The following is a 52,663-nucleotide window of genomic DNA, read 5'->3' on the forward strand; positions in this document are numbered from 1 at the left end:
GGGATAGCGGCCAAGGCGGTGAAGGAGGTCGCCTACCACCGGGACCACGCCGAGCAGTGGACGCTGCGCCTCGGCGACGGGACGGACGAGAGCCACGAGCGGATGCAGCGGGCGGTGGACGCGCTGTGGCGCTTCACCGGCGAGCTGTTCCAGCCGGTCGAAGGCGTGGACGTGGACTGGCAGGAGCTGCACGACCGGTGGCTGGAGTCCGTCACCACCGTTCTGGAGCGGGCGACCCTGACGGTCCCGTCGGGGCCGCAGTCGGGCGCCTGGGCGGCGGGGGCCGGCCGGCAGGGCATCCACACCGAGCCCTTCGGGCGCATGATCGCCGAGATGCAGCACCTGCACCGCAGCCACCCGGGGGCGTCATGGTGACCTGGACACCTCTTGAGGAAGAGCTGCTCGGTCTCGCGGGCTCGGTCCCCGACCCGGAGCTGCCCGTGCTCACGCTGGAGGACCTGGGCGTGGTCCGGAGCGTGGAAGTGGTCGAACCGGGCCGGGTCACGGTCAAGCTCACACCGACCTACACCGGTTGCCCGGCGATAGAGGCCATGTCCACGGACATCGAGCGCGTGCTGCACGACTACGGCGTGCCCGAGGTCTCCGTGGAGACGGTCCTGTCCCCTGCCTGGTCGACGGACGACATCACGGCGGAGGGGCGCCGCAAGCTGGCCGAGTTCGGCATAGCGCCGCCCCGGCCCCACGACGCCGCTTCCGCCGCGGGCGGCCCGGTGCCGCTCACCCTGTCCGTGCGCTGCCCGCACTGCGGCTCCACCGACACGGAGTTGCTGAGCCGGTTCTCCTCCACCGCCTGCAAGGCGCTCCGCCGGTGCGTGGCGTGTCACGAACCGTTCGACCACTTCAAGGAGTTGTAGATGTTCCATCCGCTCCGGGTCAGCGGGATCGAGCGGCTGACGGACGATTCGGTGGCCGTCACCTTCGCCGTGCCGCCGGACCTGCACGAGACCTTCCGGCACAAGCCCGGCCAGCATCTCAACGTGCGCTACACCGTCGACGGCAAGGAGGTCCGCCGCTCGTACTCGATCTGCGCCCCGTCCACCGAGCGTCCGGCCTCTCCGGCACTGCGCGTGGGCATCCGGCTCGTGGACGGTGGCGCGTTCTCGACGTACGCGCTCAAGGAACTGCTGGTCGGTGACACGGTCGAGGCGATGCCCCCGATGGGCCGCTTCGTGCTGGAGCCCCGCGCCGGTCAGTTCGCGGCGATCGTCGGCGGCAGCGGCATCACCCCGGTGCTGTCCATAGCGGCCACCCTGCTCGCCCGCGAGCCGGACGCCAGGTTCTGCCTGATCCGCAGCGACCGGACCGCCGCCTCGACCATGTTCCTGGACGAGATCGCCGATCTGAAGGACCGCTACCCGGACCGGTTCCAGCTGGTCACCGCCCTGTCCCGGGAGGAGCAGCAGGCCGGCCTGCCGTCTGGCCGGCTGGACGGCGAGCGGCTCTCCGGGCTGCTGCCCGCGCTGCTGCCGGTGGCAGAGGTCGACGGCTGGTACCTGTGCGGCCCGCTCGGCCTGGTCCGGTCCGCCGAGGGCGCGCTGCACGGCCTGGGCGTGGACCGCTCCCGTATACATCAGGAGATCTTCCACGTCGACGAGGGGCCGGCAGCCCCCGCCGGACCCCGCGTCGAGGCCCCCGTCGGCAGCACACTGACGGCGACCCTTGACGGGCGATCGGGCAAGTGGCCGGTGGAGGAGGGCGAATCACTGCTGGAGACGGTGCTGCGCAGCCGTTCGGACGCGCCGTACGCCTGCAAGGGCGGGGTGTGCGGGACGTGCAGGGCCTTCCTGGTCGCGGGCGAGGTGCGGATGGACCGCAACTTCGCCCTGGAGCCGGAGGAGACGGACGCGGGCTACGTGCTGGCCTGCCAGTCGCACCCGGTGACCGAGGAGGTGGAGCTCGACTTCGACCGCTGACGGCTGACGGCTGACCGCTGACGGCTGACGGCTGACGGCTGACGGCTGACGGCTGACGGCTGACGGCTGACGGCTGACCACGAGTCATGTCGGCGCTCTCTCTCCTGTTCCCTTCTCATAGAACGTGTTCTATCTTGACGCCCCGTCACATCGGGTCAGTCGGGCTAAGGATGCACGTTCGCGGGAGGCCGGGACAGTGGACTTCACCTTCACCGAGGAGCAGCAGACGGCCGTCGAGGCGGCGCGCGCGGTCCTGGCCGGCGTCGCACTCGATGCGGTGCCCAGCCCCGCGCTCGTACCGGGCGCGGTGGCCGAGGACATCGACCGGCCGCTGTGGTCCCGGCTCGCCGCCGCCGACCTGCTGGGCCTGACACTGGCGCCGGAGCACGGCGGGGCGGGGCTCGACCTCATCGCGCTCTGCCTGGTGCTGCGCGAGTCCGCGAAGGTCCTCGCACGCGTCCCGTTGCTGGAGACGTGCGCGGTGGCCATGACGCTCCAGCGGTACGCGGGCCAAGGGCCGGACACGGGGCCGCCGAGGCCGGCCTCACCGGCCCCCGGGTCACCGGCCCCCGGGTCACCGGTCACGGCGCTGCTACCCCGTGTCGTCCGGGGCGAGTTGGTGCTCACCGTCGGGGCCAACGGGCGCACCGGCCACGAGCCGGCCGAACTCGCCGTCACCGCGCGCCGGGAGCGGTCGGACGCCTCCGGAGGCAGGGCCCCGGACAGCACCCGGGGCGGGGTCCCGGCCGGAGCCGTATGGGTGCTGGACGGGGTGCAGTCGGCGGTGCCGTGGGCACAGGCCGCGGACTGGATCGCAATCCCCGCCCACTACACCGTCCCCGCCCGCGCCGGCGAGGGCCGAGCAGACGAAGACCGAGCCGGGGCGGGCCGTATCGAGGCGGCCCCAGCCGGGGCGGCCCCAGCCGGGGCGGTCCCAGCCGGACAAGCCCCAGCCGAGGGGCACCGAGCCGTCCTGGCGCTCGTCCGACGCGACCAGGAGGGCGTCACGGTCGCCGAGCAGGTCTCCACCAACGGCGAGCTCTTCGGCGAGGTCCGGCTCGACGGGGTGCGGGTCGGGCCCGGCGAGCTGATCGAGGCAGCCGGCGCCTGGGAGTGGCTGCGCGACCTGCTCACGGTGGGGACCTGCGCCCTCGCGCTGGGGCTCGGCGAGACCGTGCTGAGCATGACGAGCCAGTACACGAGCAAGCGGGAGCAGTTCGGCTTTCCGGTGGCGACCTTCCAGTCCGTCGCCGTACAGGCCGCCGACCGCTACATCGATCTCCGGGCCATGGAGGTGACCCTCTGGCAGGCGGCCTGGCGGATCACCACGGGAGGGGCGGGCGAGATACCCGTGGCGGGCGATGTCGCGGTGGCGAAGATCTGGGCGTCGGAAGGGGTCCGCCGGGTCGTGCAGACGGCGCAGCATCTGCACGGCGGCTTCGGCGCGGACACCGAGTACGCCCTGCACCGCTTCCACGCCTGGGCGAAGCAGATCGAGCTGTCGCTCGGCTCCGCAGCAGCCCACGAAGAGGCCCTGGCAGACCTCCTGGCAGCCCACCCACCTACCTGAGCCGGTCCCCCACCTGCCCGAGCCGGCCGTCCACCTGCCCGAGCCGGCCGCCCACCTGCCAGCCGACCCCCCACCTGCCCGAGCGGCCCCCCACCTGCCCGAGCCGGCCCCCCACCTGCCCGAGGCTGGAGGCCCGGCGCCTGAACCCAGGCACCCCCGGGCCCGAGCCCAGGCGCCCCTCACCGAGCAGAGCCCTCTTACCGAGCCCCCGGACTCGGCCCCCGCGACCGGCGCGCCGGGCCCAGGTTCGGCGCCCGCAGGGAGTGTCAGGCCACGAAGGCCGGGGTGCCGTTGTCAGTGACCATCGGGCGGCCCGCCCCGTCCCAGGCGAGCATGCCGCCCTCGACGTTCACGGCGTCGATGCCCTGCTGCACCAGATACTGGGTGACCTGGGCGGACCGGCCACCGACCCGGCACATCACATGCACGCGCCGACCGTCCTCCACCGCCTCGGTCACCTCACCGAAGCGGCTCACGAAGTCGCTCATCGGAATGTGCAGGGCGCCGTCGACGTGCCCGGCCGCCCACTCGTCGTTCTCCCGGACGTCCAGCACGAGGCCGTCCGCCGGCACAGCTGCGACATCGACCGTGGGAAGCGGGCCGAAATTCATGGGTCATGCCTTCTCTCGTCGATGCGCTCCGGAGTCACCGAAAACGCTACTGCACCAGGGCCGCGAGTTCCGCCTCGCGCTTCGAGACCTCGCCCAGCAGCTGTTCCGCGACCTCCTCCAGCAGATGGTCCGGGTCGTCCGGGGCCATCCGCAGCATGGCTCCGATCGCGCTCTCCTCCAGCTCCAGGGCCATCTCCGTCAGCAGCTCCTTGCGCTGGGTCAGCCAGTTGAGCCGGGCGTAGAGCTCGTCGGCCTCGCTCAGTTCCGTCTGCGGCGCGACCGGCCCGGCCGCCCACTCCTGGGCCAACTCCTTCAGCAGGGCCTCGTCCCCGCGCCCGTAGGCGGCGTTGACCCGCGCGATGAACTCGTCCCGCCTGGCCCGCTCCGCCTCGTCCTGGGCCAGGTCCGGGTGGGCTTTACGGACCAGGTCGCGGTACAGCTTGCGCGCCTCCTCGGTGGGCCGGACCCGCTTGGGCGGCCGCACCGGCTGCTCGGTGAGCATGGCCGACGCCTCGGGAGACAGGCCGTCGGAGTCCATCCAGTCGTGGAACAGCTCGTCCACGCCCGGCATGGGCATCACGACCGACCGTGCCTCCTCCGCCTTGCGCAGATCCTCCGGATCGCCCGTCCTGGCCGCCCGCGCCTCGGCGATCTGCGCATCGAGCTCGTCGAGCCGCGCGTACATCGGGCCGAGCCGCTGGTGGTGCAGCCGGGAGAAGTTCTCCACCTCGACCCGGAACGTCTCCACCGCGATCTCGAACTCGATCAGCGCCTGCTCGGCCACCCGGACAGCACGCGCAAGCCGCGCCTCAGGCCGAGCTTGCCCGTCTTCATTCCGCACCGGACCGTCTTCATTCCGCACCGGGCCGTCCTCGCCCCGCACCGGGCCGTCCTCGCCCCGCACCTCACCGGATTCGGCAGCCCGCCCGGGACCGGCCTTGGGCCCCGCAGCCGCGTCCCCGGCACCCTCTCCCGGAGCGCCGGGCGCTTCCGAAGTACCCGGAGCGCCCGGGGCGTCCCTCTCCGCACGTGCGTCGGCTTGCGGTTCATCGTCGTTCCGGGTGGTCGGCACCCCGGCGGCTTCGTGGGTCACCCGTCCAGCGTATGGCCCCAGCCCGCCCGCCGGGGACACGCGGTCTGGGAAGCAGGCGTCACACCCCCAGCTCAGCGGCTATTCGCCCCGCCCCGATCGCCTGCACCAACTCTGCGTGATCCGCCTCGGTGCGATCCGCGTACGTCACCGCGAAGGACGCCACCGCCTCGTCCAGCTCGTCGTTCTTGCCGCAGTAGCCCGCGACCAGCCTCGGATCCGCGCTGTGCGCATGGGCACGCGCCAGCAGCGCACCGGTCATCCGGCCGTAGTCGTCGACCTGATCGGCGGCCAGCGCCACCGGGTCTACGCTGCCCTTGCGGTTCCTGAACTGCCGCACCTGGAACGGCCGCCCCTCCACCGTCGTCCAGCCCAGCAGGTGGTCACTGACGACCTGCATCCGCTTCTGCCCGAGCACCACGCGGCGCCCCTCGTGCGCGACCTCCGGCACCTCGAACCCCGCGGCGGCCAGATGCGGCGCCAGGACCGAGGGCCGGGCCTCCTTCACCTGGAGCGCCAACGGCTCCCCCCGGTGGTCCAGCAACAGCACCACGTACGAGCGGGTGCCGACGCTGCCCGTGCCGACCACGCGGAACGCCACGTCGTGAATCGCGTACCGGGCGAGCAGCGGTGTCCGGTCCTCCGAGACGGTCTCCAGGTAGTCGCCGAGTCCCCTCGCCACGGCCGCGGCCTCGGCGTCGGGCACCCGGCGCAGCACCGGCGGCGCGTCGACGAAGCGGCGGCCGCCGTCCTCGCATTCCTCCGTGGACTTCGCCGCGAAGCGAGCGCTGGTGTTGTTGCGGGCCTTCTCGGAGACCCGCTTCAGGGTGCCGAGCAGATCCCGCGCGTCGGCGTGGGACACCAACTCCTCGTCCGCGATGGCGTTCCACGCGTCGAGCGCGGGCATTCTGGCCAGCAGCCGCATCGTCCGCCGGTAGGCCCCCACCGTGTCGTACGCGGCCCTGCGGCAGGTGTCCTCGTCGGCGCCGGCCTCGCGGCCCGCGAGCACCAGCGATGTGGCGAGGCGCTTGAGGTCCCACTCCCACGGCCCGGACACGGTCTCGTCGAAGTCGTTCAAATCGATGACCAGGCTGCCCCGGGCGTCGCCGTACAGGCCGAAGTTGGCCGCATGCGCGTCGCCGCAGAGCTGGGCGGCCACCCCGGTGTCGGGCGTGCCCATCAGGTCATGGGCCATCAGCCCGGCCGAGCCGCGCAGGAAGGCGAAGGGGGTCGCGGCCATCCGCCCCACCCGTATCGGCGTCAGCCCGGCCACCCGGCCCCGGTTGGACTCCTCGACCGCGCGCACCGCGTCGGGCCGCCCGGCAGGCAGCACCAGCGTCGCGTGCGAGGACCTGGGCACGCGCACACGCAACGCCTTGCCCCGCTCCTTCGGCGCCCCCACAGCCGCCGCGAAAACCGCACCGGCGCCGGCACCCGCCCCCACGTCCGCACCCGCCCCCGCGCCCGCGCCGACACCCACGCGACGTGCGAATCCCGGTACGACCGGGATGCGCGGCTCGCCCCCACCGGCCCGGAGCGGACCGGCCGCCTCCGCCCCACTGGAACCGCCCCGTTCCACCGGCGGCAAGGCCATTGCGATTCCATCCATGGCGCACAGCCTCCCCCGCCCGGCGCAGCCGCCGGGCCCCCCGCCCAACATCAACTGTCGAAGACGGTACCGCCGTACACCGATCTCCGTCTGCCCTGTGGACAAGCCCTGTGGATAACACCCACCAGAGCCTTTCCCCGCTGGTCAGACGCTCAGACCCCCACCGCCTCCTCCATCTCCTCTTCCTCCTCGGCCACCCGTGACTCCCCCACCTTCCGCAACTCCCCAGCGGCCGAGGACTCCCCCACCCTCCGCAACTCCCCGGCGGCCGAGGACTCCCCAGCCCTCCGCAACTCCCCAGCGGCCGAGAGCTTCTCAGCCGTCCGCGGCTCCTCAACCGCTCGCGCCTCCCCGGCGGCCGAGGGCTTCTCATCAACCGCAGACCGGGCCGTCTGCGCGGCCGCCGTCCGGCGCTTCCCCTCCGCCAGGCCCGCGAGGCCCATCATCACCAGGCCCGCGACGAACCAGAGGGCCAGCACCAGCAGGTTCCCGCCCAGCGCGTGGCCGCCGAAGTACACGTGGCTGCGGACGCCTTCGACAAAGCCGGCCCCGTTCCAGAAGGAGTGCAGCGCGCCGAAGAACCCGGGCTCCAGCTCGGGGCGGAAGATCCCGCCGGAACTGGTGAAGTTGAGCATGACGAACAACACCATCACCCCGAGCGTGGTCCACCGCTTCAGGAAGGTGTGCAGCCCCACCCCGATCAGCAGGATGCCCGCCGAGTAGAGCCACGCCATGCCCCACAGGCCCGTGAGCCCCTGGTCGACCAGCCCGAACAGCGGCCCGGCGAACACCGCCCCTATGACACTCACCACCAGCGAGGCCCCGAGCGCCAGCGCCGCCCTCACCCGCAGCCGGAGGACCGCCCCGGCTCCGCCGATCACGGCGACGGAGGCATACGAGCCGATGCTCACGGCGACCAGCAGGAAGAAGATCCCCTGACCGGTCGGGTCCCCGTCCGCCGTGGGAGCCGTGTCCGTCACCTTCAGCGGGGCGCCCTGCCCGGCCGCCACCTGTGTGAAGACTTTCTCGACCACCGTCGCGCTGGTGTCGGACGAGGCGGAGGCGACGAGCAGTTCGGGGGCCTTGCCCGGTATGTAGGCGCCGTAGCTGGCCTGCGTCCGCAGGTGGTCGGCCGCCGTCGCACGGTCGGCGACGGTACGCACGCTCAGCGCCCCGTCCCCCTTGTCCTGCAACGTCTGCGCGAGTACCTGGGCGCTCGGGCCGGAGCCGACCACGTCCACCCGCAGGTCGTGCGGCTGTGGAGCATGGAACGCGCCGAGGTAGGCAAGCCCCATGCCGATGCACATCAGCAGCGGCGTGACGAGGTGGCTCAGTACGTGACGCAGCGCCCCCGCCGGGGAACCGGCGGCGGCGCTCGGGCCTGCGGACATGGGGACTCCAGACGGTCGATCGATCGACCGACCGACCGATAGGTAGTTGGCTTTTACAACTCCAATTCCGTTGTACTATACAACTGAACTTTCGAGGAAGGCGAACCCGTGCCAGGCAGCCCCGGAGAACGCGAGGAATCGCTGGACGTCATCCAGCGCGAACTGACCGCCTTCGCGCGCCGCGCGCGGGCAGCGGCGGCCCGGCTCCATCCGGAACTGCCCCTGGTCTCCTACACGCTGCTGGCACACATCGAAGATCAGCAGGGCTGCCGCGCGACCGACCTGGCGGCGCACTACATGCTCGACAAGTCCACGGTCAGCCGACAGATCGGCGCTCTGGAGAAGCTCGGCCTGGTCGAGCGCCATCCGGACCCGGACGACCACCGCATCCAGGTCCTGCACCCCACCGAGGCCGGCACGCAGGCCCTCGCCGCCACCCAGGCCAGCCGCCGCGCCGCCTACCAGGAACGCCTCGCGGACTGGACGGCGGAGGATCTCACCCGCTTCGCCGCGTACCTCCTGCGCTACAACGCGACGGGTGACACCCCACAGACGTAAACCGGGCGTTTCACGTGAAACCAAGCCACCGTGAAACCAAGCGCCAACGAAACCGAGCCCCGGCGAAGACTGAGCGCCGACGAAACCGAGCCCAGCGAAACCAAGCCAAGCCACCGCGAAGCCGAGCCCCTCGCACCCCTCCCTGGGGCACGGAACGGGCCCGGCAAACTGAAGAAGCCCCTCAGGCCAAGACCTGAGGGGCTTCCTTCTTGTGCGCGAGGGGGGATTTGAACCCCCACGTCCCTAAGGACACTGGCACCTGAAGCCAGCGCGTCTGCCGTTCCGCCACTCGCGCATGAGTGGTGTTTCCGGACTCTCTCACTTGTTGGTGCGAGCGCCTGGCGACATCCGGAAGATTAGCACGCTGGACAGGGTGGATTCACATCCGTTGTTTGGCCGCCCGTCCGCCGGGCACTCGCCGCACGCTCGGCGAACGTCCGAAAGGAATCTGGAACCCACAGCGGTCGCCCCCACTCCTCCAGAGCGGGCCCGAGGTGCGGGACACTGGGAGGAGGCCACCTCTACGATCCGTGTGAGAGGGGACACTCATCCACAGTGCAGACAAGGGGAACCAGCCGATTTCCCGACGCGTGGATACGATCAGTAAGCAGTACAGGGACGATGACACCGGAGGAGGTGCCCCATGGGAGTGATGAAGCGTTTCGAGCAGCGTCTCGAAGGTCTGGTCAACGGCACTTTCGCCAAGGTCTTCAAGTCCGAGGTCCAGCCGGTCGAGATCGCGGGTGCCCTCCAACGGGAGTGCGACAACAACGCCACCATCTGGAACCGTGAACGCACCGTCGTCCCCAACGACTTCATCGTCGAGCTCAGCGCCCCCGACTACGAGCGCCTGAGCCCCTACTCCGGCCAGCTGGGCGACGAGCTCTCCGGCCTCGTCCGGGACTACGCCAAGCAGCAGCGGTACACCTTCATGGGCCCCATCAAGGTGCACCTTGAGAAGGCCGACGATCTGGACACCGGTCTCTACCGGGTCCGCAGCCGCACCCTGGCGTCGAGTTCGTCACAGGGCCAGGGCCACGGCGCCCCGTCCCCTCAGCAGGGCTACCAGGACCCGGGAGATGCCCAGCACGGCCGCCCCGGCCCCGCGCGCCCCGCCCCCCAGACTCCCGGCGGCTACGGCTACCCGCCGGCCTCCGTCCCGCCCATGCCCGCGGCCCCGCCGCCGGGCGCCGGGCGGCACTCGGGCCCGGACCGGCGTCCGCCGGCCGCTCCCGCCCCGCTGCCGAGCGCACAGGTGCGACGCTGGATCGAGATCAACGGCACCCGCCATCAGATCTCCCGCCCGACGCTGGTGATGGGCCGCAGCACCGATGCAGACGTACGGATCGACGACCCCGGCGTCTCCCGCCGGCACTGTGAGATCAGGACCGGAACGCCCTCGACGATCCAGGATCTCGGGTCTACCAACGGCATCGTGGTAGACGGGCAGCACACCACCCGCGCTACGCTCCGCGACGGCTCGCGGATCGTCGTGGGCAGCACCACCATCGTTTACCGGCAAGCCGAAGGGTGAAGCGGGGGCAATGTCAGAGCTGACCCTGACGGTCATGCGGCTAGGTTTCCTGGCTGTTCTGTGGCTGTTCGTGATCGTGGCCGTCCAGGTCATCCGCAGCGACCTGTTCGGAACGCGCGTCACGCAGCGCGGCTCACGCCGCACCGCGACCGACGCACGTCCGCCACAGGCGCGCCAGAACGCGGCGGCACCGCCGCAGCAGCGCCAGCAGCCCGGGCGCCAGCGCCGCGGAGCACCCACCAAGCTGGTCGTGTCCGAGGGCACGCTCACCGGCACCACGGTGGCGCTCCAGGGGCAGACCATCACGCTGGGCCGGGCCCATGATTCAACGATCGTGCTGGACGACGACTACGCGTCCAGCAGGCATGCCAGGATCTACCCCGACCGTGACGGCCAGTGGATCGTCGAGGATCTCGGGTCCACCAACGGCACGTACCTGGACCGGACCCGCCTCACCACCCCGACGCCTGTTCCGCTGGGCGCGCCGATCCGGATCGGCAAGACCGTCATCGAGCTGCGGAAGTAGTACGACAATGAGCGAGCGGAGCGAGCGAGCCGCTGGGGTCCGGGCATCGGACCCGGCCAGGCTCCCGACCGGAGGGTGGGCAGTGTGGCTCGAGACCGGCTGTACCCCGAACCGACGGGTGAGGTGCGCATGAGTCTGTCCCTGCGCTTCGCCGCCGGATCGCACAAGGGCATGATCCGGGAAGGCAACGAGGACTCCGGCTACGCCGGGCCCCGCCTTCTCGCGATCGCCGACGGGATGGGCGGCCAGGCGGCCGGCGAGGTCGCCAGCTCCGAGGTGATCTCCACGCTCGTCCAGCTCGACGACGACGTGCCGGGCTCCGACATCCTCACCTCGCTCGGCACGGCGGTCCAGCGGGCCAACGACCAGCTGCGGATGATGGTCGAGGAGGACCCCCAGCTGGAGGGCATGGGCACCACGCTCACCGCCCTGCTCTGGACCGGTCAGCGCCTCGGCCTGGTCCACGTCGGCGACTCGCGCGCGTACCTGCTGCGCGATGGCGTGCTGACCCAGATCACGCAGGACCACACCTGGGTCCAGCGCCTGGTCGACGAGGGCCGGATCACCGAGGAGGAGGCCACCACCCACCCGCAGCGCTCCCTGCTGATGCGCGCGCTGGGCAGTGGCGACCACGTCGAACCCGACCTCTCCATCCGTGAGGTCCGGGCCGGCGACCGGTATCTGATCTGCTCCGACGGGCTCTCCGGCGTCGTCTCCCACCAGACGATGGAGGAGACGCTCGCCAGCTACCAGGGCCCCCAGGAGACCATCCAGGACCTGATCCAGCTCGCCCTGCGCGGCGGCGGCCCCGACAACATCACCTGCATCGTCGCCGACGTCTTCGACGTCGACAGCAACGACACCCTGGCCGCGCAGCTGAACGACACCCCGGTCATCGTCGGCGCGGTCGCCGAGAACCAGGCGGCCCAGCTGAACGACGGCGGCGCGATGCAGACGCCCGCCGGCCGCGCGGCCGGCCTCGGCCGTCCCGTACCGCCGCCCGCGGGCGGCTTCGGCCCTCCCGGCAGCGGTGACGACGTCGGCTACGGCTCCATGCCGGAGGGGTCCTTCGGGTCCTACTCCGACGACGACTTCGAGAAGCCCGGCGGCCGCAAGTGGCTCAAGCGGTCCCTGTACATCGTGCTCGCGCTCGCGGTCATCGGCGGTGGCCTGTACGGCGGTTACCGCTGGACGCAGACCCAGTTCTACGTCGGTGCGAAGAACGACAACGTCGCGCTGTACCGGGGCATCAGCCAGGACCTCGGCTGGGTCTCGCTCTCGAAGGTCGAGACGGACCACCCCGAGATCGAACTCAAGTACCTCCCGCCGTACCAGCGCAAGAAGGTCGAGGAGACGATCGCCGAGGGCAGCCTCGCCGACGCCCGCGAGAAGATCACCGAGCTCTCCGCCCAGGCGTCCGCCTGCAAGAAGGACGCGCAGCGCCGCGCGGCGGAGGAGAACGCCAAGGGCGACGAGGGCCAGGCGACGGGCACGGACAGCGACGCCACCAAGGCGTCGAAGACATCCGCCAAGTCCTCCAAGACGTCCGGCGACACCAAGACCGAGCAGACTTCCACGACTCCCACTCCTGGGCCCAGCCTCTCGGAGGAAGAGAAGAAGCTGGTCCCGCAGTGCGGTAAGAAGTAGAGCCGTAGGGGGCCTTCAGCACCATGAGCGTTGTCACCAACACAACCACGATCGGCGCGATCAACGCGCCGAGCCGGCGCAACACCGAACTGATGATGATGGTCTTCGCCATCGCCATCTCGGTGTTCGCCTATGCCAACGTGGGCCTCGCCCTGGACGGCAAGCTCCCCTCCGGCATGTTCGGTTACGGGGCAGGGCTCATCCTGCTCGGCGGCGTGGCCCACCTCGTGGTGCGCAAGTTCGCCCCGTACGCGGACCCGCTGCTGCTTCCGCTGGCCACCCTGCTCAACGGCCTCGGCCTGGTGCTCATCTGGCGGCTGGACCAATCGGAGAGGCTGATCCAGCGGGCCGAGTTCCTGTACGGGTCGTACAGCCCCGACGCGCCCAAGCAGCTGCTCTACTCGGCGATCGGTGTGGCCTTCTTCGTCGCGGTGCTGATGGTCCTCAAGGACCACCGCATCCTGCAGCGCTACACGTACATCTCGATGGCCGCGGCCCTGGTCCTGCTGATCCTGCCGATCTTCTTCCCCGCGGTGAACGGCGCGAAGATCTGGATCAGCCTCGGCCCGTTCTCGATCCAGCCGGGTGAGTTCGCCAAGATCCTCATCGCGATCTTCTTCTCCGGCTACCTCATGGTCAAAAGGGACGCGCTGGCGCTCGCCAGCCGCCGTTTCATGGGCCTGTACCTGCCGCGCGGCCGCGACCTCGGGCCGATCATCACCATCTGGGCCCTGTCGATCCTGATCCTCGTATTCGAGACCGACCTCGGTACGTCCCTGCTGTTCTTCGGCCTCTTCGTGATCATGCTGTACGTCGCCACCGAGCGGACCAGCTGGATCGTCTTCGGTCTGCTGATGTCGGCGGCCGGCGCGGTGGGCGTGGCCTCGTTCGAGAAGCACGTGCAGGCCCGTGTGAACGCCTGGCAGGACCCCTTCAGCTGCTTCACGACGAACGACGCCTGCGAGCAGATCGGACAGTCCCTCATGTCCTTCGGCTCCGGCGGCACGCTCGGCACCGGACTGGGCCAGGGCCACTCGGACCTGATCATGTTCGCCGCCAACGCGGACTTCATCTTCTCCACCGTCGGTGAAGAGCTCGGCCTCGCCGGGATGATGGCCGTCCTGCTGATCTACGGTCTGATCATCGAGCGCGGCATCCGCACCGCTCTCGCCGCCCGCGACCCCTTCGGCAAGCTCCTGGCCATCGGCCTCTCCGGCGCCTTCGCCATCCAGGTCTTCGTGGTGGCCGGCGGCGTCATGGGGCTCATCCCGCTGAGCGGTATGACCATGCCGTTCCTCGCCTACGGTGGTTCGTCCGTCCTGGCCAACTGGGCCCTGATCGGCATCCTCATCCGCATCAGCGACACCGCCCGGCGCCCCGCTCCCGCCCCCGCTCCCTCCACCGACGCCGAGATGACCCAGGTGGTCCGACCGTGAACAAGCCCCTGCGCCGGATCGCGATCTTCTGCGGCGTCCTCATCTTCGCCCTGCTCGCGCGCACCAACTACCTGCAGTACGTGAAGGCCGACGAGCTCAACACCCGCAAGGAGAACCGCCGCGTCCGCATCGAGCGGTACGCCCACGAGCGCGGCAACATCATCGTGGACGGCGGCAAGTCCATCACCGGGTCCAAGGAGACCGAGGACAGCGACTTCAAGTACAAGCGGGTCTGGAAGGACGGCCCCATGTGGGCCCCCGTCACCGGCTACTCCTCGCAGGCGTTCGACGCCTCACAGCTCGAAAAGCTCGAGGACGGCATCCTCACCGGCAACGACGACCAGCTCTTCTTCGACCGCACCATGTCGATGTTCACCGGCGACGAGGCACAGGGCGGCAATATCGTCACCACGCTCAACAGCGCCGCCCAGACGGCAGCCTTCAAGGGCCTCGGCAAGAGGAAGGGCGCCGTCGCCGCCCTCGACCCGCAGACCGGCGCCATCCTCGCGCTCGCCAGCACACCCTCGTACGACCCATCGACCTTCGCGGGCAACGGAAAGGCCGACACCGAGGCGTGGCAGGCGCTGCTGAAGGACAAGGACAAGCCCATGCAGAACCGGGCGCTGCGCGAGACCTACCCGCCCGGTTCGACGTTCAAGGTCGTCACCGCGGCCGCCGCCCTTGAGAACGGCCTCTACACGGACATCGACGCGGACACGAAGTCGCCGCTGCCGTGGCGTCTCCCGCAGTCCACCAAGGACCTGGACAACGAGGGCCCCATCCCGTGCGAGAACGCCTCTCTCCGCAAGGCGCTGCGCTACTCCTGCAACACCGTCTTCGGCAAGATCAGCGATGACCTGGGCAACCAGAAGATGATCGACGAGGCCGGCAAGTTCGGCTTCAACAAGGAGATCTTCACCCCGGTCCGCTCCAACGCCAGCGTGTACCCGAAGGACAACCGGCCGCAGAACGCCATGGCGGGCATCGGCCAGGCCTCCAACCGCGCCACCCCGCTCCAGATGGCCATGGTCGCCTCCGCCGTCGCCAACGACGGAAAGCTGATGCAGCCGTACATGGTCGCCGAGCGGCAGGCGCCCAACCTGGACGTGATCTACACGCACGAGAAGGAGGAGTTCAGCCGCCCCCTCTCGGCCGAGAACGCCCAGAAGCTCCAGGAGATGATGGAGACCGTCGTCAAGGAGGGCACGGGCACGAACGCTCAGATCCCGGGCGCCACGGTCGGCGGCAAGACCGGTACGGCCCAGCACGGACTGAACAACAGCGAGAAGCCGTACGCCTGGTTCATCTCGTACGCCAAGACGGACAGCGGTTCCCCGGTGGCCGTCGCCGTGGTCGTCGAGGACGGCAACGCCGACCGCGACGACATCTCCGGCGGCGGACTGGCCGCGCCCATCGCGAAAGCGGTCATGAAGGCAGTCATCGACAGCAAGAAGTGACACCGCTGTGAAGTGATACCGCTCACACATGGCCGTGAATACGCACCTGCGGATACCGGTCGGATATCAGGTATCGCCTGCGGGGCCGATCGGCTGATGCGGGGCCGGTAGCGTATGCGCGAACAGCACACCGCCGGACCGCACACCGGTGCGGTCAGGACTGACGGAGAGGGCTGGAACAGTTATGGAAGAGCCGCGTCGCCTCGGCGGCCGGTACGAGCTGGGCTCGGTGCTCGGCCGTGGTGGCATGGCCGAGGTCTACCTCGCCCACGACACCCGGCTCGGCCGCACCGTCGCTGTGAAGACGCTCCGGGCCGACCTCGCCCGTGACCCGTCCTTCCAGGCCCGGTTCCGCCGTGAGGCCCAGTCCGCCGCCTCGCTCAACCATCCCGCGATCGTCGCGGTGTACGACACCGGCGAGGACTACGTCGACGGGGTCTCCATCCCGTACATCGTCATGGAGTACGTCGACGGGTCGACGCTCAGGGAGCTGCTGCACTCGGGGCGCCGGCTGCTGCCCGAGCGAACGCTCGAAATGACCGTCGGCATCCTCCAGGCGCTGGAGTACTCGCACCGCGCGGGCATCGTCCACCGGGACATCAAGCCGGCCAACGTCATGCTGACCCGGACCGGCCAGGTCAAGGTCATGGACTTCGGCATCGCCCGCGCCATGGGCGACTCCGGTATGACGATGACCCAGACCGCGGCCGTCATCGGCACCGCCCAGTACCTCTCCCCCGAGCAGGCCAAGGGCGAGCAGGTCGACGCGCGGTCCGACCTGTACTCGACCGGCTGCCTGCTCTACGAGCTGCTGACGGTCCGGCCGCCGTTCATCGGGGACTCCCCGGTCGCGGTTGCCTACCAGCACGTACGGGAAGAGCCGCAGCCGCCCAGCAGCTTCGACCCCGAGATCACGCCCGAGATGGACGCGATCGTGCTGAAGGCCCTCACCAAGGACCCCGACTACCGCTACCAGTCGGCCGACGAGATGCGCGCCGACATCGAGGCATGCCTCGACGGCCAGCCGGTCGCCGCCACCGCGGCGATGGGTGCGGCCGGTTACGGCGGTTACGGCGGCGGTTACGACAACGACCAGCCCACCACCGCCTTGCGGGCCGCGGACCAGAACGGCGACCGCACGTCGATGCTGCCGCCGGTCAACCCGGACGACGGCGGCTACGGCTACGACGACCGCCCCGACCGCCGCCGGCAGCGGAAGAACCACACCTCGACCATCCTGCTGGTCGTCGCGGGCGTCCTGGTGCTGATCGGCGCGATCCTCATCGGCAAGGAGGTCTTCGTCGGCGACGGCGGAGACAAGGGCGCGTTCGACGTGCCCGACATGGTCGGAATTTCCGTCAAGGACGCTCAGAAGCGCGCCGACAATTCGAACGTCAAGCTCAAGATCGGTCCCGAGGAAGAATGCAAGGACCAGCCCAAGGACAAGATCTGCCGCCAGACGCCGACGGCTGACGAGCAGATGCAGGAGCAGGAGACCATCACGGTCTTCGTCTCCAGCGGTCCGCCGAAGGTGGACGTCCCGGACGTCACGGAGAAGTCCGAGACCAACGCCCGCGAGATCCTGGAGAAGAGGGGCTTCACGGTCACCGTCACCTCGGTCGAGTCCGAGGCCGAGCCCAACACCGTCCTGGAGCAGTCCCCGAAGGGTGACACGAAGGCCGAGGAGAACTCCGAGGTCAAGCTCACGGTCGCCACGGAGAAGCTGATCTCCGTGCCGCCGGTGGACACCCGCTCGTACGACGAGGCGGTGGCCCAGCTGAAGGCGCTCGGCTTCACCAACATCGGCAAGTCCGAGGTCGACGACGAGGACCACCCCGCAGGCCAGGTCGTCGGACAGACCCCTGAGGCCAACCAGAAGGTCGGCAAGGACACCGCGATCATCCTCAAGGTCTCCAAGGGCCCGACCCAGCCCCCGACGACCGCCATCCCCGAGATCCGCGGGCACAAGGTCTCCGACGCCAAGCAGATGCTGACCGGAGCCGGCTTCACGAACATCCAGTTCGCCGAAGGCAGCTCGGACGACGACAACGCCGTGGTCGTGAACGCCGACCCGCAGCCGGGCACCCAGTCCGACCCGGCCAACACCACCGTCACCCTCACCACGATGGGCGGAAGCAACGTCTTCGGCGGACCGAACAGTGGGCGGGGCCACTGACCTTCCCCGCACCCGGCACGAGCAGAGGGCCCCGGTCACCGCATCACGGTGACCGGGGCCCTCTGCCGTACGCGCCCGTACGCCCGTCTCAGCGCAGCTCCGCCGGCTGCGTACGGTCCCGGTCGACCTTCTCCGTACGGACCAGCTCGCCCCACACGATGTAGCGGTACTTCGACGTGAAGACCGGGGTGCACGTCGTGAGCGTGATGTAGCGGCCGGCCTTCTTCGCGCCGGAGCCCTTCGGGACGGGCCCCAGCACGTCGACGTTGTACTTCGACGTCTCCGGCAGCTCGTTGAAGACCTTGTAGACGTACCAGGTGTCCTTCGTCTCGAAGACGATCGCGTCCCCGGTGTGCACCTTGTCGATGTTGTGGAACTTCGCCCCGTGCCCGTCCCGGTGGGCGGCCAGCGTGAAGTTGCCCTCCTTGTCCGAGGGGAGCGCCGATTTCACCGGATCGGTGTAATAGCCGGCGACGCCGTCGTTGAGGATCTCGGTGTCGGTGCCCTTCTTGACGAGCACTTCGCCGTTCTTCATCGACGGGACGTGGAGGAAGCCGATGCCGTCCTTGGTGTCCAGCGCACCGGGGCCGTCGGCCCAGTGGTCGCGGACCGTGTCGCCCTGCTTGGTGGCCTCGCGGTCGGCGAGCACGTTCGTCCACCACAGGGAGTAGACGACGAAGAGACCGAGCACCAGACCTGCGGTGATGAGGAGTTCACCGAAGAGGCTGACGGCCGTCGCGACGGGATGACGGCCCCCGGCCCGCGCCGGCGGCGCGGACTCGTCGGTCTGCTCCTGGTCCTCGGTCCTCGCCGTCACCGCACCGCCCCTGTCGTCATGATGTCCAGCACGTTCAGCCCACGAGCGCGTCGGGCTTCCCCTTGCTGCGCGGCCGCTCGTCGACCATCTTGCCCCAGACGATCAAACGGTACGTACTCGTGAATTCGGGCGTACACGTCGTCAACGTGATGTACCGGCCGGGCTTGGTGAACCCGGACTGCGGCGGCACCGGCCCGATCACCGACACGTTGGACGGCGAGGTCTGGGCCAGCTCGCTCGTCATCTCGTACGTGTAGTACGCGTCCTGCGTCTCGACCACGATCGGGTCGCCGGGGCGCAGCCGGTTGATGTAGCGGAACGGCTCGCCGTGCGTGTTGCGGTGGCCGGCCAGGGCGAAGTTGCCCTGCTCGTCCTCGGGCATCGCGGTCCGCAGCGGTTCCTCGCTGTAGTGGCCGACCATCCCGCGGTCGAGGACCTTCTCCTTGCTGGTGCCCTCGGCGATCGGGGTGACGACGTCGAGCTTCGGGATGTGGATGATGGCGAAGCCCTGCCCCGGCTCGAACGCCTCCGGTTTGCCGGCGCCCTTGGCCCAGCCGTCCTGGATCTTGTGGGTCTCCCTGCCGGCGATCTGGTCGGCGCGCACGTTCGTCCACCACAGCTGGTAGGTGACGAAGAGCAGCATCAGGACGCCCAGTGTGATGAACAGTTCGCCGACGACCCGGCTGATGACGACCGCGGGGCTGTCCTTGGCGGCCTTGGCCGCCCGGCGCGCCTCCATGCGAGTCATGGGCTTCGCCGGGGCGCCGTCCGTACCGGCCGCGGACCCGGACCCGGACGGCGGTGCGGAACGCCGCCGTCCGCGCCCCTTGGCGGCACGCCTGCGCTCGGCCCGGCCGCCGGTCGCCGGTACGGGGGGCCCGGACGACGGGCCGCGCTGTTCCCCGGGCGCCTCCGCGCTCTCGGGCGCGTCGCCCCCGGCCGAAGGCTCGGGGTCCGGCTCCCGCGCGGCCTCCTCGGCCGGGTCTACTCGCCACAGGACCTCCGTGCGCGGCTCAGCGCTCCCGTCGGCCGGGGGCACCGACTCGGCCGGGGCCTGCCGCACGGGCTCCTGTTGGCCGTACCAGTCCCGTTCGTACCCCTCCGGGTCGTACCACTCGGGCGGGGCCTGCTGGGGGCCCTGGGGGGCCTGTGGCGCCTGCCGCCGGGACGGTACGGGCGGCGGCCCCTGGTGTCCCGGCAGCGGGTCGTTCAGCGGGTCCGGCAGCCTGTCGACCGCCGCCTCGAAGGCGCCCGGGTCCCCGTACGCCCGCGGATCGTGCGGGTCGTCCTGCCGCCCGGCCCCGGTTCCGTGGCGGGGTGGGGTCACGCGACGGCCTTGCCCACCACCGGAGCGAGCCCCGCCGACCTCTCGACGGCTCCGGCGTCACCGCAGCGCACCAGCCAGTTGGCCAGCATCAGATGGCCGTGCTCGGTGAGCACCGACTCCGGGTGGAACTGCACGCCCTCGACGGCCAGTTCCCGGTGGCGCAGGCCCATGATGATGCCGTCGGCCGTCCGCGCGGTGACCTCCAGCTCATCGGGGACCGTGTCCGGTTCGGCGGCGAGCGAGTGGTACCGGGTCGCGGTGAACGGCGAGGGCAGACCGGCGAACACGCCCGCGCCCTCGTGGAGCACCGGGGACGTCTTGCCGTGCAGCAGCTCGGGCGCGCGGCCCACGACACCGCCGTACGCCACCGCCATCGACTGCATCCCCAGGCAGACCCCGAAGACCGGGACGCCGGTCGCCGCGCAGTGGCGCACCATGTCGACGCAGACGCCCGCGTGCTCCGGGGTGCCGGGCCCGGGCGAGAGCAGGACACCGTCGAAGCCGTCCTGGGCGTGTGCCGTGGTCACCTCGTCGTTGCGCAGCACCTCGCACTCGGCACCCAGTTGGTAGAGGTACTGGACGAGGTTGAAGACGAAGCTGTCGTAGTTGTCGACGACCAGGATGCGGGCGCTCATCGGCCGGCCCCCGTCGCAGCGCTCGCGCCGTCGACCGTCACGTCACCGAACGGAAGCAGCGGCTCCGCCCACGGGAAGACGTACTGGAACAGCACGTAGACGACCGCCAGGGCGAGCACGAGCGAAATCAGCCCGCGCACCCACGCGTTGCCCGGCAGATGCCGCCAGATCCAGCTGTACATCCTGACCCTCCATTCGTACGGGACCAGAGTAAGGGGCGGGGGGTCGGCCGTGGGTCACCTGTGGAAAGCCGTGGGCGGGCCGGCAAGAGCCGTGGGTCAGCTGTGGAGGGCCGCCGGCCTGCCCTCGGTGACGGGCTGGGTCGCGTCCAGGTGCGCCCAGGCGATCAGCCGGTGGCTGCTGCCCCACTCGGGGTCGCAGGTGGTCAGCGTCAGATAGCGGCCGGGCCCGTCGAAGCCGGATTTGCGCGGGACGGGGTCGATCACCCCGGTGTCGCTGGGCACGGTCCGGTACGGCTCGCGGTCGATGCGGTACGTGAACCACGTCGTCCCGTCCGTCACCAGCACCGCGTCACCGGGGCGCAGCTCGGGGAAGTCCTTGAAGGGGTCGCCGTACGTGCGGCGGTGCCCGGCCACCGCGAAGTTGCCCGTCGCGCCGGCGCGGGCGGTGCCCCGGTAGTGACCGAGGCCCTTCTGCAAGGTCTTGACCTCGGTGTTCTCCAGGACGGGCCACTCCCAGTCCTTGCCGAAGCGGGGGATGTAGAGCATCCCGAACGGCTTCCCGTCGCGGTACGCCTCGGGGCTCGGAGCCGGCGCGGGTGCCTCGGTCGCGGGCGCCTCGGTCGCGGGCGCCTCGGTCGCGGGCGCCTCGGTCGCGGGCGCCTCGGCGGCGGGCGCGGAGACCGTACCGCGTGCCCACTGGTTCTCCAGGGCGTCGATCTGGCCCTCGGTCGCACCGGCGGCCTGCACCCCGGTCCAGAACAGGAGGTAGACGACGAAGAGGATGATCAGGGCGCCCGCGGTGACGCACAGCTCGCTGAACGTCCTGACGATGAGTCGCACCGACACCGGTCGGCCTCCCCGCGGCTGCTCGTTACTTCACCGGTTCCGCATAGTGCAGATCCACTGTGCCCGAGTAGCCGGGAAGAGTCACCGCCTCGTGCTCGTCGACTTTCCAGCCGAGCCCGTACGCCTTCACGTACAGCAGGTAGTTCTGAATCGCCGGCGAGGCGTCGAGCGCCTTCCGCAGCGCACCGGGGTCGCCCACCGCGGTGATCTTGTACGGGGGCGAGTAGACCCGGCCCTGGAGGATCAGGGTGTTGCCGACGCAGCGCACGGCGCTGGTGGAGATGAGCCGCTGGTCCATGACCTTGATGCCCCGGGCCCCGCCCTGCCAGAGCGCGTTGACGACCGCCTGGAGGTCCTGCTGGTGGATGACCAGGTCGTTGGGCTGCGGGTCGGGGTAGCCGGGGCTCGCGGTGGCGTTCGGCGGGGCGTCGTTGAGCGTGACGGCCAGGGCCCGGCCGGAGAGCTCGGTGGTACCGGCGGCCCGCTCCAGCGCCTTGAGCCGGGCGGCCTCCGCCTTGGTGCTGCCGTTGTCGCGCTGGGCGAGGGCGTCGATGTCCCCGCGCACGGACGCGGCGGACTCCTCCAGAGTGGCGTTCTTCTCGCTGCGCTGCTGAATGAGGTCGGAGAGCTTCAGCAGGGAGGCGTCGGTGCGGATATTGGTGCCCTTCGCCGTATTCGCGCTGGTCACGAAGATAAGGCCGGCAAGGGCGAAAACGGCAGCCGTGAGCACTCTGACCGGGTGCCGGAACGTGCGCCGGACCGGGCCTGGGGGAGAGTCGGCAGAATTGCTCAACGTACCCTTATCTCCTTCGGTGCCACGGAAGCACTACGCTAACGGACGCCCGGGGGAGGCAGCATTCCCCCTTGCGCCCCGCCCCGGCGCCAGCCACAGTTCCCTGCGCGGTCACGCAGCGCATCGACAGGAGAGTTCCTCGTGCCGAAGTCACGTATCCGCAAGAAGGCCGACTTCACGCCGCCCCCGGCGAAGCAGACGACCAACATAAAGCTGACCAACCGCAGCTGGGTGGCGCCCGTGATGCTGGCGCTCTTCCTGATCGGTCTGGCCTGGATCGTTGTTTTCTATGTGACCGACGGCGACCTGCCGGTCAAGTCGCTGGGGAACTGGAACATCGTCGTCGGCTTCGGCTTCATCGCGGGCGGCTTCGGCGTCTCCACGCAGTGGAAGTAGCCCACGCGACCGCGCGGTAACGCACGGCGGCCCCGGCTCCCGCAACCCCTGCCCTGAGTTACCCACAGCGTTATCCACAGGCGGGGGAAAAGGTCAGACGATCTGTGGATAACTCCCAGGTCATTGACGCCGGTGTGACTGCGAACGCCCCCGCCCGGGTGCACAACGCCCCTTGTCCCTGCTGGAAAAACCCAGCTCAGCGACAAGGGGCACAGTTGTGTTCGCACTATGCACAAGATCAAGGCCATGCTGTGGAACCCTGTGGACAACTTCGGTCACAAACGGTCCACACCCGCCCCACAGGCCGTGTCGGAGGCGCCCTCTAGGTCAGGGCGGCCGTCCTGACCGCCACGATCAGGACCACCGCGACGAGGGTCACGGCACACGTCCCGAACTGCACGAGATTGCGCCGCTCACGCGGGGCGTGCACCATGCCGATCCCGATCAGCACCCCCGCGATCAGCCCGCCGACGTGCGCCTGCCAGGCGATCCCGCCCCACGGGTTGAAGGTGATGACCAGGTTGAGCGCGAGGATCATGAGGACCGGGCGCATGTCGTAGTTCAGCCGGCGCATCAGGACGACCGTCGCGCCCAGCAGTCCGAAGATGGCACCCGAGGCCCCCAGCGAGGGCTGGTTCGGCGCCGCGAGCCAGTACGTCAGGGCGCCGCCCGCCAGCCCCGAGAGCAGATACAGCGCGAGATAGCGGGCGCGGCCCAGCACCGCTTCGAGCGGTCCCCCCAGCCACCACAGCCCCAGCATGTTGAAGGCGATGTGCCACACCTCCTGGTGCAGGAACATCGACGTCACCAGCCGGTACCACTGGCCCTCGGCGATGCCCTCCGGCGGCCCGCCGTAGTAGAAGTTGGCCCGGCCGAGCAGCACCAGCTCATCGAGCAGCGAGCCGTCCGCCAGCACCGCGACGAACACCGCGAGGTTGATGCCCAGCAGGATCTTGGTGACCAGCCGGGGGTCGGCCGCGACCGGGCCGCCGGCGAGCGTGCGCGGCCGGGCGGCGGACGCGCTGTGCCCCGTACCGGAGCCCTGGCGGACGCAGTCCGGGCACTGGAAGCCGACCGAGGCGCTGACCATGCAGTCCGGGCAGATGGGGCGGTTGCACCGCGTGCACCGGATCGCCGTCTCCCGGTCCGGGTGGCGGTAGCAGCGGGCCGGGCCCTCGACGGGCGAGGGCGGTCCGGGCGCGCCCGGCGGCTGCTGGTCCATCGGTCCCATGGCTTCCCGGTCCCCTCGGTCCTCATCGTGCCCATGACGCGCACGACACCGCCCCGCGCATCTGTTCTGTCATGAGATACGGACGGGCGGGGCGGTTGGTTCCCGAACGTGGAGCCGGAGAGTGACCTGACCGTTACGAAAGGCGATCAGCGCTTCTCGACGGTGACCGACTCGATGACCACGTCCTGCACCGGACGGTCGGTGCGCGGGCTGGTCGCGGTGGCCGCGATGGCGTCGACGACCTGCCGGCTCCCCGGACCGTCCACCTCGCCGAAGATGGTGTGCTTGCCGGTCAGCCAGGACGTCGGCGAGACCGTGATGAAGAACTGCGAGCCGTTGGTGCCCGGCCCCGCGTTGGCCATGGCCAGCAGGTAGGGCTTGGTGAAGGCGAGGTCGGGGTGGAACTCGTCACCGAACTCGTACCCCGGACCGCCGGTCCCATTGCCCAGCGGGTCGCCGCCCTGAATCATGAAGCCGCTGATCACACGGTGGAAGACGGTGCCGTCGTACAACCGGTCCGTGGTCTTCGCCCCGGTCGCGGGGTGGGTCCACTCGCGCTCCCCGGTGGCGAGCTCGACGAAGTTCTTGACCGTCTTGGGCGCGTGGTTCGGCAGGAGCCGGATCACGATGTCGCCCTGGTTGGTCTTCAAGGTGGCGTAAAGCTCCTCGGCCACGATCTGCCTTCCGTAAGTCTGTGCGTCCGCTGTGCACGCCGGTCCGGCCCGGGCGTCGGCCCGCTCCGGATGCCGCCCCGCCCCGCGGCCGGCCGGCTCCGACATCCCGATCCTTGCACGGGCCGTCCGCACCGCGTCCGATTCGGCCGCCGGGGCTTCCCGCGCCGCCCCGCCACGAAACGTGCCGCCAAGTGCGTGACGAACCGGCGCGGGCTGGGCCGAACCGTGGCATTGTCATCGGAAGGCTCCCCTTGCACCGCATCGCCCGAGAGCATCCTCGATGAACCGAATGACCCGGATGCCCGCCCCACATGCCACACAGGCCCCATGCAGGCATGATCTCGAATTGGGTGGAAAGGCGGAGTACCTACCCGCCACCAAGGAGGAGGATCCCGTGACCCGCATCGACAGCGTGCGCGCCGCAACCGACTCGGCGAAGGACAGCGTGCAGCACGCCGCGGTAGTGGTGGCGCCCTACGCCGACTCGGCCAAGGAGCAGGCCGTTCACTATGCGCACGAGGCCCGCACGCTGCTCGCGCCGAAGGTGTCCAAGGCAGCCAAGCAGGCCCGTGTCCAGTACGGCGCACACGTCGCCCCCCGCATCGAGCTCGCCCGCACACACGTCCCGCCGAAGGTCGACGAAGTCGCTCAGCGCGCCGCGCTGCGCACCCGCAAGGCCGCCCGGAGCGCCGCGGAGTACACCGTTCCGCGCGTCGAGAGCGCCATGGCCGCCGCCCAGCCGGTGGCCGAGGAGGCCACGGCCCGCAGCGCCGCCGCCCTGGCCGCCCTGCGCGGTCAGGTCACGGCGAAGCAGATCCAGAAGCTGGTCCGCAAACACGAGCGGCGGGCCAAGGCCGGCAAGGCGTTCAAGGGGGTGGCCGTGACCGGCCTCCTCGCGGGCGCCGCCTACGCCGCCTGGCGCTGGTGGGACAAGCAGGCCAACCCCGAGTGGCTGGTCGAGCCGCCGACCCCGACCGAGGTCGACGACCGGGCCCCGCTGTCCTCCGTCGACGACAGCCCGAACGCCTCGGCGATCCTGGACCCCGAGGTCGAGGCCAAGCAGGCCGACGCCGAAGCGGTCGAGGACGGCCCGGACGCCCTGGGCGGCACGGACCCGGACGACCGCCCCTGACCCCCGCCGACCGGAGGTCCCACGCGAAGAGGTCCCCCGACCCGCGTCTGCGCAGGTCGGGGGACCTCTGTGTAAGAAGTGGAGCCTAGGAGATTCGAACTCCTGACATCTGCCTTGCAAAGGCAGCGCTCTACCAACTGAGCTAAGGCCCCGACAGCAGGCAGACCACGACGCCTCGACGTCCTGGTCACCGCCGCAGAACAGAGTACCGGCTCACCCCCGGATTCCTGCAAAAAGACAGGGACTCCCCGTCCGCGACCACGCTCCGTAAGATGCTGGTCCAGGTTCGCAGCAGCGAAGCCGATGCGAAGGGGAGACGCAATGGATGCAGCGCAGCAAGAGGCGACGGCCAGAGCCAGAGACCTTCAGCGCAGTTGGTACGGGGAGCCGTTGGGGGCGCTCTTCCGCCGGCTGATCGACGATCTCGGCCTGAACCAGGCGCGGCTCGCCTCGGCACTCGGGCTGTCCGCTCCCATGCTCTCCCAGCTCATGAGCGGTCAGCGCGCCAAGATCGGCAACCCGGCCGTCGTCCAGCGCGTCCAGGCACTCCAGGAGCTGGCGAGCCAGGTCGCCGACGGCAGCGTCAGCGCCGGCGAGGCCACGGACCGCATGGAGGAGATCAAGAAGTCGCAGGGCGGCTCGGTCCTCTCGGGCACCGGCCAGACCACCTCCAGCGGCGGAGCACCCACCGTGCGCCGGGTGGTCCGGGAGATCCAGTCGCTGCTGCGCTCGGTCTCGGCCGCCGGTGACATCATCGATGCCGCGGACTCCCTCGCCCCGACGCACCCGGAACTGGCAGAGTTCCTCCGGGTGTACGGCGCGGGGCGCACCGCGGAAGCGGTGGCGCACTACGAGGGCCATCAGAGCTAGGGCGGGGCCTTTCGTTCAGGCCAGGCCGAAAACAGGGAACGGGGAGCGAGCGCAGCGCCATGGGTGAGGTCTTCGCCGGACGGTACGAACTGGTCGATCCGATCGGACGCGGTGGGGTCGGTGCCGTCTGGCGCGCCTGGGACCACCGGCGCCGCCGCTATGTGGCGGCCAAGGTCCTCCAGCAGAGCGACGCGCACACGTTGCTCCGCTTCGTCCGCGAGCAGGCGCTGCGGATCGAGCATCCCCATGTCCTCGCCCCGGCCAGCTGGGCCGCCGACGACGACAAGGTCCTGTTCACCATGGACCTGGTCAGCGGCGGCTCACTGGCCCATGTCATCGGTGATTACGGGCCGTTGCCCCCTCGGTTCGTCTGCACTCTGCTCGACCAGCTGCTGGCCGGTCTTTCGACCGTGCACGCCGAGGGGGTCGTGCACCGCGACATCAAGCCGGCGAACATCCTGATGGAGGCCACCGGTACGGGCCGGCCCCATCTGCGGCTGTCCGACTTCGGCATCTCCATGCGCAAGGGCGAGCCCCGCCTCACCGAGACGAACTACGTGGTGGGGACGCTGGGTTACTTCGCGCCCGAGCAGATGATGGGAGCCGAACCGGACTTCCCCGCCGACCTCTTCGCGGTCGGCCTGGTCGCCCTCTACCTGCTCCAGGGCACGAAGCCCGACTCCCAGGAGCTGATCGAGCACTTCGCGTCGCACGGCGTCCCGAGCGCCCCGGACGGCGTCCCGGAGCCGCTGTGGCAGGTCATCGCGGGGCTGCTGCAGCCCGACCCGCAAAACCGTTTCCGTACGGCCACGGGGGCGCGCAAGGCCCTGACGGCCGCCGTCGAGATGCTGCCCGAGCCCTCGCCCGGCGACGAGCCGGTAGAGGTCTTCGACCAGATCGGCCCTCTGCCCGAGGGCTTCGGCCCGGACGGGCCCCTGCCGGCCGGACGGACGGCCGCCCCCCAGACGTCAGGTCATCGGACAACCGGCGGGCCGGACACACAGCAGGCGTCAGGGCACCCGGCAACCGGCGGGCAGCCCGCCCACCAGCCCGCCCACCAGCCCGCCCACCTGTCGGCCCCCGAGCCGCAGCCCGTGGGGCGGCCGCAGCCGTACCCGCCCGCTCCCGCCTCCATGTCCGAGACGGGCAGTTTTCACCTCCCGCCCCCCGAGTCCGCCGCCCCCGCGCCCCGGACACCGCACCCCGGCGCCCAGGCTGCTCCCTACCCGTACGCCGCCCCCGCACCGGACCCGGCGCACGCCCCGTCGGCCCCCGGCCCGCACAACCAGGTCTTCACCCGCCCGTACACCGCGCCGCAGCAGGGAGCCGCCGCCCCGCAGTCCTTCGGGTCCGCGCCCGCCCCTCACCTGCGGCCGGGACCGTCCCCGAAGGTGGCGGTCCCGGTGCTGCTGGTGGCGCTGATCTGTTTCGCGGTGGGCATCTGGGCGCTGACCCAAGCCTGAGGGCGGCCGCCCCCGGCCCGGCTACCAGGACTGGGGCGGGCCCCCGTACGGGTGCTGTCCGCCGCCCGTGGGCGCGGCCGGCAGGGCGGCCGTACGGCGCCGGGCGATCAGCACCCACGCACCCATCCAGAGCACCAGCACGGCGCCGGCGCCGATGCCGGCCGCCGCGACCAGCTTCATCGTGCTGCTCCGGCTCTCGCTCCGCGCGGCCTGCGCACCGCTCTGCCCGTTCCTCGCCATGTCCTTGTCGCTCTGCGTGACACCGAAGATCCCGGCGTCACCGGTGTACGGCGTGTCGGCGGCCTTCCCCGTCACATTGATCTGAAGCGTCAACGCGATCGGCTTGTCGCCGTACGGCTTCGCGACCGCCGGGCTCAGCGAGACGGAGAGGTAGTACCAGCCCGCGAACCGCATGGCGCTCACGTTGTCGCTGGCGTCGAACCTGTTCCGGTACGCCACCGGGGGCAGCGGATCGAGGGAGACGGACGTCGGCTTTCCCGCGTACGACATGGGCGACACATTGTCGACGTGCCCGATCGCGGGGTTGTCCAGGGACATCGCGAGCGCGCTGCTGACGTACTGGTCCTTGCCGGCCGTGCTGTTGCTCAGGCCGGCCGTGGCGAAGATCTGCTGCCCCCAGTCCACCGGAACCCGGTAGAAGAGGGTCTGCCCGGGCTCGATCCTGTCCTTCCACTCACCGCTCTGCAGGCTCGTCGCGTCGTAGTAACCGGCGCCCCCGTGCCTGGTGTTGTCCTTGGCCGCGGTGGGCGGGGGCGGTGAAGCGGACGGCCAGGACGCCGGCGCCTCGGTCGGCGACGACGGGGCGTCGGCGAGCTCCGGTTCGGAGGCGTAGCGCAGTTCCAGGTCCCAGTCCCCCTGGCCGGAGGTCGCCTTGGTCTCCCGCTCCACGAGGACGTAGTACGTGCCGGCCCCCTGGCAGCTGGTGTTGTCCTTGTTCACGAGCCGCGAGGCATAGGCGGCGATGGGGCGCGGGTACTGCGCGGACTCGAACATGGCGTCCCGCGAGCTGCACTGGTCGTCCGAGCTGTCCCGGATGCTGACCGTGATGCCGTCCCCGTAGGCCACCTTGCCCTCGTCCTTGGGAACGACGACGGCCGAGACGTAGGCGTTCGTCTTCGCGTCCAGGTTCAGCCGGTAGTAGAGCTTCTGACCGGCCTTGATCGAACTCCTGTAGACCGAGCCGCTTGTCAGTTCCGTCGCGTCGGCGTTGACCTCCGCGCCGCTGACCGCCTTGCCGTCCGGATCGAAGGTGTAGGTGCGGGGACTGTCCGCCGCGTGGGCCTGCCCCGGCAGCGCCGCCACCGCGAACACCGCCGCCACCGCTGCCAGCGCCCCCCGCACCCTGCTGCGCTGCCTCATCACGCGCTTCCCCTCGTCATCCGGGCGGCTGCCGCGCGGCGGCCGCGTACATATACGAACACGGCCAGCACCACGGCCATGGCGGCAGCCCCCGCACCCGCGGCCGCAACGACGGCCCATCCTGCCCCTCCCGCACCATCACTGTCCGCGGCGGCGGCCGAATCGCCCGCCTTGTCCGCGCCCGCGCCCTTCTCGCCGTCGCCGCTCCCACCGGGCTTCCCCGCCACCGCCGGTGCGTCGTGCCCGGGCCCGGTGCGTTCCTCGCCCAGGACCGCCACCCGCAGCACGACGCCGATCTCGGGGTTCTCGGCGATCTCCGCCGCGTGCGCGCCCAGCGTCACCGAGATGTAGAAGTCGCCTCCTGCGTGCACCGGCTGGACGTCCGACCGGCTCTCGTAGCGGTTGGTCCAGGCGACCGGGACCCCGCCCATGCGGACCGCTGCGGGGCGGCCGTCGTACAGCGTGCGCCCGTCGAACTCGCCGCCCCCGCCGAGCGGGAAGCGGGCCGGCGTGTAGAGCCGGCTCGCGCCGTAGGAGTACGTGGTGTCGGTGCGGTCCACCGTGGGCTCGTTCGCGAACTCCACGTCGTAGACCACCTGCTGGCCCCACCCGGCCGGGACCTTGTACCAGAGCGTCTGGGAAGGCAGGATGCGGTCGCGCCACACCCCCCGGCCGAGTTCCCGGGCGTCGTTGAAGCCGGTGCCGCCCCGCACGTCGCGCGGATCGCCCGTGGGCAGCACGGCGTTCTTGCCGCCCTCGCCGTACTCGGCCTCGGACTGGCCGGGCGTCACACCCTCCGGCAGCGGCTCCTCGGCCCCGTACACCAGCTCCAGGGGCCAACGGGCCGCGTCGGAGCCCTTCTTGCTCTCCCGCTCCACCACGAGCCAGTACCGGCCGGCGCGGTCGCAGGTGCGGCTGCCGTCCTCCGAAGGGATACGGGCGACGGCGGCCGTCAGCGGCGTCGCGCCCTCCTTCTGAAAGAAGTGCTCGGTGTTCGACTCGCAGTACCCGTCGTCGGAGCGCTCGATCCTGGTGGTCAGCGCGTCGAACGTGTCGGCGGCCGCCCCCGGCTGCGGCACCGCCGTCGCGGCGAAGTCCGCCGTGGACGCGTCGTCCAGATCGACCGCGTAGTACCGCTTCTCGCCGGGCCCGATGGTGTCCAGGTACTGGCCGGGGGTCAGTACGGGTGCCCGGTCGGCGGTGGCCGTGCCCGCCACCCGGCGGCCCTTCAGCCGGTAGCCGTCCGCGGAGAGCTGGGCGGCGCGCTGCAACTGCCGGGCCAGCGCCTCGGCGTCGGGTGCGTCGTAGTAGCGGCCGTTGCCCGCGTGCGCGACGCACTCCAGCTGCTCGCGGGCCGCGGCCCCCACCTGGAAGCCGACGGTGTCGATCCGCAGCCCGACGCCCTCCTTGCCGAGCTGCTCGGCCACCTCGCAGGGCTGCGGCGCACCGCAGTTGTCCTCGCCGTCGGAGATCAGCAGGATCGTGCGGGTGCCGATGGCCCCGCCCGCCGGCTCCGGCAGGTCCTGCGCCGCCTTGCGCAGCGAGAGGCCGATGGGGGTGTCACCCCGGGGCCGCACCGCCTCGACCGCCCGTTTCACGGCGTCCCGGTCGAGCTTCTGCACCGGCCGCACGAGCCGGGTGTCCGTGCAGCCGTGCGGCCGGTCGGCGCCGTACACCCGCAGGCCGGTCGGATACCCGTCAGGGAGCCCGTCCACCACCGTGGAGACGGCCGCGCGGGCGCTCTCCATCCGGGTGCGGCCGGTGCCGTCGTCGTCCCCCATGGAGCCGGAGGAGTCCAGCACCATCACCAGGCTGCTGTTGCCGCCGCTCCCCGCGGCCGCCGGTGCGGCGACGGCATCCGGCGGGCCGGCCAGGGCCGGCAGCGCGCCCGCCACCAGGGCGAACAGCGCCCCGCCGATCATTGTGCCCGCCCGCACACCGCGGCGGTGATGGCCTGCCCTCACCCGTGCCCCCTCGACCGAAGTCCCGCCTTCTTTGCTCAAGCAAGCTATTGATTTGCTTGCGTGAACTCAAGAGCACAGGTGTCACGGTCCCGCAACAGCACGAAGCCCCGGCCGCGTCGGCGGCCGGGGCTCGTAGCAGGCTGTTCCGTCTCAGACACCCGAACCTGCGGGCACGGAGTCGGTCGCCTCCGTCCACAGATCCTGCTCGGCGCGATCCGCCTGGATCTGGCGGTACACGAGGAGCCCGCCGATGGCGGCCAGTGCGACCAGGAGAAGCTTCTTCACCGCGCGACCTCGTCTTTCGTTGGCGTAGGGGACTTCTGCCGCCCGACTATACACACCGGCCGATATCGACCGGTGACCTCCCCGCAACCCAATTGGCGCCTGTGGATGTGCGGTCGGCGCGTGACTGTGCGTACCCGACGGCAGGCCCCGGGAGGCCGCCCGTTCGCCGCCCGCCGGGACCCGGTCGGGGCCGGTTGAACCATACGAGTGGTGTTCATCTGAAGATCGGCGCATGGGCGGCGTCGGTCCACGAAATCGCGGGCCGGATCCACATCATCGGAAAGGTAAGCAAACCGGACCACCTGAAAGTGAGGGGCCATGAGCACCTTCAAGGCCAAGAGCATCTGGACCGCCTTCATCACCGCGATCTTCGCCCTCCTCGCGTCCCTGGGCCTCGCGGGCTCCACCGCCGCCGCCACGGAAGCCACGGCCACGGAACCGGCGGCCACGAGCCACGAGCACACGGGCGCCGCCCGCGCAACCGCACCCGCTCCGTCGGTGCGATGGACCCTTCCGCGTGACCGGGCACTGCCGCCCACGATGAAGCAGCGCATCCGCGCCGAGGCCCACGGCTCCTCACCCGCCACCCGGCACCTGTCCGCTGACACCAGGGACACCGCGAACACCACCGGCACCGCCCGCTCCTCCCACGGTGCCCCGGCCGGGGACGCCTCTCTCCTCCCACCCTGAGAGCGCCCCGCCTGATCCCCTGAGCCCCCGGCCCGGTACCCACCGGACGGGGGCTTTCCCGTGCGCCAGGGGCCTTCATGGGCCGCCTTTCCCAGGCGGTTCGGCCCTTCCCCCACGCCCGGCAGCCCATGCACCCGCGCCCCCATGCACCCGGACGGGATGGCACGGGACGCGGGAGAGGCGTACGTACGGCAGGGAAGGGGAAAAGACCGGCGGCGGCGCCACACCACACAGGGCTGCCGAAGAGAGACACCGTAGGCACCTACCGGGGCGCCGGCTCCACACCCCCGCCAGGCAGTCCCCAGACGCCCCAGGCAATAGGGGCACGCACAGCCACACGCAGAAGGCCCGGTTCCTCCGAAGAGGAACCGGGCCTTCTGTTGTCACTGGTGGGGCTAACAGGATTTGAACCTGTGGCCTCATCCTTATCAGGGATGCGCTCTAACCAACTGAGCTATAGCCCCGCCGCGCTGCGCCGCTGTCGCTGCCGCGCTGACTTCTGAAGATTAGCGCACGTCGGGGCCAGTCCCAAAATCGATACCCGCGGGCCTACTCGTCCTCGGCCAGCGTGAGCTCGACGCCGCCCACGAAGCCCGCCGAGAGGTTGTAGATGAAGGCGCCCAGCGTGGCCAGCGCGGTGGCGAGGACCACGTCGATCACCGCGATGACCGAGGTGAAGAGGAGGACCCTCGGCAGCGACAGGAACGCCTGAAGGTCGAACCCGTTGCTGTCGTTGGAGCCGGTCGCCTCGCTGATCGTGCCGCCCACGGTGGAGAAGACGCCCATCGCGTCCATCACCATCCACAGGACCGCCGACGCCACCACCGTGCAGATGCCCAGCGCGATGGACAGCAGGAAGCTGACCTTCATCACCGACCACGGATCGGCCTTGGCGACCCGCAGGCGCGCCTTGCGGGTACGCGGAGTGGTCCGCGCCCCCGTCCGCGGTTTGCGGGCCGTCTGCGCCGCGCCCACGCCCGGCATGGTGCCCTGCTGGCCGCCGCGCGGCACACCGCCGCCGTGGGTCCCGCCCGGAGGCGAGGGATATGCCTGCGGCGGGTGATACGGACCCGCCTGGCCGGGTGCGGGTTCCCGCTCGCCGGGCAGCGGCCCGGTCGCGTAACCCTCGTACTGGGGCTGAGGGCCCCGGGTATCCGTCACAGTGCCCCCTTGGGAGTCCGTGGCAGGGCCACGGGCACCGTTACCTCCGGCTCCGGAAGCGGCCGAACCGGCGCCCGTGGCTCCACTCACGCTCTACTCCTCGTGCTCCCCGGTCGAGGACGTCGTGTCCTCGACATTGCTGTCGACCGTGCTGTCGGCAGCGGCGTCGGCCGTGGTGGCCTCCGCCGTCTCTGCCGCGGTCGTCTCGCCTTCGGCGTCGTCGGCCGCGTCGACCTCTTCGGCCTCGCGACCCGCCTCGGCGTTGCGAGCGATGCCGACGACGGCGTCTCGCTTGCCCAGATTGATCAGTTGGACGCCCATGGTGTCACGGCCCGTCTCCCTGACTTCGTTGACTCGCGTACGAATCACACCACCGCCGAGCGTGATGGCGAGGATCTCGTCGGTCTCCTCGACCACCAGCGCGCCGACCAGCGAGCCCCGGTCCTCCACGATCTTGGCGGCCTTGATACCCAGGCCACCGCGACCCTGAACGCGGTACTCGTCGACCGCGGTCCGCTTCGCGTACCCGCCGTCAGTGGCAGTGAACACGAAAGTACCGGGCCTGACGACATTCATCGAGAGCAGTTCGTCTCCCTCGCGGAAACTCATCCCCTTGACGCCCGAGGTGGCGCGGCCCATCGGGCGCAGCGCGTCGTCCGTCGCGGTGAACCTGATCGACTGGGCCTTCTTGCTGATGAGCAGCAAGTCGTCCTCGGACGAGACCAGCTCCGCGCCGATCAGCTCGTCGTCGGAACCGTCCGCCGTCTCGCGCAGGTTGATCGCGATGACACCGCCGGAGCGCGGCGAGTCGTAGTCCTTCAGCGCGGTCTTCTTCACCAGGCCGCCCTTGGTGGCCAGGATCAGGTAGGGCGCGGCGTCGTAGTCGCGGATCGCCAGGATCTGCGCGATCTGCTCGTCCGGCTGGAAGGCGAGGAGGTTCGCGACGTGCTGGCCGCGCGCGTCCCGGCCGGCGTCCGGGAGCTCGTACGCCTTGGCCCGGTAGACCCGGCCCTTGTTGGTGAAGAACAGCAGCCAGTGGTGCGTCGTCGACACGAAGAAGTGGTCGACGATGTCGTCTTCCTTGAGCTTCGTGCCGCGCACACCCTTGCCGCCGCGCTTCTGCGAGCGGTAGTCGTCCGTCTTGGTGCGCTTCACATAGCCGCCGCGGGAGATCGTGACGACGATGTCCTCCTCGGCGATCAGGTCCTCGATGGACATGTCACCGTCGAAGGGCACCAGCTTGGAACGCCGGTCGTCGCCGAACTTGTCGACGATCGCCGTCAGCTCCTCGCTGACGATCTGGCGCTGCCGCTCGGGCGAGGCCAGGATCGCGTTGTACTCGTTGATCTTCGCCTGGAGCTCGTCGTGCTCGGCGGTGATCTTCTGGTGCTCCAGCGCGGCCAGCCGGCGCAGCTGCATCTCCAGGATCGCGTTCGCCTGGATCTCGTCGATCTCCAGCAGGCCCATCAGGCCCTCGCGCGCGACCTCGACGGTCTGGCTGCGCCGGATGAGGGCGATGACCTCGTCGATCGCGTCCAGGGCCTTGAGCAGCCCGCGCAGGATGTGCGCCCGCTCCTCGGCCTTGCGCAGCCGGAACCGGGTGCGCCGGACGATGACCTCGATCTGGTGCGTCACCCAGTGGCGGATGAACGCGTCGATCGACAGGGTGCGCGGCACCCCGTCCACCAGCGCCAGCATGTTGGCGCCGAAGTTCGACTGCAGATCGGTGTGCTTGTACAGGTTGTTCAGGACGACCTTGGCGACCGCGTCCCGCTTCAGCACGACGACCAGGCGCTGGCCCGTGCGCGAGGAGGTCTCGTCGCGCACGTCGGCGATGCCGCCGACCTTGCCGTCCTTGACCAGGTCGGCGATCTTCTGCGCGAGGTTGTCGGGGTTGGTCTGGTACGGAAGCTCCGTCACCACCAGGCACTGGCGGTTCTGGATCTCCTCGACCGCCACGACCGCGCGCATCGTGATCGAGCCGCGGCCCGTGCGGTACGCCTCCTCGATGCCCTTGCGGCCCACGACCAGCGCACCGGTCGGGAAGTCCGGGCCCTTGATCCGCTCGATCAGGGCCTCCAGGAGCTCCTCCTGCGATGCCTCCGGGTGCTCCAGGTACCACTGCGCACCGGCCGCGACCTCGCGGAGGTTGTGCGGCGGGATGTTGGTCGCCATGCCGACCGCGATGCCCGCGGAGCCGTTGACCAGCAGGTTCGGGAAGCGCGCCGGCAGGACCGTCGGCTCCTGGTTGCGGCCGTCGTAGTTGTCCTGGAAGTCGACGGTCTCCTCGTCGATGTCCCGGACCATCTCCATGGACAGCGGCATCATCTTGCACTCGGTGTACCGCATGGCGGCGGCCGGGTCGTTGCCCGGGGAACCGAAGTTGCCGTTGGAGTCCACCAGCGGCATGCGCATCGACCAGTGCTGCGCCAGGCGGACCAGGGCGTCGTAGATCGAGGAGTCGCCGTGCGGGTGGTACGTACCCATGACGTCACCGACGACGCGGGCGCACTTGTAGAAGCCCTTCTCGGGCCGGTAGCCGCCGTCGTACATCGCGTACAGCACCCGGCGGTGGACGGGCTTGAGGCCGTCCCGCACGTCGGGCAGCGCACGCGAGACGATGACGGACATCGCGTAGTCCAGGTAGGAACGCTGCATCTCCGTTTCGAGCCCGACGGGCTCGACGCGCATGCCCACGCCCTCGACGGGCGGTACCTCTTCGGGCGTCACGGGGACAGGGGTGTTCTCGTCGGCCATTGCTGGTCAAAGTCCTTTCGCGCTGCGGCTTGGAGGGTCGCCGGACCCTCCTCCTTGTACGGCCGACTCAGATGTCGAGGAAGCGGACGTCCTTGGCGTTGCGCTGGATGAACGAGCGCCGCGCCTCGACGTCCTCACCCATCAGCACCGAGAACAGGTCGTCGGCCTGCGCCGCGTCGTCGAGCGTGACCTGGCCGAGCACCCGGTGGTCGACGTCCATCGTGGTGACACGCAGCTCCTCGGCGTTCATCTCGCCGAGACCCTTGAACCGCTGGATCGAGTCTTCCCTGATCCGCTTGCCGCCCTGCTTGCCGAGCTCCACCAGGGCGTCGCGCTCGCGGTCCGAGTACGCGTACTCGAAGTCGTCCCGGCCCCACTTGATCTTGTAGAGCGGCGGGCGCGAGAGGTAGACGTGCCCGGCCTCGACCAGCGGACGCATGAAGCGGAAGAGGAACGTCAGCAGCAGGGTGTTGATGTGCTGGCCGTCGACGTCGGCGTCCGCCATGAGAATGATCTTGTGATAGCGGAGCTTCTCGATGTCGAAGTCCTCGTGGACCCCGGTACCGAAGGCCGAGATCAGCGCCTGGACCTCGGTGTTCTGCAGGATCTTGTCGACCCGGGCCTTCTCGACGTTCAGGATCTTGCCTCGGATCGGCAGGATCGCCTGGTACATCGGGTTCCGGCCGGACTTGGCGGAGCCGCCGGCGGAGTCACCCTCGACGATGAAGATCTCGCACTTGGTGGGGTCGTTCGACTGGCAGTCGCTGAGCTTGCCGGGGAGCGAGGCGCTCTCCAGCAGGCCCTTGCGCCGGGTCAGGTCGCGCGCCTTGCGGGCCGCCACACGGGCGGTCGAGGCGGCGATGCCCTTGCGGATGATGTCGGCCGCCTCGTTGGGATTGCGGTCGAACCAGTCCGTCAGCTGCTCGTGGACGACCTTCTGCACGAAGGTCTTGGCCTCCGTGTTGCCCAGCTTGGTCTTCGTCTGGCCCTCGAACTGCGGCTCGCCCAGCTTCACCGAGATGATCGCCGTCAAACCCTCGCGGACGTCCTCGCCCGTGAGGTTGTCGTCCTTCTCGCGCAGCAGCTTCTTGTCGCGCGCGTACCGGTTGACCAGGGAGGTCAGCGCGGCCCGGAAGCCCTCCTCGTGCGTACCGCCCTCATGCGTGTGGATCGCGTTGGCGAAGGAGTAGACACCCTCGCTGTACTGCGTGTTCCACTGCATGGCGATCTCGACGGACAGCAGCCGCTCCTTGTCCTCGGACTCGATGTCGATCACCGACTGGTGGATGACATCGCCCTTGCGGGAGTTGAGGTACCGGACGAAGTCGACGATGCCGTTCTCGTAGTGGTACGTGACCGAGCGGGCGCTCTCCTCCTCGGGGACGTCGGCCGCCTCGGCGCTGTCCGCGCCCGCCGTCGCCTTCGCCGACTCGCGCTCGTCGGTCAGCTTGAGGGTGAGGCCCTTGTTGAGGAAGGCCATCTCCTGGAAGCGGCGCGAAAGCGTCTCGAAGGAGTACTCGGTCGTCTCGAAGATGTCGCCGTCGGCCCAGAAGGTGACGGTGGTGCCCGTCTCGTCGGTCTCCTCGTTACGGGCCAGCGGGGCCGTCGGGACGCCGAACTTGTAGTCCTGGGTCCAGCGGTAGCCGTCCGTCCTGACCTCGACGGAGACCCGGGTGGACAGGGCGTTGACGACGGAGACGCCGACGCCGTGCAGACCGCCGGAGACGGCGTAACCGCCGCCGCCGAACTTTCCGCCCGCGTGCAGGACGGTGAGCACGACCTCGACGGCCGGCTTGCCTTCGGACGGCACGATGCCGACCGGGATGCCACGGCCGTTGTCGATCACGCGCACCCCGCCGTCGGCGAGGATCGTGACGTCGATGGTGTCCGCGTGCCCGGCCATGGCCTCGTCGACCGAGTTGTCGACGACCTCTTGCACGAGGTGGTGGAGACCGCGCTCACCGGTCGAGCCGATGTACATACCAGGTCGCTTGCGGACCGCGTCCAGGCCCTCGAGCACGGTGATCGCGCTGGCGTCGTACGACGCCTTCACCTCGCCCGGGACGGGAGCAGCGCCGCTCTCGCCGGGGGTGGACGGAATGTTCTCGTTGGGGTTGCCGGAATCGGCCACGAAGCGCCCTTTCTGGCACAGCACAGGCCGTTCTCCGGGCAGGCGGGAGCGGCTGCGTCGTTCGGCTTGTATCGACGAACTCCCGCAAGCGCGGGATTGTCCACCAGTCTACCGGTAGCGCCGACCCGAATGGGGGTTTGCGGGTACCTGAGTACGCATGTGCCGCCCTGAATGAGCGGCTGACGACTCCCCATATCCGGGAAGGGGCCTCAAGAGGCTCACACGGGCATGGAGCGCTTCGGCCTGTCAGCCTCCCGCTACGGTGAGGGACGTCCGGTCACCACCCTCCGGTTTTCACCACCACGCATCTGCGGTCCCCAGGGTTCGCGGCGCCCGGCCGCATCGGGGCCTCACCGGCCCTCACCCGCCCGGACGTGCCGGAAGACGGCTGCGCGAAAACGTGAAAAGCGCAGGTCAGGCCCGGTCAGCCGTAGGTGTCGCCCGGGCCCGTGCTCCCCGGAGCCCGCAGCGGGCCGTAGCGGCGCTGCGGGCCGCCCGGCCCCAGCACCTTGATCATCCGCACCGTGCCATTGCCCAGATCCGCGTTCAGCCGGGCCACCAGCTGAGGCGCCAGCAGCCGCAGCTGGGTCGCCCACACCGTCGAATCGCACTGCACCGTCAGCACGCGCTGATCCGGTTCCTCGTCGTACCGCACCGGGACGCAGTGCAGAGCGAGATCGTCGCCGACGATCTGCGGCCACCGGCCCATCACCCCGCCCACCGCCGCCGGGGTCTCCCAGCCGCGCTCGGTGATCAGCCGGTTGATCGCCGCTCCCAGCGGCAGCGGGTCACGCCCGTCCGCCCGCGCCCCGGAGCGCAGCCCGCCGCCCCGCCTGGCCTGCTTCTTCTGCTGCGCCGCCGCACCGCGCGCCCGCGCCTGCTCCTTCGCCGCGCGCAGCGCCACCCGCGCCAGGTCCACGCCGGAAGGCTCCGCCGGCCTCGCCCCGTCCCCGGCCGGGTTTTCTCCTACTCCGTCGCCGCTCACAGCCGCTCCACCTCACCGGCCGACACCGCGTACCGCGCCCCCGCCAGCACTTCCGGCACGTCGTCGCCCACCGCCGCCGTCACCAGCACCTGCTCGCCCGGCGCCACCAGCTCCGCCAGCCGCTCCCGGCGGCGCGCGTCCAGCTCGGCGAAGACGTCGTCGAGCACCAGCACCGGCTCGTTGCCCTCGCCGCGCAGCAGCTCGTACGAGGCCAGCCGCAGCGCCAGCGCGTACGACCAGGACTCACCGTGGCTCGCGTACCCCTTGGCGGGCATACCGCGCAGGCCCAGGACCAGGTCGTCCCGGTGCGGGCCGACCAGCGTCACCCCGCGCTCGATCTCCTGCTTGCGCACCCCGGCCAGGGCCTCGATGAGCTGCGCGTACAGCTCATCGCGCGACCGCTCGGGGCCCGCCTCCGCGCCGACCGAGCTGCGGTACTCCAGCGTGACGGGGCCCCCGCCCGGCGCCACGTCCGCGTACGCCTTGTCCGCCAGGGGCTGGAGCGTCGCGATCAGGTCCAGGCGCTGGGCCAGCAGTTCGGCGCCGACCTGGCCCAGGTGCTGGTCCCACACGTCGAGCGTCGACAGGTCCAGGGAGCGTCCGCCGTGCCTGCGCGCCATCGCCGCCGACTTCAGCAGGGTGTTCCGCTGCTTCAGCACCCGCTCGTAGTCGGAGCGCACCCCGGCCATCCGCGGCGAACGCGCGGTGACCAGCTCGTCCAGGAACCGCCGGCGCTCCCCGGGATCGCCCTTCACCAGGGCGAGGTCCTCCGGGGCGAACAGCACGGTCCGTACGATGCCGAGCACATCACGCGGTCTGACCTGCGAGGACCGGTTGATCCGGGCGCGGTTCGCCCTGCCCGGGTTCAGCTCCAGCTCGACCAGTTGCGAGCGCTCGCCCTGGGTGACGGCCGCCCTGATCACCGCTCGCTCGGCGCCCATGCGCACCAGCGGGGCGTCGGAGGAGACGCGGTGGCTGCCGAGCGTGGCGAGATAGCCGACCGCCTCGACCAGGTTCGTCTTCCCCTGGCCGTTGGCCCCCACGAACGCGGTGACGCCCGGGTCGAGAGGCACCTCGACCCGGGCGTACGAGCGGAAGTCGGCCAGCGACAGATGCGTGACGTGCATGGTGTGCGCCGACCTTCCCGGCTTCCTGCTCCGTGCTCCGTTGGGCGGGAGGGGCGGTCGCCCCCGTCCCGCTCCTCGTTGCGGGTTACTTCTTGTTCTCGACCGCGTGGCCGCCGAACTGGTTGCGCAGCGCGGCGATCATCTTCATCTGCGGGGAGTCGTCCTGGCGCGAGGCGAAGCGCGCGAAGAGCGAAGCGGTGATCGCGGGCAGCGGCACGGCGTTGTCGATCGCGGCCTCCACCGTCCAGCGGCCCTCGCCCGAGTCGGCGGCGAAACCGCGGAGCTTCTCCAGGTGCTCGTCGTCGTCCAGGGCGTTGACCGCCAGGTCGAGCAGCCAGGAACGGATGACCGTGCCCTCCTGCCAGGAGCGGAAGACCTCACGCACGTCGGTGACGGAGTCGACCTTCTCCAGCAGCTCCCAGCCCTCGGCGTATGCCTGCATCATGGCGTACTCGATGCCGTTGTGGACCATCTTCGCGAAGTGGCCGGCGCCGACCTTGCCCGCGTGGACCGAACCGAAGTCGCCCTCGGGCTTGAGCGCGTCGAAGATCGGCTGGACCTTCGCGACGTTCTCGGCGTCGCCGCCGTACATCAGGGCGTAGCCGTTCTCCAGGCCCCAGACGCCGCCGGAGACGCCGCAGTCGACGAAGCCGATGCCCTTGATGCCCAGCTCCACCCCGTGCTTCTCGTCGTCGGTCCAGCGGGAATTCCCGCCGTCCACGACGATGTCGCCGGGCGAGAGGAGCTCGCCCAGCTCGTCGATCGTGGACTGGGTCGCGGCTCCGGCCGGGACCATCACCCAGACGACCCGGGGGCCTTTGAGCTTGCCCACAAGCTCTTCCAGGCTGTGGACATCGGCGACGTCCGGGTTGCGGTCGTAACCGATGACGGTGTGGCCTGCGCGGCGGATGCGCTCGCGCATGTTGCCGCCCATCTTGCCGAGGCCGACGAGACCGAGCTCCATCAGAGATTCCTTTAGCGTTGTGCCGATTCGTACCCGAGTCCGAGCCTACGCCCGGAAGGGGACAGGACGCCGGGCATGCTCGGCGCTGAACATGCCCGTCGGGCCCTGCCGGGGCAGGGCCTGGGACCGGATCAGCCCGAGAGGCGGACCGGCATGATCAGGTACTTGTACGCGTCGTCCGCCTCGGCGTCCACGGCCGGGCGGCCGCTGAGCAGCGCCGGCTTGGTGGAGGTCGTGAAGGAGAGCTGGGCCACCGGGGAGTCGATGGCGCTCAGGCCGTCCAGCAGGAACGTCGGGTTGAAGGCGATCGAGATGTCGTCGCCCTCCAGCACGGCGTCGACCCTCTCCACAGCCTGTGCGTCGTCGCTGGAACCCGCTTCCAGGATCAGCACGCCCTGCTCGAAGCTCAGCCGCACCGGGGTGTTGCGTTCGGCCACCAGGGCGACGCGCTTGACGGCCTCGACGAACGGGGCGGTCTCGATCACGGCGACGGAGTTGAACTCGGTCGGGAAGAGCGTCCGGTACTTCGGCAGGTCGCCTTCGAGCAGCCGGGTGGTGGTGCGGCGGCCGGCGCCCTCGAAACCGATGAGGCCCTCGCCCGCGCCCGAGCCGGACAGCGCCAGGGTGACCGTGTCACCGCTGGTCAGCGCCTTGGCGGTGTCGAGCAGCGTCTTGGCGGGCACCAGGGCGACGGCGGAGGCGTCCGCGTTCTCCGGCTTCCAGAGGAACTCGCGGACCGCGAAGCGGTAGCGGTCGGTGGAGGCGAGGGTGACGGTGTCGCCCTCGATCTCGATGCGCACGCCGGTCAGGACGGGCAGGGTGTCGTCCCGGCCCGCGGCGATGGCCACCTGGGCGGCGGCGGAGGCGAAGACCTCGCCGGGCACGGTGCCGGTCGCGGTCGGCATCTGCGGGAGTGCCGGGTACTCCTCCACAGGCAGGGTGTGGAGTGTGAATCGCGAGGAGCCGCAGGAGACGGTCGCCCGTACACCGTCTGTGGAGATCTCCACCGGGCGGTTGGGCAGGGCGCGGCAGATGTCGGCGAGCAGCCGGCCGGAGACGAGGACGGTGCCGTCCTCCTCGACCTCGGCCTCCACCGAGACGCGCGCCGAGACCTCGTAGTCGAAGCTCGAGAAGCTCAGGGCACCGTCCTCGGCCTTCAGCAGAAGGCCCGCGAGAACGGGCGCCGGCGGACGGGCCGGGAGGCTGCGGGCCACCCAGGCCACCGCCTCCGCGAGTACATCGCGCTCCACCCGGATCTTCACCGGAACCGCCTCCTGCTGTTGCTCGCTCGCCCTGCTGGCCTTCGTCGTCTGGTCGGGTCGCTCCGCCGATGCCGGGGGGAGGACGCCGGGGACCAGTCTGACGCACGGCACCGACACTCGGTGCGGCTCGGGGTCAAATCGCGGCAAGAGGCTCGGAGCGCTCCGAGGCCGAGTTGTGCACAGGCCCCACTTCGAAACGGATTCCGAGCTAACTATGAGGGGTAGTAGTAGTAGGCCCTGTGGAAACGGTGGATAACGTCGTTTGAGCAGGTCAGGGCTCGTTTTTTATCCACCGGCCCTGTGGGTGGCCCGGTGGACAACTTGGGCTTTCTGTGGACATCCCAAAGTTGTGCACAACCCGTACACAGGACAGGGCAGTTTCTCCCCAGGTCTGTCCCCAGCTTTACCCGCGTTCCCCACAGGCCAACCGTCCCTCTTGGTGTGACGCCTTTCACTCGGGCCGGTGACGGCGGGTGTCGTGTTGCCGAACAGTGGACAGCGGTGTGGAGAAGCGCCCTCCGGCTGGGGAAAACAGTCGCTGTCCTGTGGGTAGGCAGTGGACAACGATCCACACAGCCTGTGGACGAAAAACTTGTCCACAGGCTGTGGATCATGGTTGACCACAAATCCCCAGGCCCCTGAGCTGGCCTGATGGCCTGTCGGTGGGCGTGCCTGTGGAAGCAGTATGGACAACTTTTGGATCCCCAGGCTGTGGAGGGAAAAAAGTAGCCGGATCTGTGGAGAACACCCGTGTCCTTGCCGGGATTCGAACAGCGCGGGCGTGCGGAGGCCGGGTCCGTCACCGCGTGGACAGCCTGCCGACGCCCCGTGAGCGCTTCACGGAAGCGCTGCACAGGGGTTGCGGGGCGCTTCTCGGGGAATGCGAAAGGGCGCTGTGCGGACTCCTGACGAGTCCGCACAGCGCCCTTCGGCTGGGTACGGGTCCGGCGCGGGGGCGCCGTCAGCCGTTCTTGATGCGGTTGGTGAGCTCGGTGACCTGGTTGTAGATGGAGCGCCGCTCCGCCATCAGCGCCCGGATCTTGCGGTCGGCGTGCATGACCGTCGTGTGGTCCCGGCCGCCGAACTGTGCGCCGATCTTCGGCAGTGAGAGGTCGGTCAGTTCGCGGCACAGATACATGGCGATCTGCCGGGCCGTCACCAGCACGCGGCTGCGCGACGATCCGCAGAGGTCTTCCACCGTCAGACCGAAGTAGTCCGCCGTCGCCGCCATGATGGCCGACGCCGTGATCTCCGGAGCCGTGTCCTCGCCGCCCGGGATCAGGTCCTTCAGCACGATCTCCGTGAGCCCCAGGTCCACGGGCTGGCGGTTGAGGCTGGCGAAGGCCGTCACCCGGATGAGAGCGCCCTCCAGCTCACGGATGTTGCGCGAGATGCGGGAGGCGATGAACTCCAGCACCTCCGGCGGGGCGTTGAGCTGCTCCTGCACCGCCTTCTTGCGCAGGATCGCGATGCGGGTCTCCAGCTCGGGGGGCTGCACATCGGTGGTCAGGCCCCACTCGAAACGATTCCGCAGCCGGTCCTCCAGCGTGACCAGCTGCTTCGGCGGCCGGTCGGAGGACAGCACGATCTGCTTGTTGGCGTTGTGCAGCGTATTGAAGGTGTGGAAGAACTCCTCCTGCGTCGACTCCTTGCTCGCCAGGAACTGGATGTCGTCGACGAGCAGGATGTCGACATCGCGGTACCGCTTGCGGAAGGTGTCGCCCTTGCCGTCACGGATCGAGTTGATGAACTCGTTGGTGAACTCCTCCGAGCTCACGTACCGCACCCGGGTCCCCGGGTACAGACTGCGGGCGTAGTGCCCGATGGCGTGCAGCAGGTGGGTCTTGCCGAGCCCGGACTCCCCGTAGATGAAGAGGGGGTTGTACGCCTTGGCGGGCGCTTCGGCGACGGCGACGGCCGCCGCGTGCGCGAAGCGGTTGGACGCCCCGATGACGAAGGTGTCGAAGAGGTACTTCGGATTCAGCCGGGCGTGCGGCTCGCCGGGCCCGGGGGCCGGCGAGGGCTGGGCACCCATCGGCCCCGGGGCCCCGCCGGGCCTTCCGGTGCCGCCGCCCGGCCGGTGCTGCGGCTCCGGCAGCTCGTGGCGCTCGGGCCGGGGCCGCTCGGAGTGCTGCGGCTCGTACCCCTGGCGCTCCGGTGGCTGCTGCCGGTAGTCGTGCTGCGGCTGCTGCGGGGAGCGGCCGCCCCCGTACGGCTCGCGCCACTGATCGGCGGAGGGCTCACGGTCCTGGAACCCGCCGAGCCGGGGCTGCTGCCAGGACAGGTCCTCCTGGGTGCGCGGCCAGGCCCCGGGCTCGGGGCGCTGCTGCTGGTAGTCCGGGTAGGCGGGGCGGGCGGTCGGCATCCCGTCGTCCGATGGCCGGTGCCCGTAGCCCTCGTACGCGTCGCCGTGCCGGCCCTCGCCGTGCTGCGGCCCCTGGTAGCGGTGCTGCTGCGGCTGGGACTGGTGCGTCGGGGGCGCCGGCGGGGACGACGGTTCGCCCGCGGAGTCGTCGACCGTGATCGCGATCCGGATGGGGCGGCCGCACTCGCGGCTCAGCGTCTCGCTGATGAGTGGTGCGAGGCGGCCTTCGAGGACCCGCTTCCCCCATTCATTGGGGACGGCGAGCAGCGCGGTATCGGCAACCAGGGCGAGCGGCTGGCAGCGCTCGATCCACTGCTTGTCCTTCGGCTCGATGCCCTGCTGCCCCTCCCCGAGGAGTTGCTCCAGCACTCGTGGCCACACTGCGGCAAGATCGGCAGGTACGTCAGCCACAAGGCACGCTCTCTCGCTGGTCCCACGAATGTGTGGTTCTCGGGACGGTATGGGTCGGGGTGGGTGAGGACCGGCAGGCGGGAAGAAAAAGAACCGGAGTTCAGCCACGGTAGTCAGCCCGACCCGCACGGTTCAAGTCGTTGTCCACAGGCTGTGCACAATGGAGGGCCCGACAGGGTCGGTTTGACCGGATGGCGTAGCCGCGCGTACCGTGACCAGGTCGAGTTGTCGATGGCTGCTGCCGCCTGCCTCCGATGGGCAAAGATCACGATCTGTGATTGTGAAGCGGTGCACTAGGGCGTTTACGCGAGTCTCTCGTGGGCGCACGGTGACAGCCAGGCGATGTCCCGCCAACACACGAGTCATTTCTGGAGCCCCCGAGTGAGCAAGCGCACCTTCCAGCCGAACAACCGTCGTCGCGCGAAGACCCACGGCTTCCGGCTGCGTATGCGTACCCGTGCCGGCCGCGCGATTCTCGCGTCCCGCCGTAGCAAGGGTCGCGCCAGCCTGTCCGCCTGATCGCGTACAGGTCGTCATGACGTGCTGCCTACCGAGAATCGGCTGAGGCGGCGCGAGGACTTCGCGACCGCGGTACGACGAGGTCGCCGGGCCGGTCGCCCGCTCCTCGTCGTCCATCTACGCAGCGGTGCAACCGACCCGCACGTGACTGGGGAGACCGTTCCCCCGCCGCGTGCGGGTTTCGTTGTCAGCAAAGCAGTGGGTGGTGCGGTCGTCCGCACAGCGGTGAAGCGAAAGCTTCGCCACCTGGTCCGAGAACGGCTTGCCCTGCTGCCCCCCGGTAGCCTGGTTGTCGTACGAGCGTTGCCCGGCGCGGGCGACGCCGACCATGAACAGCTGGCCCGAGACCTGGACGCCGCACTGCGGCGGCTGCTGGGAGGGGGCGCGCGATGAAGTACCCGCTGCTGGCTCTCATCAAGCTGTACCAGTGGACGATCAGCCCGCTTCTCGGGCCTGTCTGCCGTTACTACCCGTCGTGTTCCCACTATGGATATACGGCGATCGACCGGCACGGAGCGATCAAGGGAACAGCGCTGACAGCCTGGCGCATCCTGCGATGCAATCCGTGGTCACCCGGCGGCGTGGATCACGTACCACCACGCAAACGTCCGCGTTGGCACGAACTGCTGCGCAGCGCCATACGCGGCAGCAAGGGCGGGGACTCCGCCGCTGACGTGCCTCCCGGGGGTTCGGCCACCGACCTCCCGAGTTCGGCCGCAGAGACTTCGCCCAATGCTCAAGGAGCCTGATTAGTGGACACGATTGCCAGTCTGTTCAGCTTCATCACATGGCCCGTCTCCTGGGTCATCGTCCAGTTCCACAAGTTGTACGGGGCGGTCTTCGGCCCTGACACGGGATGGGCCTGGGGTCTGTCCATCGTGTCCCTCGTGGTGCTCATCCGCATCTGTCTGATCCCGCTGTTCGTCAAGCAGATCAAGTCGACGCGGAACATGCAGGTGCTCCAGCCGAAGATGAAGGCGATCCAGGAGCGCTACAAGAGCGACAAGCAGCGACAGTCCGAAGAGATGATGAAGCTGTACAAGGAGACGGGCACCAACCCGCTCTCCTCGTGCCTGCCGATCATCGCGCAGTCGCCGTTCTTCTTCGCGCTGTACCACGTGCTCTCCGCGATCGCGTCGAACAAGAAGATCGGCGTCATCGACCAGTCGCTGCTGGACAGCGCCCGTCAGGCCCACATCTTCGGTGCCCCGCTGGCCGCCAAGTTCATGAACAGCGCGGACAAGGTCGACGCGCTCGGCGCCTCGCTGACCGACGTCCGGATCGTCACCGCGGTCATGATCGTAATGATGTCGGCCTCGCAGTTCTTCACTCAGCGCCAGCTGATGACGAAGAACGTCGACCTCACGGTCAAGACGCCGTACATGCAGCAGCAGAAGATGCTGATGTACGTCTTCCCGCTGATCTTCGCCGTCATGGGCATCAACTTCCCCGTCGGCGTCCTCGTCTACTGGCTGACCACCAACGTCTGGACCATGGGTCAGCAGATGTACGTGATCAACCAGAACCCGACGCCGGGAAGCAAGGCCCAGGAGCATTACCTCGGACGGCTGCTGAAGAGCGTCACCGCACACGGCGAGGTCCGCGGCCGGACCCGGCGCAACACCGTCAAGCGGATCGTGGCCAAGGGCCCGGACCGCAACGACATCGAGCGCAAGTTCGTCACGGGACTGGCCAAGCTCGGCCTCGCTCCGCAGGAGGACGGCACGGTGGTCAAGAGCGACACCGCCGTGGCCGACGCCGACAGCGGAGCCGCACTGCGGCGCCAGCAGCCCAAGCGGCAGACCAAGGCGAAGCGCCAGACCGGCACGGTTCACCAGGGCGATGCCAAGGACAGGGACTCCTCCGAGTCGGCGTCCAAGACCTCCCTGACCAAGAAGGCCGCGCAGGACGACAAGCCCAAGCCGGCGGGCAAGACCGCGTCCGGCTCCTCACGCCAAGCCAAGACCGGGCAGCGCAAGGGTCCGCAGCGGCCCAAGCACCCGTCCAAGAAGTAAGAAGGAGTCCATCCCGTGACGGAAGGCACCACCTCCACGGCCGCCGCTGAGGGCAGCGACACCTTGACCCGTCTTGAGCAGGAAGGGGAGATCGCAGCGGACTACCTCGAGGGCCTGCTCGACATCGCCGACCTCGACGGCGATATCGACATGGACGTCGAGGCGGACCGGGCCGCGGTCTCGATCATCAGCGAATCGGCGCGCGAGCTGCAGAAGCTCGTGGGTCGTGACGGCGAGGTCCTGGAGGCGCTCCAGGAGCTGACGCGGCTGGCCGTGCACCGGGAGACCGGTGACCGGAGCCGTCTCATGCTGGACATCGCCGGCTTCCGGGCCAAGAAGCGCACGGAGCTCGCCGAGCTGGGTGCCAAGGCGGCGGACGAGGTCAAGAGCACCGGTGAGCCGGTGAAGCTGGACCCGATGACGCCGTTCGAGCGCAAGGTCGTGCACGACGCGGTCGCCGCCGCGGGCCTGCGCAGCGAATCGGAGGGCGAGGAGCCGCAGCGCTTCGTCGTCGTCCTGCCGGCCTGACCGGCCCTTCTCCTGTCGGCCCCGTCTGTTCGCAGACGGGGCCGATCTTTGTCAGCCTGATAGACAGCCGCCCATGGTGCGGTAGTGCGGTGAATGGAAGGACGGTCCCCCGTGACGGAGGAAGTAGCACTTCCCCAGGCCCCCGACGAGGCCCGGGCGGTGTTCGGTGAAAGCTTTCCCGAGGCTGTCCGGTACGCAGAACTGCTGGCGGACGCGGGGGTCACGCGCGGGCTGATCGGTCCGCGTGAGGTACCGCGCCTGTGGGAGCGGCACCTGCTGAACTGCGCGGTGCTCTCCGAGGTCGTTCCCGAGGGGGTCACGGTCTGCGACGTGGGCTCGGGGGCGGGGCTTCCGGGAATTCCGCTGGCGCTGGTGCGCCCGGACCTGAAGATCACCCTGCTGGAGCCGTTGCTGCGGCGGACGAACTTCCTCCAGGAGGTTGTGGAGCTGCTGGGGCTGGACCATGTGACGGTCGTCCGGGGCCGGGCCGAGGAGGTCCTGGGCAGCTTGCAGCCCGTGCACGTGGTGACGGCCCGGGCGGTGGCCCCGCTGGACCGGCTGGCCGGCTGGGGAGTGCCCCTGCTGCGCCCGTACGGCGAGATGCTCGCGCTCAAGGGCGATACCGCCGAGGAAGAGATCAACGGTGCCCGGGCGGCGCTCAGCAAGCTCGGAGTCGTGGACACCGAGGTGCTGCACGTCGGTGAGGGCGTGGTCGACCCGATGTCCACCGTGGTGCGGGTGGTGGTCGGAGAGAGTCCCGGTGGTGTGAGGTTCGCCGCAAAGCGGGCCAAGGCCGCCAGGACCAGCCGGACGCGCCGTCGCCGCTGAGCGTCCGGTTGCACTGAGCCCGTGGCCCTTTCCTAGGGTTTGGGCCAGGAAGCGATGATTCTTCCGGTCATCGAGCCGTACGTGCCCCGCGCGGAGTGTCGTGCCTCTGTAGCTACGCTGCGAAGGCATCGTGTTTCACGTGAAACGTCGTTCTCTGCTGCATGGAATCATCGGCCGCGGTCGTGTGTCTGCCGCCCCTCCCCATCGCAGGCCCGTTAGGGCTACGGAGTTGTCCACAGAAGTGGATTCCTCCACAGAAGAGCGGGCCTCGCTGGTTCACGACCCCGAAACCATGGCAGGCTCTGCTCATTGCGAGCCTGAAGCCGAGGAGAGTGAATCCTTGCGGTCCGACGCCAACATCGCGGGACCGATGACCGATCCGGTCCCCGGTCCCCGAACCGAATCGGCGGGGGACGGTGTTTCACGTGAAACACCGCCGCCGATGGACGACACACCCATCGGGCGCGCGGCCCAGCTGGCGGTGGAGGCCCTCGGCCGAGCCGGCGAGGGGCTGCCGCGACCTGAGCAGACACGCGTCATGGTGGTGGCCAACCAGAAGGGCGGGGTGGGGAAGACCACCTCGACGGTCAACCTTGCCGCGTCGCTGGCACTTCACGGTGCGCGGGTCCTGGTGGTCGATCTCGACCCGCAGGGCAACGCCTCCACGGCTCTCGGCATCGATCACCACGCCGAAGTTCCCTCGATCTATGACGTCCTGGTGGAGAGCAAACCGCTCTCCGACGTGGTTCAGCCCGTCCCGGACGTCGAAGGTCTCTTCTGCGCCCCGGCCACCATCGATCTCGCCGGTGCGGAGATCGAGCTGGTGTCGCTGGTGGCGCGGGAGAGTCGACTCCAGCGGGCCATCCAGGCGTATGAGCAGCCGCTGGATTACATCCTGATCGACTGCCCGCCCTCGCTGGGCCTGCTGACGGTCAACGCATTGGTGGCCGGTGCGGAGGTGCTGATCCCCATTCAGTGCGAGTACTACGCGCTGGAGGGGCTGGGGCAGCTGCTGCGGAACGTCGACCTGGTCCGCGGCCACCTGAATCCCGATCTCCATGTGTCCACGATCCTGCTCACCATGTACGACGGCCGGACGAGGCTGGCGTCGCAGGTCGCGGAGGAGGTGCGCAGCCACTTCGGCAAGGAGGTGCTGCGGACCAGCATTCCTCGTTCGGTCCGTATCTCCGAGGCACCGAGCTACGGGCAGACCGTGCTCACCTATGACCCGGGTTCCAGCGGGTCGCTCTCGTACCTCGAAGCGGCCCGGGAGATCGCGCTGCGGGGCGTCGGGGTGCAGTACGAGGGCCAGCACGCCCACACGGGCGGTTCGATCAGTCAGCAGAGCAATCCGGAGGGGATCCAGTGAGTGAGCGTCGTCGAGGGTTGGGGCGAGGGCTCGGTGCCCTGATCCCAGCCGCTCCGCAGGAGAAGCAGCTGCCGTCCGGCGGGGCGGGGTCCTCCTCGTCCGTCCTTACCTCGGAGCGGGGTGTGGCTGCCGCGAAGGTGACGACGCTCGGGTCCGCTCCCGTGGTGCCGGAGCCGAGCGGTCCCGTGTCGGTGCCGGAGCCGGCGGTCTCGGGTGACGTGGCCGGTGCGTACTTCGCCGAGGTGCCGCTCGACTCCATCACGCCGAACCCGCGTCAGCCGCGTGAGGTCTTCGACGAGGACGCGCTGTCGGAGCTGGTCACCTCCATCAAGGAGGTCGGTCTTCTTCAGCCCGTCGTGGTGCGGATGACGGGGACCGATCGCTTCGAGCTCATCATGGGCGAGCGTCGCTGGAGGGCCTGCCGGGAAGCGGGTCTGGAGCGGATCCCGGCCATCGTCCGCGCCACCGACGACGAGAAGCTTCTCTTGGACGCTCTCCTGGAGAACCTTCACCGGGCGCAGCTGAACCCGTTGGAAGAGGCTGCCGCCTACGACCAGCTGCTCAAGGACTTCAAGTGCACGCATGACCAGCTGGCCGACCGGATCGGGCGTTCGCGGCCCCAGGTCTCCAATACCCTGCGTCTGCTGCGGCTGTCGCCGCCGGTGCAGCGCAGGGTGGCGGCCGGGGTGCTGTCGGCGGGCCATGCGCGGGCACTGCTGTCGGTGGACGACTCAGAGGAGCAGGACAAGCTGGCCCACCGCATCGTCGCCGAAGGGCTCTCGGTGCGCGCGGTGGAGGAGATCGTCACGCTCATGGGCTCCTCCCGGCCCACCAGCGCCACAAAGTCCAAGGGGCCGCGGGCGGGGGGCCGGTTGTCGCCGGCGCTGAGCGATCTGGCATCCAGGCTGTCCGACCGGTTCGAGACCCGGGTGAAGGTCGACCTCGGGCAGAAGAAGGGCAAGATCGTCGTCGAGTTCGCCTCTATGGAGGACCTGGACCGCATTCTTGGCAGCCTCGCCCCGGGCGAGGGCCGGGTGCTGGACCGCGCTCCGTCCGAGGAACCGTCCGAGGACGACGAGAGCTGACGCGCCCCGAGCGAGCGAGGAGGGCGGGCTGTTTCCGGTGAGTCCCGGAACACAGCCCGCCCTTTGCTTTCTCGCGGTGTCCGCTTGATTCGGTGGTGGATACGATGCGTTCTGGCAGGGCATTTCCGTCCAAGACGCAGTGGGCGAAAGAAGTGAGGAACAGCCTTCATGGGGCGTCGGCTCGTACCGCTCACGCTGGACAATCTTCCCGACCTACCCCGGCGGTGCCGCTCCTGTGTGTTCTGGGAGCTCGATCCGGTCAGCGGGGAGGCCGCGGTCAAGAGTGGAAGGGCTGAGCCGGAGAAGGAAGCCTGGATCTCCGCAGTGCTGCTGGAGTGGGGCTCCTGTGGGCGTGTGGTCTACGTCGATGACGTGCCGGCCGGCTTTGTGCTCTACGCACCGCCCGCCTACGTTCCACGGTCGACTGCCTTTCCGACGAGCCCCGCATCCCCCGACGCGGTCCAGCTGATGACCGGGTTGATCATGCCGGGCTTTCAGGGCCAGGGGCTGGGCAGGGTCATGGTGCAGACCGTTGCCAAGGATCTGATCAGCCGGGGCTTCAAGGCGATCGAAGCCTTCGGGGACGCCCGGTGGAAGGAACCGGCCTGCGTGCTACCGGCCGACCACCTTCTGTCGGTGGGGTTCAAGACGGTGCGGCCGCACCCGGTGCACCCGCGGCTGCGGCTGGAGCTGCGCTCGACGCTCTCCTGGAAGGAGGACGTCGAGATGGCCCTGGACCGGCTGCTGGGTGCCGTGCAGAAGGAGCCTGCGCTGCGGCCGCTATAAGGCCCCCGTCCTCTCCAGAACGTGAAACAGCGGCGCTGCGTCTGCCCTACTCGGCGATGAAGCCCGCAAGGTCGCGGAGGATCGCGGCCTTCGGCTTGGCGCCCACGATGGTCTTGGCGACCTCGCCGCCCTGGTAGACGTTCAGC

At 69.8% G+C, this 52,663-nt stretch carries 48 protein-coding genes, 3 tRNA genes and 1 pseudogene (1 of these 52 only partly in view); 25 read left to right on the forward strand and 27 right to left on the reverse strand.

Features of this window, described 5'->3' with window-relative positions; all coding sequences use genetic code 11:
- The 4 genes from paaC to E6R18_RS17935 all read left to right on the forward strand — a co-directional run.
- On the forward strand, window positions 1-375 hold the 3' portion of the coding sequence (paaC, locus tag E6R18_RS17915) for a 1,2-phenylacetyl-CoA epoxidase subunit PaaC (protein ID WP_136317903.1). Its footprint begins 327 nt before the window's first position; only the last 375 of its 702 coding nucleotides appear in the window; its start codon lies off the left edge, out of view; it ends in the stop codon at window positions 373-375.
- Window positions 369-875, forward strand: coding sequence for a 1,2-phenylacetyl-CoA epoxidase subunit PaaD (gene paaD, locus E6R18_RS17920; protein ID WP_136317904.1), 507 nt, complete (start codon window positions 369-371; stop codon window positions 873-875). Before paaC ends, paaD begins: the two co-directional genes overlap by 7 nt.
- Window positions 876-1,934 carry a 2Fe-2S iron-sulfur cluster-binding protein gene (locus E6R18_RS17925; RefSeq protein WP_136317905.1) on the forward strand — a complete coding sequence of 353 codons (1,059 nt, stop codon included), beginning with the start codon at window positions 876-878 and terminating at the stop codon, window positions 1,932-1,934.
- Between the two features lie 196 nt (window positions 1,935-2,130).
- Window positions 2,131-3,504, forward strand: coding sequence for an acyl-CoA dehydrogenase family protein (locus tag E6R18_RS17935; RefSeq protein WP_136317907.1), 1,374 nt, complete (start codon window positions 2,131-2,133; stop codon window positions 3,502-3,504).
- Window positions 3,505-3,770: 266 nt separating this feature from the next.
- Here the strand turns inward: E6R18_RS17935 and E6R18_RS17940 are convergent, their stop codons facing one another.
- The 4 genes from E6R18_RS17940 to E6R18_RS17960 form a co-directional block, all read right to left on the reverse strand.
- The gene (locus E6R18_RS17940) at window positions 3,771-4,115 is read right to left on the reverse strand and encodes a rhodanese-like domain-containing protein (protein ID WP_136317908.1); all 345 of its coding nucleotides are present in this window, start codon (window positions 4,113-4,115) and stop codon (window positions 3,771-3,773) included.
- A gap of 46 nt (window positions 4,116-4,161) precedes the next feature.
- The gene (locus tag E6R18_RS17945) at window positions 4,162-5,208 is read right to left on the reverse strand and encodes a J domain-containing protein (RefSeq protein WP_136317909.1); all 1,047 of its coding nucleotides are present in this window, start codon (window positions 5,206-5,208) and stop codon (window positions 4,162-4,164) included.
- A gap of 58 nt (window positions 5,209-5,266) precedes the next feature.
- On the reverse strand, window positions 5,267-6,814 hold the full coding sequence (locus E6R18_RS17950) for a DUF2252 domain-containing protein (RefSeq protein ID WP_136317910.1): 1,548 nt from the start codon (window positions 6,812-6,814) through the stop codon (window positions 5,267-5,269).
- A 152-nt stretch (window positions 6,815-6,966) separates the two neighbouring features.
- Window positions 6,967-8,205 carry a hypothetical protein gene (locus tag E6R18_RS17960; protein WP_240799773.1) on the reverse strand — a complete coding sequence of 413 codons (1,239 nt, stop codon included), beginning with the start codon at window positions 8,203-8,205 and terminating at the stop codon, window positions 6,967-6,969.
- Window positions 8,206-8,313: 108 nt separating this feature from the next.
- Between E6R18_RS17960 and E6R18_RS17965 the strand changes: the two genes are divergently transcribed.
- Window positions 8,314-8,763 carry a MarR family winged helix-turn-helix transcriptional regulator gene (locus tag E6R18_RS17965; RefSeq protein WP_136317911.1) on the forward strand — a complete coding sequence of 150 codons (450 nt, stop codon included), beginning with the start codon at window positions 8,314-8,316 and terminating at the stop codon, window positions 8,761-8,763.
- A 212-nt stretch (window positions 8,764-8,975) separates the two neighbouring features.
- On the opposite strand, the gene E6R18_RS17970 is transcribed toward E6R18_RS17965, so the two are convergent.
- Window positions 8,976-9,058 (reverse strand) — tRNA-Leu (locus E6R18_RS17970).
- A 348-nt stretch (window positions 9,059-9,406) separates the two neighbouring features.
- Here E6R18_RS17970 and E6R18_RS17975 point away from each other — a divergent pair.
- From E6R18_RS17975 to pknB, 6 genes are all read left to right on the forward strand, one after another.
- A complete protein-coding gene (locus E6R18_RS17975) occupies window positions 9,407-10,297 on the forward strand; it encodes a DUF3662 and FHA domain-containing protein (RefSeq protein WP_136317912.1) in 891 nt (296 codons plus the stop codon).
- Window positions 10,298-10,307: 10 nt separating this feature from the next.
- Window positions 10,308-10,823: an FHA domain-containing protein gene (locus E6R18_RS17980; protein ID WP_093895021.1), complete on the forward strand. Its 516-nt coding sequence runs from the start codon at window positions 10,308-10,310 to the stop codon at window positions 10,821-10,823.
- Between the two features lie 129 nt (window positions 10,824-10,952).
- Complete coding sequence (locus E6R18_RS17985) at window positions 10,953-12,470, forward strand: Stp1/IreP family PP2C-type Ser/Thr phosphatase (RefSeq protein ID WP_136317913.1); 1,518 nt, start codon at window positions 10,953-10,955, stop codon at window positions 12,468-12,470.
- Between the two features lie 23 nt (window positions 12,471-12,493).
- Window positions 12,494-13,906, forward strand: a complete 1,413-nt coding sequence (locus E6R18_RS17990; RefSeq protein WP_136317914.1) for an FtsW/RodA/SpoVE family cell cycle protein — start codon at window positions 12,494-12,496, stop codon at window positions 13,904-13,906.
- Entirely contained in the window at window positions 13,903-15,363 is a 1,461-nt protein-coding gene (locus tag E6R18_RS17995; RefSeq protein WP_136317915.1) for a penicillin-binding transpeptidase domain-containing protein, read from the forward strand. The genes E6R18_RS17990 and E6R18_RS17995 overlap by 4 nt, the downstream gene beginning before the upstream one ends.
- A 184-nt stretch (window positions 15,364-15,547) precedes the next feature.
- Window positions 15,548-17,539, forward strand: a complete 1,992-nt coding sequence (gene pknB, locus E6R18_RS18005) for a Stk1 family PASTA domain-containing Ser/Thr kinase (RefSeq protein WP_136317916.1) — start codon at window positions 15,548-15,550, stop codon at window positions 17,537-17,539.
- Between the two features lie 88 nt (window positions 17,540-17,627).
- On the opposite strand, the gene E6R18_RS18010 is transcribed toward pknB, so the two are convergent.
- From E6R18_RS18010 to E6R18_RS18035, 6 genes are all read right to left on the reverse strand, one after another.
- Complete coding sequence (locus tag E6R18_RS18010) at window positions 17,628-18,356, reverse strand: class E sortase (protein WP_136317917.1); 729 nt, start codon at window positions 18,354-18,356, stop codon at window positions 17,628-17,630.
- A gap of 34 nt (window positions 18,357-18,390) precedes the next feature.
- Window positions 18,391-19,683 (reverse strand): class E sortase, encoded by a 1,293-nt coding sequence (locus E6R18_RS18015; RefSeq protein WP_136317918.1) that lies wholly within the window; start codon window positions 19,681-19,683, stop codon window positions 18,391-18,393.
- Window positions 19,680-20,318: an aminodeoxychorismate/anthranilate synthase component II gene (locus E6R18_RS18020; RefSeq protein ID WP_136317919.1), complete on the reverse strand. Its 639-nt coding sequence runs from the start codon at window positions 20,316-20,318 to the stop codon at window positions 19,680-19,682. The genes E6R18_RS18015 and E6R18_RS18020 overlap by 4 nt, the downstream gene beginning before the upstream one ends.
- The gene (locus E6R18_RS18025) at window positions 20,315-20,500 is read right to left on the reverse strand and encodes a hypothetical protein (protein ID WP_136317920.1); all 186 of its coding nucleotides are present in this window, start codon (window positions 20,498-20,500) and stop codon (window positions 20,315-20,317) included. Before E6R18_RS18025 ends, E6R18_RS18020 begins: the two co-directional genes overlap by 4 nt.
- Before the next feature lie 96 nt (window positions 20,501-20,596).
- Window positions 20,597-21,346: a class E sortase gene (locus tag E6R18_RS18030; RefSeq protein ID WP_136317921.1), complete on the reverse strand. Its 750-nt coding sequence runs from the start codon at window positions 21,344-21,346 to the stop codon at window positions 20,597-20,599.
- 25 nt (window positions 21,347-21,371) lie between these two features.
- Window positions 21,372-22,139: a DUF881 domain-containing protein gene (locus E6R18_RS18035; RefSeq protein ID WP_168712388.1), complete on the reverse strand. Its 768-nt coding sequence runs from the start codon at window positions 22,137-22,139 to the stop codon at window positions 21,372-21,374.
- Between the two features lie 141 nt (window positions 22,140-22,280).
- Here E6R18_RS18035 and crgA point away from each other — a divergent pair, with 141 nt between their 5' ends.
- Window positions 22,281-22,535: a cell division protein CrgA gene (gene crgA / locus E6R18_RS18040; protein WP_136317923.1), complete on the forward strand. Its 255-nt coding sequence runs from the start codon at window positions 22,281-22,283 to the stop codon at window positions 22,533-22,535.
- Between the two features lie 322 nt (window positions 22,536-22,857).
- Here the strand turns inward: crgA and E6R18_RS18045 are convergent, their stop codons facing one another.
- Window positions 22,858-23,757, reverse strand: coding sequence for a rhomboid family intramembrane serine protease (locus E6R18_RS18045; RefSeq protein WP_136317947.1), 900 nt, complete (start codon window positions 23,755-23,757; stop codon window positions 22,858-22,860).
- 155 nt (window positions 23,758-23,912) lie between these two features.
- Window positions 23,913-24,440, reverse strand: coding sequence for a peptidylprolyl isomerase (locus tag E6R18_RS18050; protein ID WP_136317924.1), 528 nt, complete (start codon window positions 24,438-24,440; stop codon window positions 23,913-23,915).
- A gap of 394 nt (window positions 24,441-24,834) precedes the next feature.
- On the opposite strand from E6R18_RS18050, the gene E6R18_RS18055 reads away from it, so the two are divergent.
- Window positions 24,835-25,572, forward strand: coding sequence for a DUF5324 family protein (locus tag E6R18_RS18055; protein ID WP_136317925.1), 738 nt, complete (start codon window positions 24,835-24,837; stop codon window positions 25,570-25,572).
- A gap of 79 nt (window positions 25,573-25,651) precedes the next feature.
- Here E6R18_RS18055 and E6R18_RS18060 read toward each other — a convergent pair.
- Window positions 25,652-25,724 (reverse strand) — tRNA-Ala (locus tag E6R18_RS18060).
- A 169-nt stretch (window positions 25,725-25,893) separates the two neighbouring features.
- On the opposite strand from E6R18_RS18060, the gene E6R18_RS18065 reads away from it, so the two are divergent.
- Both E6R18_RS18065 and E6R18_RS18070 read left to right on the forward strand, forming a co-directional pair.
- Complete coding sequence (locus E6R18_RS18065) at window positions 25,894-26,442, forward strand: helix-turn-helix transcriptional regulator (protein WP_136317926.1); 549 nt, start codon at window positions 25,894-25,896, stop codon at window positions 26,440-26,442.
- A 59-nt stretch (window positions 26,443-26,501) separates the two neighbouring features.
- Window positions 26,502-27,905 carry a serine/threonine-protein kinase gene (locus E6R18_RS18070; RefSeq protein ID WP_136317927.1) on the forward strand — a complete coding sequence of 468 codons (1,404 nt, stop codon included), beginning with the start codon at window positions 26,502-26,504 and terminating at the stop codon, window positions 27,903-27,905.
- A 21-nt stretch (window positions 27,906-27,926) separates the two neighbouring features.
- On the opposite strand, the gene E6R18_RS18075 is transcribed toward E6R18_RS18070, so the two are convergent.
- The 3 genes from E6R18_RS18075 to E6R18_RS34920 all read right to left on the reverse strand — a co-directional run bounded on the left by E6R18_RS18075 (window position 27,927) and on the right by E6R18_RS34920 (window position 31,534).
- Complete coding sequence (locus E6R18_RS18075) at window positions 27,927-29,285, reverse strand: hypothetical protein (RefSeq protein WP_240799774.1); 1,359 nt, start codon at window positions 29,283-29,285, stop codon at window positions 27,927-27,929.
- Window positions 29,285-31,207, reverse strand: a complete 1,923-nt coding sequence (locus E6R18_RS18080; RefSeq protein WP_136317948.1) for a VWA domain-containing protein — start codon at window positions 31,205-31,207, stop codon at window positions 29,285-29,287. Before E6R18_RS18080 ends, E6R18_RS18075 begins: the two co-directional genes overlap by 1 nt.
- A 192-nt stretch (window positions 31,208-31,399) precedes the next feature.
- Window positions 31,400-31,534, reverse strand: a complete 135-nt coding sequence (locus tag E6R18_RS34920; RefSeq protein ID WP_003958712.1) for a DLW-39 family protein — start codon at window positions 31,532-31,534, stop codon at window positions 31,400-31,402.
- 318 nt (window positions 31,535-31,852) lie between these two features.
- Here E6R18_RS34920 and E6R18_RS18090 point away from each other — a divergent pair, with 318 nt between their 5' ends.
- Window positions 31,853-32,224 (forward strand): DUF6344 domain-containing protein, encoded by a 372-nt coding sequence (locus tag E6R18_RS18090; RefSeq protein ID WP_136317928.1) that lies wholly within the window; start codon window positions 31,853-31,855, stop codon window positions 32,222-32,224.
- A gap of 387 nt (window positions 32,225-32,611) precedes the next feature.
- On the opposite strand, the gene E6R18_RS18095 is transcribed toward E6R18_RS18090, so the two are convergent.
- The 9 genes from E6R18_RS18095 to dnaA form a co-directional block, all read right to left on the reverse strand.
- A tRNA-Ile gene (locus E6R18_RS18095) sits at window positions 32,612-32,688 on the reverse strand.
- A gap of 85 nt (window positions 32,689-32,773) precedes the next feature.
- Window positions 32,774-33,385, reverse strand: a complete 612-nt coding sequence (locus E6R18_RS18100; protein ID WP_136317929.1) for a DUF3566 domain-containing protein — start codon at window positions 33,383-33,385, stop codon at window positions 32,774-32,776.
- A gap of 93 nt (window positions 33,386-33,478) precedes the next feature.
- Complete coding sequence (gene gyrA, locus E6R18_RS18105) at window positions 33,479-36,142, reverse strand: DNA gyrase subunit A (protein ID WP_136317930.1); 2,664 nt, start codon at window positions 36,140-36,142, stop codon at window positions 33,479-33,481.
- A 67-nt stretch (window positions 36,143-36,209) separates the two neighbouring features.
- Window positions 36,210-38,297: a DNA topoisomerase (ATP-hydrolyzing) subunit B gene (gyrB, locus tag E6R18_RS18110; RefSeq protein WP_136317931.1), complete on the reverse strand. Its 2,088-nt coding sequence runs from the start codon at window positions 38,295-38,297 to the stop codon at window positions 36,210-36,212.
- 400 nt (window positions 38,298-38,697) lie between these two features.
- Window positions 38,698-39,258, reverse strand: a complete 561-nt coding sequence (locus E6R18_RS18115) for a DciA family protein (protein WP_136317932.1) — start codon at window positions 39,256-39,258, stop codon at window positions 38,698-38,700.
- On the reverse strand, window positions 39,255-40,385 hold the full coding sequence (gene recF / locus E6R18_RS18120; protein WP_136317933.1) for a DNA replication/repair protein RecF: 1,131 nt from the start codon (window positions 40,383-40,385) through the stop codon (window positions 39,255-39,257). The genes E6R18_RS18115 and recF overlap by 4 nt, the downstream gene beginning before the upstream one ends.
- An 85-nt stretch (window positions 40,386-40,470) precedes the next feature.
- Window positions 40,471-41,349 (reverse strand): phosphogluconate dehydrogenase (NAD(+)-dependent, decarboxylating), encoded by an 879-nt coding sequence (gnd, locus tag E6R18_RS18125; protein WP_136202219.1) that lies wholly within the window; start codon window positions 41,347-41,349, stop codon window positions 40,471-40,473.
- 131 nt (window positions 41,350-41,480) lie between these two features.
- Window positions 41,481-42,611, reverse strand: coding sequence for a DNA polymerase III subunit beta (gene dnaN, locus E6R18_RS18130; RefSeq protein WP_136317934.1), 1,131 nt, complete (start codon window positions 42,609-42,611; stop codon window positions 41,481-41,483).
- Between the two features lie 961 nt (window positions 42,612-43,572).
- Entirely contained in the window at window positions 43,573-45,387 is a 1,815-nt protein-coding gene (gene dnaA, locus E6R18_RS18140; protein WP_136317935.1) for a chromosomal replication initiator protein DnaA, read from the reverse strand.
- A gap of 381 nt (window positions 45,388-45,768) precedes the next feature.
- Here dnaA and rpmH point away from each other — a divergent pair, with 381 nt between their 5' ends.
- From rpmH to E6R18_RS18185, 9 genes are all read left to right on the forward strand, one after another.
- Window positions 45,769-45,906: a 50S ribosomal protein L34 gene (rpmH, locus tag E6R18_RS18145; RefSeq protein ID WP_006348049.1), complete on the forward strand. Its 138-nt coding sequence runs from the start codon at window positions 45,769-45,771 to the stop codon at window positions 45,904-45,906.
- 21 nt (window positions 45,907-45,927) lie between these two features.
- Window positions 45,928-46,299: a ribonuclease P protein component gene (gene rnpA, locus E6R18_RS18150; RefSeq protein WP_078622619.1), complete on the forward strand. Its 372-nt coding sequence runs from the start codon at window positions 45,928-45,930 to the stop codon at window positions 46,297-46,299.
- Window positions 46,296-46,655, forward strand: coding sequence for a membrane protein insertion efficiency factor YidD (gene yidD / locus E6R18_RS18155; protein WP_136317936.1), 360 nt, complete (start codon window positions 46,296-46,298; stop codon window positions 46,653-46,655). The genes rnpA and yidD overlap by 4 nt, the downstream gene beginning before the upstream one ends.
- Before the next feature lie 3 nt (window positions 46,656-46,658).
- On the forward strand, window positions 46,659-47,921 hold the full coding sequence (yidC, locus tag E6R18_RS18160; protein WP_136317937.1) for a membrane protein insertase YidC: 1,263 nt from the start codon (window positions 46,659-46,661) through the stop codon (window positions 47,919-47,921).
- 15 nt (window positions 47,922-47,936) lie between these two features.
- On the forward strand, window positions 47,937-48,449 hold the full coding sequence (locus E6R18_RS18165; protein WP_136317938.1) for a R3H domain-containing nucleic acid-binding protein: 513 nt from the start codon (window positions 47,937-47,939) through the stop codon (window positions 48,447-48,449).
- Window positions 48,450-48,560: 111 nt separating this feature from the next.
- The gene (gene rsmG, locus E6R18_RS18170) at window positions 48,561-49,277 is read left to right on the forward strand and encodes a 16S rRNA (guanine(527)-N(7))-methyltransferase RsmG (RefSeq protein ID WP_136317939.1); all 717 of its coding nucleotides are present in this window, start codon (window positions 48,561-48,563) and stop codon (window positions 49,275-49,277) included.
- Between the two features lie 292 nt (window positions 49,278-49,569).
- The gene (locus tag E6R18_RS18175) at window positions 49,570-50,646 is read left to right on the forward strand and encodes a ParA family protein (RefSeq protein ID WP_136317951.1); all 1,077 of its coding nucleotides are present in this window, start codon (window positions 49,570-49,572) and stop codon (window positions 50,644-50,646) included.
- Window positions 50,643-51,731: a ParB/RepB/Spo0J family partition protein gene (locus E6R18_RS18180; protein WP_206308313.1), complete on the forward strand. Its 1,089-nt coding sequence runs from the start codon at window positions 50,643-50,645 to the stop codon at window positions 51,729-51,731. Before E6R18_RS18175 ends, E6R18_RS18180 begins: the two co-directional genes overlap by 4 nt.
- A 168-nt stretch (window positions 51,732-51,899) precedes the next feature.
- Window positions 51,900-52,517, forward strand: a complete 618-nt coding sequence (locus tag E6R18_RS18185) for a GNAT family N-acetyltransferase (RefSeq protein ID WP_136317941.1) — start codon at window positions 51,900-51,902, stop codon at window positions 52,515-52,517.
- 46 nt (window positions 52,518-52,563) lie between these two features.
- Here the strand turns inward: E6R18_RS18185 and E6R18_RS18190 are convergent.
- Window positions 52,564-52,663 (reverse strand): annotated as a pseudogene (locus E6R18_RS18190) (thiol reductase thioredoxin); the annotation flags it as partial.

This window comes from Streptomyces sp. A1277 (assembly GCF_004795015.1).
In the GTDB taxonomy this organism is placed as follows: domain Bacteria; phylum Actinomycetota; class Actinomycetes; order Streptomycetales; family Streptomycetaceae; genus Streptomyces.

Excerpts from the sequence above, each read along its gene's own strand:
- E6R18_RS18185 (WP_136317941.1), top strand. The coding sequence starts at position 51,900 with ATGGGGCGTCGGCTCGTACCGCTCACGCTGGACAATCTTCCCGACCTA.
- E6R18_RS18045 (WP_136317947.1), bottom strand. The coding sequence starts at position 23,757 with ATGGACCAGCAGCCGCCGGGCGCGCCCGGACCGCCCTCGCCCGTCGAG.
- E6R18_RS18080 (WP_136317948.1), bottom strand. The coding sequence starts at position 31,207 with ATGATCGGCGGGGCGCTGTTCGCCCTGGTGGCGGGCGCGCTGCCGGCC.
- E6R18_RS17985 (WP_136317913.1), top strand. The coding sequence starts at position 10,953 with ATGAGTCTGTCCCTGCGCTTCGCCGCCGGATCGCACAAGGGCATGATC.
- E6R18_RS17960 (WP_240799773.1), bottom strand. The coding sequence starts at position 8,205 with ATGTCCGCAGGCCCGAGCGCCGCCGCCGGTTCCCCGGCGGGGGCGCTG.
- E6R18_RS17940 (WP_136317908.1), bottom strand. The coding sequence starts at position 4,115 with ATGAATTTCGGCCCGCTTCCCACGGTCGATGTCGCAGCTGTGCCGGCG.
- pknB (WP_136317916.1), top strand. The coding sequence starts at position 15,548 with ATGGAAGAGCCGCGTCGCCTCGGCGGCCGGTACGAGCTGGGCTCGGTG.
- E6R18_RS18075 (WP_240799774.1), bottom strand. The coding sequence starts at position 29,285 with ATGAGGCAGCGCAGCAGGGTGCGGGGGGCGCTGGCAGCGGTGGCGGCG.
- E6R18_RS17975 (WP_136317912.1), top strand. The coding sequence starts at position 9,407 with ATGGGAGTGATGAAGCGTTTCGAGCAGCGTCTCGAAGGTCTGGTCAAC.
- E6R18_RS18090 (WP_136317928.1), top strand. The coding sequence starts at position 31,853 with ATGAGCACCTTCAAGGCCAAGAGCATCTGGACCGCCTTCATCACCGCG.
- recF (WP_136317933.1), bottom strand. The coding sequence starts at position 40,385 with ATGCACGTCACGCATCTGTCGCTGGCCGACTTCCGCTCGTACGCCCGG.
- E6R18_RS17980 (WP_093895021.1), top strand. The coding sequence starts at position 10,308 with ATGTCAGAGCTGACCCTGACGGTCATGCGGCTAGGTTTCCTGGCTGTT.
- E6R18_RS18175 (WP_136317951.1), top strand. The coding sequence starts at position 49,570 with ATGGCAGGCTCTGCTCATTGCGAGCCTGAAGCCGAGGAGAGTGAATCC.
- E6R18_RS17990 (WP_136317914.1), top strand. The coding sequence starts at position 12,494 with ATGAGCGTTGTCACCAACACAACCACGATCGGCGCGATCAACGCGCCG.
- E6R18_RS18020 (WP_136317919.1), bottom strand. The coding sequence starts at position 20,318 with ATGAGCGCCCGCATCCTGGTCGTCGACAACTACGACAGCTTCGTCTTC.
- E6R18_RS18070 (WP_136317927.1), top strand. The coding sequence starts at position 26,502 with ATGGGTGAGGTCTTCGCCGGACGGTACGAACTGGTCGATCCGATCGGA.
- gnd (WP_136202219.1), bottom strand. The coding sequence starts at position 41,349 with ATGGAGCTCGGTCTCGTCGGCCTCGGCAAGATGGGCGGCAACATGCGC.
- gyrA (WP_136317930.1), bottom strand. The coding sequence starts at position 36,142 with ATGGCCGACGAGAACACCCCTGTCCCCGTGACGCCCGAAGAGGTACCG.
- E6R18_RS18025 (WP_136317920.1), bottom strand. The coding sequence starts at position 20,500 with ATGTACAGCTGGATCTGGCGGCATCTGCCGGGCAACGCGTGGGTGCGC.
- E6R18_RS17950 (WP_136317910.1), bottom strand. The coding sequence starts at position 6,814 with ATGGATGGAATCGCAATGGCCTTGCCGCCGGTGGAACGGGGCGGTTCC.
- E6R18_RS17925 (WP_136317905.1), top strand. The coding sequence starts at position 876 with ATGTTCCATCCGCTCCGGGTCAGCGGGATCGAGCGGCTGACGGACGAT.
- yidD (WP_136317936.1), top strand. The coding sequence starts at position 46,296 with ATGAAGTACCCGCTGCTGGCTCTCATCAAGCTGTACCAGTGGACGATC.
- paaD (WP_136317904.1), top strand. The coding sequence starts at position 369 with ATGGTGACCTGGACACCTCTTGAGGAAGAGCTGCTCGGTCTCGCGGGC.
- E6R18_RS18065 (WP_136317926.1), top strand. The coding sequence starts at position 25,894 with ATGGATGCAGCGCAGCAAGAGGCGACGGCCAGAGCCAGAGACCTTCAG.